The 57,023-nt window shown below is 69.1% G+C and carries 48 protein-coding genes and 1 tRNA gene; 17 read left to right on the top strand and 32 right to left on the bottom strand.

Annotated features, from left to right (window positions below):
* Positions 1-68: 68 nt before the first annotated feature.
* The 14 genes from QMK61_RS13415 to QMK61_RS13350 all read right to left on the bottom strand — a co-directional run bounded on the left by QMK61_RS13415 (position 69) and on the right by QMK61_RS13350 (position 19,601).
* Complete coding sequence (locus QMK61_RS13415; protein WP_302072727.1) at positions 69-1,613, bottom strand: CehA/McbA family metallohydrolase; 1,545 nt, start codon at positions 1,611-1,613, stop codon at positions 69-71.
* On the bottom strand, positions 1,610-2,776 hold the full coding sequence (locus QMK61_RS13410) for a phosphatidylinositol-specific phospholipase C1-like protein (RefSeq protein WP_302072726.1): 1,167 nt from the start codon (positions 2,774-2,776) through the stop codon (positions 1,610-1,612). The genes QMK61_RS13415 and QMK61_RS13410 overlap by 4 nt, the downstream gene beginning before the upstream one ends.
* Before the next feature lie 4 nt (positions 2,777-2,780).
* Positions 2,781-5,321, bottom strand: a complete 2,541-nt coding sequence (locus QMK61_RS13405) for a TonB-dependent receptor (RefSeq protein WP_302072725.1) — start codon at positions 5,319-5,321, stop codon at positions 2,781-2,783.
* Between the two features lie 124 nt (positions 5,322-5,445).
* Positions 5,446-7,872: a GH92 family glycosyl hydrolase gene (locus QMK61_RS13400; protein ID WP_302072724.1), complete on the bottom strand. Its 2,427-nt coding sequence runs from the start codon at positions 7,870-7,872 to the stop codon at positions 5,446-5,448.
* Between the two features lie 268 nt (positions 7,873-8,140).
* Positions 8,141-9,667 (bottom strand): CoA-acylating methylmalonate-semialdehyde dehydrogenase, encoded by a 1,527-nt coding sequence (locus QMK61_RS13395; protein ID WP_302072723.1) that lies wholly within the window; start codon positions 9,665-9,667, stop codon positions 8,141-8,143.
* A gap of 178 nt (positions 9,668-9,845) precedes the next feature.
* Positions 9,846-10,640, bottom strand: coding sequence for a 5-deoxy-glucuronate isomerase (gene iolB, locus QMK61_RS13390; protein ID WP_302072722.1), 795 nt, complete (start codon positions 10,638-10,640; stop codon positions 9,846-9,848).
* Positions 10,637-11,566 carry a myo-inosose-2 dehydratase gene (iolE, locus tag QMK61_RS13385; RefSeq protein ID WP_302072721.1) on the bottom strand — a complete coding sequence of 310 codons (930 nt, stop codon included), beginning with the start codon at positions 11,564-11,566 and terminating at the stop codon, positions 10,637-10,639. The genes iolB and iolE overlap by 4 nt, the downstream gene beginning before the upstream one ends.
* Positions 11,559-13,466: a 3D-(3,5/4)-trihydroxycyclohexane-1,2-dione acylhydrolase (decyclizing) gene (gene iolD / locus QMK61_RS13380; protein WP_302072720.1), complete on the bottom strand. Its 1,908-nt coding sequence runs from the start codon at positions 13,464-13,466 to the stop codon at positions 11,559-11,561. Before iolD ends, iolE begins: the two co-directional genes overlap by 8 nt.
* On the bottom strand, positions 13,463-15,406 hold the full coding sequence (gene iolC, locus QMK61_RS13375) for a 5-dehydro-2-deoxygluconokinase (RefSeq protein WP_302072719.1): 1,944 nt from the start codon (positions 15,404-15,406) through the stop codon (positions 13,463-13,465). Before iolC ends, iolD begins: the two co-directional genes overlap by 4 nt.
* A gap of 40 nt (positions 15,407-15,446) precedes the next feature.
* On the bottom strand, positions 15,447-16,250 hold the full coding sequence (locus tag QMK61_RS13370; RefSeq protein WP_302072718.1) for an ATP-binding cassette domain-containing protein: 804 nt from the start codon (positions 16,248-16,250) through the stop codon (positions 15,447-15,449).
* A 10-nt stretch (positions 16,251-16,260) separates the two neighbouring features.
* Positions 16,261-17,421 (bottom strand): ABC transporter permease, encoded by a 1,161-nt coding sequence (locus QMK61_RS13365; protein WP_302072717.1) that lies wholly within the window; start codon positions 17,419-17,421, stop codon positions 16,261-16,263.
* Positions 17,422-17,487: 66 nt separating this feature from the next.
* Complete coding sequence (locus QMK61_RS13360; protein WP_302072716.1) at positions 17,488-18,516, bottom strand: sugar ABC transporter substrate-binding protein; 1,029 nt, start codon at positions 18,514-18,516, stop codon at positions 17,488-17,490.
* A 161-nt stretch (positions 18,517-18,677) separates the two neighbouring features.
* Complete coding sequence (locus tag QMK61_RS13355; RefSeq protein WP_302072715.1) at positions 18,678-18,956, bottom strand: helix-turn-helix transcriptional regulator; 279 nt, start codon at positions 18,954-18,956, stop codon at positions 18,678-18,680.
* Between the two features lie 198 nt (positions 18,957-19,154).
* Positions 19,155-19,601 carry a helix-turn-helix transcriptional regulator gene (locus QMK61_RS13350; protein WP_302072714.1) on the bottom strand — a complete coding sequence of 149 codons (447 nt, stop codon included), beginning with the start codon at positions 19,599-19,601 and terminating at the stop codon, positions 19,155-19,157.
* A 276-nt stretch (positions 19,602-19,877) separates the two neighbouring features.
* Here QMK61_RS13350 and QMK61_RS13345 point away from each other — a divergent pair, with 276 nt between their 5' ends.
* Positions 19,878-20,444, top strand: a complete 567-nt coding sequence (locus QMK61_RS13345; RefSeq protein WP_302072713.1) for an NUDIX domain-containing protein — start codon at positions 19,878-19,880, stop codon at positions 20,442-20,444.
* Between the two features lie 24 nt (positions 20,445-20,468).
* Positions 20,469-21,299 carry a hypothetical protein gene (locus QMK61_RS13340; RefSeq protein ID WP_302072712.1) on the top strand — a complete coding sequence of 277 codons (831 nt, stop codon included), beginning with the start codon at positions 20,469-20,471 and terminating at the stop codon, positions 21,297-21,299.
* Between the two features lie 139 nt (positions 21,300-21,438).
* On the opposite strand, the gene QMK61_RS13335 is transcribed toward QMK61_RS13340, so the two are convergent.
* A tRNA-Ile gene (locus QMK61_RS13335) sits at positions 21,439-21,514 on the bottom strand.
* Between the two features lie 141 nt (positions 21,515-21,655).
* On the opposite strand from QMK61_RS13335, the gene QMK61_RS13330 reads away from it, so the two are divergent.
* Positions 21,656-22,027 (top strand): nuclear transport factor 2 family protein, encoded by a 372-nt coding sequence (locus QMK61_RS13330; RefSeq protein WP_302072711.1) that lies wholly within the window; start codon positions 21,656-21,658, stop codon positions 22,025-22,027.
* Positions 22,028-22,122: 95 nt separating this feature from the next.
* Here the strand turns inward: QMK61_RS13330 and rpoD are convergent, their stop codons facing one another.
* Positions 22,123-23,997, bottom strand: coding sequence for an RNA polymerase sigma factor RpoD (gene rpoD / locus QMK61_RS13325; protein ID WP_302072710.1), 1,875 nt, complete (start codon positions 23,995-23,997; stop codon positions 22,123-22,125).
* Positions 23,998-24,131: 134 nt separating this feature from the next.
* Positions 24,132-24,572, bottom strand: coding sequence for a D-aminoacyl-tRNA deacylase (gene dtd / locus QMK61_RS13320; RefSeq protein ID WP_302072709.1), 441 nt, complete (start codon positions 24,570-24,572; stop codon positions 24,132-24,134).
* 84 nt (positions 24,573-24,656) lie between these two features.
* Between dtd and QMK61_RS13315 the strand changes: the two genes are divergently transcribed.
* A complete protein-coding gene (locus tag QMK61_RS13315; RefSeq protein WP_302072708.1) occupies positions 24,657-25,547 on the top strand; it encodes a lipid A biosynthesis acyltransferase in 891 nt (296 codons plus the stop codon).
* A gap of 155 nt (positions 25,548-25,702) precedes the next feature.
* Here QMK61_RS13315 and QMK61_RS13310 read toward each other — a convergent pair whose 3' ends face one another.
* The 4 genes from QMK61_RS13310 to QMK61_RS13295 all read right to left on the bottom strand — a co-directional run bounded on the left by QMK61_RS13310 (position 25,703) and on the right by QMK61_RS13295 (position 29,881).
* Positions 25,703-26,014, bottom strand: coding sequence for a tetratricopeptide repeat protein (locus tag QMK61_RS13310; protein ID WP_302072707.1), 312 nt, complete (start codon positions 26,012-26,014; stop codon positions 25,703-25,705).
* Complete coding sequence (locus QMK61_RS13305; RefSeq protein WP_302072706.1) at positions 26,011-27,735, bottom strand: glycosyltransferase family 39 protein; 1,725 nt, start codon at positions 27,733-27,735, stop codon at positions 26,011-26,013. The genes QMK61_RS13310 and QMK61_RS13305 overlap by 4 nt, the downstream gene beginning before the upstream one ends.
* Before the next feature lie 66 nt (positions 27,736-27,801).
* The gene (locus QMK61_RS13300) at positions 27,802-28,839 is read right to left on the bottom strand and encodes a CDP-glycerol glycerophosphotransferase family protein (protein ID WP_302072705.1); all 1,038 of its coding nucleotides are present in this window, start codon (positions 28,837-28,839) and stop codon (positions 27,802-27,804) included.
* A gap of 226 nt (positions 28,840-29,065) precedes the next feature.
* A complete protein-coding gene (locus QMK61_RS13295) occupies positions 29,066-29,881 on the bottom strand; it encodes a glycosyltransferase family 2 protein (protein ID WP_302072704.1) in 816 nt (271 codons plus the stop codon).
* Positions 29,882-30,044: 163 nt separating this feature from the next.
* On the opposite strand from QMK61_RS13295, the gene QMK61_RS13290 reads away from it, so the two are divergent.
* The 4 genes from QMK61_RS13290 to QMK61_RS13275 all read left to right on the top strand — a co-directional run bounded on the left by QMK61_RS13290 (position 30,045) and on the right by QMK61_RS13275 (position 33,992).
* Positions 30,045-30,947 carry a hypothetical protein gene (locus QMK61_RS13290; protein WP_302072703.1) on the top strand — a complete coding sequence of 301 codons (903 nt, stop codon included), beginning with the start codon at positions 30,045-30,047 and terminating at the stop codon, positions 30,945-30,947.
* Between the two features lie 94 nt (positions 30,948-31,041).
* On the top strand, positions 31,042-31,944 hold the full coding sequence (locus QMK61_RS13285) for a glycosyltransferase family 2 protein (RefSeq protein WP_302072702.1): 903 nt from the start codon (positions 31,042-31,044) through the stop codon (positions 31,942-31,944).
* A gap of 9 nt (positions 31,945-31,953) precedes the next feature.
* Positions 31,954-33,150 carry an O-antigen ligase family protein gene (locus QMK61_RS13280; protein ID WP_302072701.1) on the top strand — a complete coding sequence of 399 codons (1,197 nt, stop codon included), beginning with the start codon at positions 31,954-31,956 and terminating at the stop codon, positions 33,148-33,150.
* A complete protein-coding gene (locus QMK61_RS13275; protein ID WP_302072700.1) occupies positions 33,147-33,992 on the top strand; it encodes a glycosyltransferase family 2 protein in 846 nt (281 codons plus the stop codon). Before QMK61_RS13280 ends, QMK61_RS13275 begins: the two co-directional genes overlap by 4 nt.
* Here QMK61_RS13275 and QMK61_RS13270 read toward each other — a convergent pair.
* From QMK61_RS13270 to def, 5 genes are all read right to left on the bottom strand, one after another.
* Positions 33,989-34,954 carry a glycosyltransferase gene (locus tag QMK61_RS13270; RefSeq protein WP_302072699.1) on the bottom strand — a complete coding sequence of 322 codons (966 nt, stop codon included), beginning with the start codon at positions 34,952-34,954 and terminating at the stop codon, positions 33,989-33,991. The two genes, QMK61_RS13275 and QMK61_RS13270, sit on opposite strands and share 4 nt — an antisense overlap.
* A complete protein-coding gene (locus QMK61_RS13265) occupies positions 34,951-36,741 on the bottom strand; it encodes a glycosyltransferase family 39 protein (protein WP_302072698.1) in 1,791 nt (596 codons plus the stop codon). The genes QMK61_RS13270 and QMK61_RS13265 overlap by 4 nt, the downstream gene beginning before the upstream one ends.
* A 10-nt stretch (positions 36,742-36,751) precedes the next feature.
* Positions 36,752-38,059 (bottom strand): 16S rRNA (cytosine(967)-C(5))-methyltransferase RsmB, encoded by a 1,308-nt coding sequence (rsmB, locus tag QMK61_RS13260; RefSeq protein WP_302072697.1) that lies wholly within the window; start codon positions 38,057-38,059, stop codon positions 36,752-36,754.
* A 184-nt stretch (positions 38,060-38,243) separates the two neighbouring features.
* On the bottom strand, positions 38,244-39,188 hold the full coding sequence (gene fmt / locus QMK61_RS13255; protein ID WP_302072696.1) for a methionyl-tRNA formyltransferase: 945 nt from the start codon (positions 39,186-39,188) through the stop codon (positions 38,244-38,246).
* Positions 39,185-39,694 carry a peptide deformylase gene (def, locus tag QMK61_RS13250; RefSeq protein ID WP_302072695.1) on the bottom strand — a complete coding sequence of 170 codons (510 nt, stop codon included), beginning with the start codon at positions 39,692-39,694 and terminating at the stop codon, positions 39,185-39,187. Before def ends, fmt begins: the two co-directional genes overlap by 4 nt.
* 220 nt (positions 39,695-39,914) lie before the next feature.
* On the opposite strand from def, the gene QMK61_RS13245 reads away from it, so the two are divergent.
* From QMK61_RS13245 to QMK61_RS13210, 8 genes are all read left to right on the top strand, one after another.
* Positions 39,915-41,036, top strand: coding sequence for a LysM domain-containing protein (locus tag QMK61_RS13245; RefSeq protein ID WP_302072694.1), 1,122 nt, complete (start codon positions 39,915-39,917; stop codon positions 41,034-41,036).
* Positions 41,037-41,246: 210 nt separating this feature from the next.
* Positions 41,247-42,308 (top strand): DNA-processing protein DprA, encoded by a 1,062-nt coding sequence (locus tag QMK61_RS13240; RefSeq protein ID WP_302072693.1) that lies wholly within the window; start codon positions 41,247-41,249, stop codon positions 42,306-42,308.
* Between the two features lie 135 nt (positions 42,309-42,443).
* The gene (locus QMK61_RS13235) at positions 42,444-44,918 is read left to right on the top strand and encodes a DNA topoisomerase I (protein WP_302072692.1); all 2,475 of its coding nucleotides are present in this window, start codon (positions 42,444-42,446) and stop codon (positions 44,916-44,918) included.
* Positions 44,918-45,490, top strand: a complete 573-nt coding sequence (locus tag QMK61_RS13230; protein WP_302072691.1) for a Sua5/YciO/YrdC/YwlC family protein — start codon at positions 44,918-44,920, stop codon at positions 45,488-45,490. The genes QMK61_RS13235 and QMK61_RS13230 overlap by 1 nt, the downstream gene beginning before the upstream one ends.
* Before the next feature lie 139 nt (positions 45,491-45,629).
* Positions 45,630-46,991, top strand: coding sequence for an AMP-binding protein (locus QMK61_RS13225; protein WP_302072690.1), 1,362 nt, complete (start codon positions 45,630-45,632; stop codon positions 46,989-46,991).
* 263 nt (positions 46,992-47,254) lie between these two features.
* The gene (gene purD, locus QMK61_RS13220) at positions 47,255-48,538 is read left to right on the top strand and encodes a phosphoribosylamine--glycine ligase (RefSeq protein ID WP_302072689.1); all 1,284 of its coding nucleotides are present in this window, start codon (positions 47,255-47,257) and stop codon (positions 48,536-48,538) included.
* Between the two features lie 75 nt (positions 48,539-48,613).
* Positions 48,614-49,744, top strand: a complete 1,131-nt coding sequence (locus tag QMK61_RS13215; RefSeq protein ID WP_302072688.1) for a TPM domain-containing protein — start codon at positions 48,614-48,616, stop codon at positions 49,742-49,744.
* Between the two features lie 165 nt (positions 49,745-49,909).
* Entirely contained in the window at positions 49,910-50,860 is a 951-nt protein-coding gene (locus QMK61_RS13210) for an SUMF1/EgtB/PvdO family nonheme iron enzyme (protein ID WP_302072687.1), read from the top strand.
* 54 nt (positions 50,861-50,914) lie between these two features.
* On the opposite strand, the gene QMK61_RS13205 is transcribed toward QMK61_RS13210, so the two are convergent.
* Entirely contained in the window at positions 50,915-51,169 is a 255-nt protein-coding gene (locus QMK61_RS13205; protein ID WP_302072686.1) for a hypothetical protein, read from the bottom strand.
* 107 nt (positions 51,170-51,276) lie between these two features.
* Here QMK61_RS13205 and QMK61_RS13200 point away from each other — a divergent pair, with 107 nt between their 5' ends.
* Positions 51,277-51,636, top strand: coding sequence for a hypothetical protein (locus tag QMK61_RS13200; protein ID WP_302072685.1), 360 nt, complete (start codon positions 51,277-51,279; stop codon positions 51,634-51,636).
* 207 nt (positions 51,637-51,843) lie between these two features.
* On the opposite strand, the gene QMK61_RS13195 is transcribed toward QMK61_RS13200, so the two are convergent.
* The 5 genes from QMK61_RS13195 to QMK61_RS13175 form a co-directional block, all read right to left on the bottom strand.
* Positions 51,844-52,596, bottom strand: a complete 753-nt coding sequence (locus tag QMK61_RS13195) for a DUF6708 domain-containing protein (RefSeq protein WP_302072684.1) — start codon at positions 52,594-52,596, stop codon at positions 51,844-51,846.
* A gap of 191 nt (positions 52,597-52,787) precedes the next feature.
* A complete protein-coding gene (locus QMK61_RS13190) occupies positions 52,788-53,183 on the bottom strand; it encodes a hypothetical protein (protein ID WP_302072683.1) in 396 nt (131 codons plus the stop codon).
* The gene (locus QMK61_RS13185; protein ID WP_302072682.1) at positions 53,167-55,446 is read right to left on the bottom strand and encodes a T6SS effector BTH_I2691 family protein; all 2,280 of its coding nucleotides are present in this window, start codon (positions 55,444-55,446) and stop codon (positions 53,167-53,169) included. Before QMK61_RS13185 ends, QMK61_RS13190 begins: the two co-directional genes overlap by 17 nt.
* On the bottom strand, positions 55,443-56,303 hold the full coding sequence (locus QMK61_RS13180) for a DUF4123 domain-containing protein (protein WP_302072681.1): 861 nt from the start codon (positions 56,301-56,303) through the stop codon (positions 55,443-55,445). Before QMK61_RS13180 ends, QMK61_RS13185 begins: the two co-directional genes overlap by 4 nt.
* A partial coding sequence (locus tag QMK61_RS13175) for a DUF2345 domain-containing protein (RefSeq protein ID WP_302072680.1) occupies positions 56,296-57,023 on the bottom strand: 728 nt, incomplete at its 5' end. The genes QMK61_RS13180 and QMK61_RS13175, both read right to left, overlap by 8 nt.

Genomic DNA, 57,023 nt, shown 5'->3' with positions numbered 1-57,023 from the left:
CTGCACCGGGATGACGGGCGTTTGGGGATGTTCGAGGTTCCCTTGTGCATGCCATGCCGGGCGTCATGTCAGTCGGCATTGACGTAGATCGGGTTGCCGATCAGCAGCGGCACGCCGGCGGCGGAGCGCACTTCCGCGCGCAGCCAGTGGCGCCTGCCGTCGCTGCGCCAGTCGAAGCCGACGTGCTGGTCGGCGCTGCCCAGGGCGGTGTCGACGGACGGCACGTAGGGCTTGCCGTCCAGGAATACCACCAGCTTCGCGCCCGCCGCGTGCGCCACGTGGATGTCGACATGCACCGAAGCGCCGGCGGCGGCATCGATGGCGTCACCCATCGCCGCGTGCCGGTCGCCGCTCTGCGCGCTCATCTCCAGCAGGCGGTCGCGGCTGCCCTCGGTATCGACGAACACGTGGCCGGCGCGCACACCGTCGAGGATCGCCCGCATCGACAGCGCCTGCGCGTGGACCACGGTGATCGGATGGCCGACCGGGTTGGAGCCGAGGCCGACCGTGTCCTGCGTGGCATTGTGGTTGTCGCTGCCGCCGATGCCGGTGATGCGGTAGCCCCTGGCCAGCTGCTGCTCCCAGAACGGTACGCCGGAGAAGGGCGTGCCGGCGTCGATGCCGTTGACGATCTCGATCGCCTGCACCCGCGCCATGTCGATCGGCGGCTGCGCGGTCCAGCCGCAGCCCATGCAGACCTCGCCGCTGGGGCGGATCGGGTGGTTGATCGAGAGCAGGCCGTGCAGCGGGGCCACCTGCTTCGCCAGCGCGGTCCAGCCCTTCACGTGTTTGCCGTCGACGCGGAAGTCCACCGGCGCGGCGGTGCCCAACAGGCCGGCGTGGCCGGTGAAGGTGGTCAGCTCGCGGCCGGGGATCAGCAGCAGGCGGTCGTAGTACGGCTGCAGCTCGCGCATCGCGTCGAGCTGCGAGGTGGTGTTGTGGTCGGTGATCGCGATGAAGTCCAGCCCGCGCTTCACCGCCGCCTGCACGGTGAGGAACAGCGGGCAGGGCACGCGCTTGCCCGACTGGCTGGGACAGCTGCCGTCGCTGTGCGCGTCGTGCATGTGCAGGTCGCCGCGGTACCAGCCGGGCTGGTCGCGCAGCGGCGGGTTCAGCACGGCCGGTTCCCAGGCGGGATCGTCCGGGCGGTTGAACCAGATCTCGGCGGTGTAGGTGGCGTGGCTGTCCTTGCGGATGTTCGGGATGCCGAGCAGCAGGCGCCAGCGGCCCGGCCGGATCGGCCCCGGCAGGAACGACGGCGTGGCGTCGCTGGTGGCCACGGTGAACAGCCGCTTCGAGCCGCCGGTCCAGCCGCGGAAGCCGTCCTGGCCGTGGAAGCCATCCGGCCCGAGCAGGCCCAGGTCGATGGTGGTGTGGTCCGTGTCGTGGCCGCTGTAGTCGAACTTCACGGTGATGCGGCCGGTGCCCGCGGGCACGCTGAACGGCAGCTCGCGGTAGCTGTGGTTGTCGCTGCCGTCGAGGCTGCCGCGCAGCACCAGGTCGGGGCGTTCGTGCACGGCCTGCGGGGCGTCGGCCATGGCGTACGGGGGCACCGCGCCGGCCAGCAGCAGGCCGGCCAGCAGCAGGCCGAAGCGTCGATGGCGCGCACTCATGGCTGTCCTCCCGCGGCGATGGCGTGGCAGCCGGGCGCGCGCAGCGGATTGCAGCGTGCGGCCCCGGCACCGGGCAACTGTACGCGGTACGGGCTGAAGCGCGGGTCGGGCCGGAGGTAGTCGGTGGAGACATACTGCGCGCCGCTGGCGAAGGCGGCATCGCGGCGGCGGGTGTCGTTGCGGCGCGCCTCGACGGTGTCCGCGTCGGCGCGGGTGCGCACCATATAGCCGGCGGCGACGTCGCGCCTGATCCTCGCCGCTTCGCCCAGCGGGTCGTTGAGAGTGAGGTAGGCCGCGGCGGGCGAGTCCTCGCCGGTGTTGATGAACATCACCCGGCCTTCCAGCGAAGGCCGCGCGCCGCGGTAGAGCGCGACCTTGCGCTCGTGCTCGTCGAGCACGAAGAACTCCTTGCCGCGCGCCTGGCCCAGGGTGGGCCAGTGGCCGGCCCGCACCGCGTCGCGCAGCGTCGGGTAGCGGCCCTGCACGTCGTCGGGCGTGACCAGGTCGGCCGGCGACAGCACCGAGCGGATCTCCGCGTCCAGCGCGTCGAATGCGGCCTCGGTGAAGCGCAGCGGGGCGACGGCGCCCGGTCCTTCGGGGTCGTCCTTGGCGTTGATCAGCAGCATGATCGGCACGTGCCGCGGATGCGCGTGCGACCAGTCGCGGATGATCGTGAGGCAGGCGACGAAGGTCTGGCAGCTGCTGCGGAAGTCGATGTCCGCCATGTGCATCACCTTGAAGCCCGGCTGCTGCATCTGCAGCGTCGCGGCGGGCGACCACGGCGAACGGGCGTAGCCCTTGCGCAGCGCGCCGGGCGGGTGCGCGTAGTAGCCGCCCTTCGGGTCGTAGTAGACGTCCAGCTCCAGCGTGCGCGCGCCGTGGTCGAGCTGCTCGCCGAGCGGGCGGTGGCCGTAGTCGATGCCGTCGGCGCGCGGGTCGCGGGCGCGGTGGGCGGCCAGTTCGGCCGGCGGCATGGCCTGCTTGTAGCTGTTGTGCGTGCCGACCGCCTGCAGGTCGTTCATGTGCAGGGTGCGGTCCAGCGCGGCCAGGTCGCAGCCGGGCGAGGCCTTTTCCAGGTCGCAGCCGGCCCATGCCGCCGTCCATGGCAGCAGTGCGAGCGCGGCGGCAAGGGCGCAGCGGCGCAGGTGGGGCAGCGTGCTCATCCCCTCAGAACCGGTACATGACGGCGGCGCGGTAGGCGCGGCCGAGGATCGGGCGCGCGATGAAGGTGTTGGCGCCCACGTCGGAACTGGCCAGCTCGCCGGCGCGCGGGTTGCCCTCGGTCAGGCCGAGCGAGTTGGTCATGTTGTCGGCGTACAGGAACAGCGAGAGGTTGGTCAGCACGTCGTAGCGGGCGCTGGCGCTCAGCACGTCGTACGCCGGCAGCTTCACCGAGTTGGCGGTGTCCACGTAGCGCTGGCCCTCGTGCTCGTAGGCCAGCTGCAGGCGCAGCCTGCCGTCGAGCAGGTTCAGGCCGGGCACGACGCGGTAGCTCATCTTCGGCACGCGGATCAGCTGGTTGCCGGTGTAGTTGCGCAGCACCGGGCCGCCGCTGGCATCCTTGTCGGTGTAGCGCAGGCCTTCGTACTTCGGGTCCTGGTAGGTGGCGGTCAGCTGCACGTCGAACCAGTCCGTCGGGAACCAGGTGGTCTCCAGCTCCAGGCCCTTGGTCTTGGTGCTGGCGTAGCCGGTCTGCGCCACCGAGGTGTTGTTGTTGGGGTCGAACACGTAGTTGCTGAAGCCGACGTCGTCGTACTTGGTGTAGAACGCGGTGGCGTACAGGTCCAGCCAGCGGTTGGAGAACTTGTAGCCGACCTCGCCCAGCTTCATGGTCTGGATCAGCGGCGTGGCGGTGGCGTTGGTGATGTAGGTGCTGAGGTTGGGCAGGCGGTAGGTGGGCGTCCAGCGCGCGAACACGCCGGTGCGGTCGGAGAACTGGTAGTTGACGCCCAGCGTCCAGCCCAGCTTGTGGAAGCCGTGGTCGTAGCTGACGGTCTGGCCGGTGCCGGTCTTCATGCTGGAGGTGGGGAAGGTGCCGAGGTTGACGTTCTGCTTCAGCTCGACCCAGCCCTTGGTGTTCACATGCTCCCAGCGCACGCCGCCGTCGATGCGCAGGGCGTCGGTGACCTGCCACTCGTCGGACAGGTACAGCGCGTTGGTGGTCGAGCTGCCGTTGGCGTTCTCCCATTCGTAGCCGTAGCTGTAGAAGCCGTTGTCGGTGAGGGTGCCCAGCGGCTGGCCGTTGGCGCCCACCGCCACCAGGTCGAGCAGGCGCGCGCGGTCGCGCGCGTCCAGCAGCACGGTGGAGGAGTAGCGGCTGAAGCCCTGGTTGAAGTGGGCGCGGTAGTAGCCGATGGTGACGTCGTGGCTCTGCCCGCCGATGTCGAACTTGCGCAGCAGCCGCAGGTCGTTGTCGAACTCCTGCAGCGGCATGGTGACGCCGCGCAGGCCGCCGATCACCACCAGGCCGTTGCCGTTCTGGCCTTTGTTGTCGAACACCTGCGCCGGGTTGTCGACGTAGCGCAGCTCCAGGCCGGTGGTGCCGGCCGGCAGGTAGGGCGCCCAGGCCTTGAGGTTCGACGCGGAAGTCAGGAATTTGTCGGCGCTCGACAGCGCGTTGGGGAACATGCCGTTGCGCTGCGTCTTGGTGTCGCTGTAGCGCATCGACTCGGCGAGCTTCCAGTCGGCGCCCAGGTCGTGGTTGAACTTCAGCGTGAGCTGGTCGCGCTTGACGTGGGTGCCCTTGCTGTTGTCGAAGTCGTACAGGCCGCCGTTGGCCTCCTTCATCATGGCGTGCTCGGTCTCCGGCCCGGCCAGCGTGCCGAAGTTGCCGTTGAAGCCGGGCACCGCGCGGATGTCGCCGTTGGCGGTGGTGCGCATGGGGATGCCCAGGTACAGGGCGACGTCGTCGTCCATGTGCTTGACGTCCGCACTGAAGCTGCCGTGTTCGAAGTCCTTGGCGATGTTCATGCGGATCTGGCCGCCCTTGTTGGCGTCGAAGCCCGGGTTGCGGATGCCGTTGTCCTTGCGGTAGAAGCCGCCCACGCCGAACTTCCAGCCGTCGCCCACCGGCGTGCCGTACCAGAAGTCGGCGCGGTTCAGGCCGTAGTTGCCGGTGGTGTACTTGAACAGGCCCTCGGGCGTGTCGCCCACGCGGCGCGGGATGAAGTTGATCGCGCCGGCCGGCGCGTTCGAATAGAACACCGACGAGGGACCGCCGCGCACCACCTCGATGCGTTCAATCGTCTCGTCCAGGCGGAAGGCCTGGTCGGCGTTGAGGTAGCCCAGCGCCGGGTCGTGCTGCACCGGCATGCCGTCCTCCAGCAGGGTGACCGAGCCGAAGCCGTCGACCGGGATGCCGCGCGCGCGGATGTTGCCGCTGGCCTCGCCGCCCGACGCCTCGACCCAGAAGCCGGGCACCGATTTCATCGCCTCGGTGACCGAGGTTGGCGCCTGCATGCGCAGGCGGTCTTCGTCGATGGTGGTGATCGAGTAGCTGGTCTCGGCCTTGGTGCGGGTCTCCACGCCGGAGCGGGCGGTGACGACGACGGTGTTGAGGTCCTTGGCCTTGGTCTGGTCGGCCTGGGTGGCGGGCGTGCCCTGGCGGGTCGTGCCGCTGTCCTGGGCGAAGGCGGGCACGGCGCCGGCGAGCAGCAGGCTGCCGAGCAGGGCCGTGCGGATCGCACTACTGACGGTGTTGGGACGCATCGCGGATCTCCGGTTGGATGGTGGTGGCGTCTGGTCGGGAAGCGACAGCGCTTCGGAGCGCTATCGTCGTTGTGGTCGATGGCCTGGGCATGACGGAAGCGGGAGCGCGCGACTGCATCGGCGGTCAGGCCGCGGCGCTGCCGAAGGAGGGCGGACGGTCGGCGGGGGCGGTGCCGAAGCGCTGGTTTGGCGTGGCGCCCATCACAAACTCCAGCGTGCCGCCCCGCGCCAGCTCGGCATGGCCGATCCAGCTTTTCGTCCATGGCCGGCCGTTCCATGCGACCGACTGGATGTACGGGCGGCCCGGTCCGTTGCCCCGGCTGCGCACCGTGAGCACCCGTCCGCGGCCGACGTCGATCTCCGCATGGGCGAGCAGCGGGCTGCCGAACACGTAGTGGGCGCTGACCGGGTCGACCGCGTACAGGCCCAGCGCGCTCATCACGTACCACGCGCTCATCTGGCCGCAGTCCTCGTTGCCGGCGATGCCGTCCGGCGCCGCCGCGTACATGCCTTCCAGCAGCATGCGCACGCGCGCCTGGGTCTTGTGGTGCGCGCCGGCGTAGGCGTAGAGGTAGGCCACGTGGTGGCTGGGCTCGTTGCCGTGCGCGTACTGGCCGACCATGCCGGCGATGTCCGCCGGCGCGTCGGCGGGCAGGGTGGGGTCCGCCTCGAACAGGCCGTCGAGCTTCGCCACGAAGGCGGCGTCGCCGCCGAACAGCCTGATGTATTCGTACAGGTCGTGCTGGTTGAGGAAGGTGGCCTGCCAGGCGTTGGACTCGGTGAAGTCGCGCCACTGCTTCGAATGGCCCATGCCGCGCGGATCGAACGGCTGCAGCCACGCGCCGTCGCTGCCGCGCGGGCGCATGAACGCGCTTTTCGCGTCGAACAGGTGGCGATAGTTGCGCGAGCGCTGGCGCAGGGTCTTCGCGTCGTCGTGCGCGCCCACCGCCTCGGCCAGATGCGCCATGGCCCAGTCGTCGTAGGCGTATTCCAGCGTCTTGCTGACTGCCTCGGCCTCCTTGTCGCTGGGGAGGTAGCCGAGCTTGCGGTAGTACGACAGGCCGCGGTAGTCGTCGTCCATCGCGCGCTTGCGGAACACCGGCCAGGCCCTGGCGTAGTCGATGCTCTTGAAGCCCTTGGCGTGCGCCTCGGCCAGCACCACCGCGGAGTGGTAGCCGATCATGCAGCCGGTCTCGATGCCTTGCAGCGGCCATACCGGCGGGCCGTCCGGACTCTCGACCGCCATGCGCACCAGGCCATCGACGAGGTCGGGCACGCGCTCGGGCTGGACCAGGGTGAGCAGCGGATGCTGCGCGCGGTAGGTGTCCCACAGCGAGTAGGTGCTGTAGTTGTGCCGGCCCTGCGGCAGTTGGTGCACGGCCTGGTCCATGCCGCGATAGCGGCCGTCGACGTCGCTGAACAGGGTGGGTGCCAGCAGGGTGTGGTACAGCGCGCTGTAGAAGGTCTTCAGCACCGGGGCGGGCGCGTCCTGCACGCGGATGCGGCCCAGCTCGCGCTCCCAGCTGGCGGTGGCGGCGTGCCGCACCTGCTCGAAATCCCAGCCGGGGATTTCCGTGTCGAGGTTGCGCAGCGCGCCGTCGGTGTCCACCGCCGAGAGGCCCACCTTCACCAGCAGTGGCGCACTGCCGGCGTCGGCGACGTGCAGCGCGGCCTTGAGGTGGGCGCCCTTCGCCTGTTTCGCGCCGTGCAGCGGCTGGTCGTCCGAGTACAGCTCGGCGCGGGTGAACGGGCGCGACAGCTTCAACGCGAAGTAGACGTGCCGGCCGTCGGCCCAGGCGTGCACGCGGCGGCCGCCGACCAGGGTGTCGTCGCCGACCACGCGCAGCTCGGCATCGGTGATCTTCGCCGGCTGCGCCGGATCGGTGTGGTAGCCGTGGGCGAGGTCGAGCAGCAGGTGCCCCGCGCCCTTGCGGGCGAAGGTGTAGCGATGCAGGCCGGCGCGCAGCGTGGCGGTCAGCTCGGCGAGGATGTCGTGGTCGCTGAGGCGCACCCGGTAGTAGCCCGGCTGCGCCTGCTCGGAGGCCTGGTCGTAGCGCGAGCGGTAGCCGCGCCCCGGTTGCGCATGGTTGTCCGGCAGAAGCGCCCTGGGATTCGGCACGCCGTCGTACTTCGAGTGGAAGTTGCCGTCCGGCAGGCCGCGGCGGCCCGGTTGCAGCAGCACCGGGCCCTGTGCGGGCATCAACAGCACGTCGAGCATGTCGCCGATGCCGGTGCCACTGAGATGGGTATGCGAGAAGCCCATGATCGAGCCGTCGCCCTGGTGGTAGCCCGAGGCGGCGTCCCAGCCGCTTTCGTGGGTGTCGGGGCTGAGCTGCACCATGCCGAACGGCAGCGAGGCGCCGGGATAGGTATGTCCGTGCCCGCCGGTGCCGGTGAACACGTCGACGTGGCGGGTCCAGCCGCCGGCCGTCGCCGCATCGGTCGCGGGCGCGGCGCGCCCGGCAGCGGCGAACGCCGACGATCGGCCCGGCCGGCTACCAAGCAGCGCCAGCGAGGCCGCGCCTTGCAGGAACTGTCTGCGGGTCACCATTCACGCTCTCCCCCTACGCAAATCGACGACAGGAAAAGGCACTGCACCCGGCGCGGTCGCAACGGCATCCGGAGACGCTGCCGCGCTGATGGAGCAAGGATGCGTGCGCTTCTACCCATTTGCAATTTGCATTGCACAAATTAGTAATCATGGAAATTAAATTCTGTTCATGACCGGAGCATGACCGCTGGCCGAGGAAACGGTTAAAGGTTTCCGTCGACCGGGTTTATCGGTCGCTGCTGTCCGGCGCGGCCCGCGCGCGGCGGGTTCAGTGCGTCGGCATGGCGAACTGCGCGCCGTGGCCCGCGGCGTCGGCCAGCCAGCGTTGCGTCACCGCCTTCTGCCGGGTGTAGAAGCGCACGCCTTCGGGGCCGTAGGCGTGGTGGTCGCCCAGCAGGCTCTTCTTCCAGCCGCCGAAGCCGTGGAACGCCATCGGCACCGGGATCGGCACGTTGACGCCGACCATGCCGGCGTCCACGTGGTGGGCGAACTCGCGCGCCGCGTGGCCGTCGCGGGTGAAGATCGCGGTGCCGTTGCCGTAGTCGCTGTCCCCGATCAGCGCGAGCGCGGCGGCGAGGTCGGCCACGCGCACCACGCACAGCACCGGCCCGAAGATCTCGTCGCGGTAGATGCGCATGTCCGGGGTGACGCGGTCGAACAGGCTGCCGCCGAGGAAGTAGCCGTGCTCGCGGCCGGCCACACGGCAGTCGCGCCCGTCCACCACCAGCTCGGCGCCCGCGGCGACGCCGTCGGCGATGTAGCCGGCGACCTTGTCGCGGTGCTGGGCGGTGATCAGCGGCCCCATCTCGGCCTGCGCGTCCATGCCGTCGCCGACGCGCAGCGCGCGTACCCTGGGCGCGAGCTTCTCGACCAGGGCGTCGGCGGTGGCGTCGCCCACCGCCACCGCGACCGAGATCGCCATGCAGCGCTCGCCCGCCGCGCCGTAGCCGGCGCCGACCAGCGCATCGGCGGCCTTGTCCAGGTCGGCGTCCGGCATCACCACCATGTGGTTCTTGGCGCCGCCGAGCGCCTGCACGCGCTTGCCGCTCGCGGCGCCGCGAGCGTAGATGGCCTCGGCCACCGGCGTGGAGCCGACGAAGCTCACCGCGCGCACCCGCGGATGGTCCAGCAGCGCGTCCACGGCGCCCTTGTCGCCCTGCAGTACGTTGAACACGCCGTCCGGCAGGCCGGCCTCGGTCAGCAGTCCGGCCAGCAGCAGGCTGGCGCCGGGATCGCGTTCGGACGGCTTCAGCACGAAGCTGTTGCCGCAGGCGAGCGCCATCGGGAACATCCACATCGGCACCATCGCCGGGAAGTTGAACGGCGTGATGCCGGCGCACACGCCCAGCGGCTGGCGCACCGTCCAGGCGTCGATGCCGTGGGCGACCTGCCCGGTGTAGTCGCCCTTCAGCAGCTCGGGAATGCCGCAGGCGTACTCGACCACCTCCAGCCCGCGCTGCAGTTCGCCGCGGGCGTCGGAAAGCAGCTTGCCGTGCTCGCGGGTGATCGTGGCGGCGAGCTGGTCCATGTCGCGTTCGAGCAGTTCCCGGAAACGGAACATCACCCGCGCCCGCTTCAGCGGCGGCGTCTGCGCCCAGGCGGGGAAGGCGGCTTCCGCGGCCTTCACGCAGGCGTCCACTTCTTCCGGAGTGGCCAGCGTGATCTCGCCGATCTGCGCGCCGCTGGCGGGATTGTGCAGGGGCATCCGGGCGCCGCGGCCGGCGTGGTGCTGGCCGCCGATGTAGTGGCCGATCGTGGTCGGCGCCGGGGTGGATGCGGAAGCTTGGGCGGACATGTCGAATACCTCTCAAAGATGCGCGGTTTGCTCCCTCTCCCCTCCGGGGAGAGGGCCGGGGTGAGGGGCGGTTCTTGCGGGAAATTTCCATCGAAGTCGTGCGTCGATCGATGCTCGTCGCGAGCACCCGCCCCTCATCCAACCCTCGGGCCACCTTCTCCCCAGAGGGGAGAAGGAGTTAAGTCATCAACCAGTCGTGCGCCGGGTCGTTCCTGAAATGCCACTCGCGCCGCGGCCCGGCCATCACGTTGAGGTAGTAGCCGCGATAGCCGTGCGGCATTACCACCGGGTGGTAGCCGCGCGGCACCATCACCACGTCGTGGTCGCCCGCCGCCATCGACTCGTCGAGGTCGCGCGCGTCGGTGTAGACGCGCTGGAAGGCGAAGCCCTGCGGCGGGTCGATGCGGTGGTAGTAGGTTTCCTCCAGCGCGCTCTCGTCGGGCAGCCGGTCGGTGTCGTGCTTGTGCGGCGGGTAGCTGGAGGAGTGCGCCGCCGGCGTGACCACCTCCACCACCAGCAGCGACTCGGCGGGCTCGGTCTCCGGCAGGATGTCGCAGATGTAGCGGGTGTTGCTGCCCTGGCCGCGCACCGAGCGCTTCATGCCGGCGGCGGGCAGCAGGCGCACCGGCAACTTTCCGCTCGCCGGCGCGGTGGCCAGCGCCAGTTCCACCGCGTCGTGCGCGGTCACCTCGAAGCGGGTGCCGGGCGGGGCGTAGACGGCGTCGGGCGCGCGTTCGTCGAACACGCTGGCGCGGCCACCCAGGTGCTCGAAGCGCTGCGCATCGGCCAGTACGTCGGCGCTGCCGGTGAGCACGACCAGGCAGCCTTCGCGGCCGTCCGGCAGCACCAGCTGCAGGCGTTCGCCCGGCGCCAGGCGCAGGGCTTCGAAGCCCACGTGCTTCCAGCCCGCCGACGCCGGGGTGACCTTGACGATCTCGCGGCCCTGCGGCCGCCCCTTCACCAGCAGGCTCATGCGACCTCCCGATACGGTGAACCGTCGACCAGCGCGCGCAGGGTGCGGTAGCCCTTGGCGGCATAGGCGTAGCTGGGCGCGACGGCGGGATCCTGTTCGGCCTCGACCACCAGCCAGCCCCGGTAGCCGTGCGCGCGCAGACGCTCGACGATCGCGGCGAAGTCGATGGCGCCGTCGCCGGGCACGGTGAACACGCCGTTCAACACCGCGTCGAGGAAGCTCCACTGGCGGTTGAACGCGTGGCGGACCATCGCCGGGCGCACGTCCTTGCAGTGCACGTGGCAGACGCGGTCGATGTGCCGGTCGAGGATGGCCAGCGGATCGCCACCGCCGAAGTACGCGTGGCCGCTGTCGAACAGCAAGCCCACCTCCTGGCCGGTGCGTGCCATCAGGCGGTCGATGTCGCCGGGCGATTCCACGTAGGCGCCCATGTGGTGGTGGTAGGCCAGCCGCACGCCGTGCCGCAGCAGGTGGCGGCCGAACGCGGTGAGCCGTTCGCCGTAGCGCTTGAAGGCGTCGTCGTCGCGGAAGCGCGGCCGCTTGTACAGCGGCACCGACGGCTCGCCCTGGATCGCATCGGCCACCTCGCCGTACACCATCACCGCGCAGCCGTTTTCGGCGAGCAGGCGCAGGTGCGGCGCCACGGCCGCGATTTCTTCCTCCACCGAACGCTGCGCGAGCCGGCCCGAGTACCAGCCGGACACCACCTCCAGCCCGTAGGCGGCCATCAGCACGCGCAGGGCCGCCGGCTCGCGCGGGAACTTGTTGCCCAGCTCGAAGCCCTGGTAGCCGATCGCGCGGCCCTCGGCCAGCGCGGTCGCCAACGGCGTCTCGCCGCCCAGCGCGGGCAGGTCGTCGTTGCTCCAGCCGATCGGGTTGATGCCGATCTTCACCTCGAAGGGGCGGGTGGCTGCCTGGTCAGTCATGGGTCTTCCCATCCTGATTCTTCCCGGGGTTGGAACCGGACCGTTTCTGCACGGCCGCCTCGTACTCGCGCCGCGCGGCACGCACGCTTTCGCGCCCGGACACCTCGGGCACGGCCACCTCCCACCAGCAGCCGCCCTCGGCGGTGGTGCGGCGGTGGTCGGTGTCGATGGCGATCAGGTAGGTGCGGGTGGCGGCGCGGGCGCGCTGTAGCGCCTGTTCGAGTCCGGCGAGGTCGCGCACGTGTTCCGCCTCGGCGCCCATCGCGCGCGCGTGCGCCGCGAAGTCGATGGCCGGTACGCCGTCCGGGCCGTGCAGGCAATCGCCCAGCATGTTGTTGAACGGCGCGCCGCCGCAGGCCTGCTGCAGCCGGTCGATGCAGCCGAAGCCGCGGTTGTCCAGCACGATCACGACCAGCTTGCGGCCGAGCATCACCGAGGTGGCGATCTCGGCGTTGAGCATCAGGTAGCTGCCGTCGCCGACCATCACGACCACCTCGCGCTCGGGCCGGGCCATCTTCACGCCCAGGCCGCCGGCGATCTCGTAGCCCATGCAGGAGTAGCCGTATTCCATGTGGTAGCCGCCGGGCGTCTCGGTGCGCCACAGCTTTTCCAGCTCGGCCGGCAGCGTGCCGGCGGCGCCGACTACGATGTCGTGGCGCGCGGAGTCGGCGCACGAACGCTGCACCGCGCCGATGACTTCGCCTTCGTAGGGCAGCGTGCCCGCCGGCAATTCGCGCCGGCCGGTGACGCGGTCCACGATGGCGCGCCAGTCCGCCGCGGCGCGTTCGGCGCGCGTGCGCCAGGCGTCGTCGGTGCGCCACGGGCCGAGCGCGGCGGACAGCGCGTCGAGCCCCAGCCGCGCATCGGCGACGACTTGCACGCCGCCGCCCTTCAGCGCATCGAAACCGTCGACGTTGAGGGTGACGATGCGCGCCGCGCGGTACAGCGCGTTGGAGCCGGTGGTGAAGTCCTGCAGGCGGGTGCCGACCGCCAGCACCAGGTCGGCCTCGGCCAGCAGCCCGTTGGCGGCGGTGCCGCCGCTGACGCCGGCCGGCCCCAGCAGCAGCGGGTGGTGCCACGCCAGCGCGCCCTTGCCGGCCTGGGTCTCGGCCACCGGCACGCCGTGCGTCTCGGCGAAGCGGCGCAACGCCTCGCCGGCGCCGGCATAGAGCGCGCCGCCGCCGGCGATCAGCACCGGCCGCTGTGCTTCGCGCAAGGCCTGCGCGGCCTCGGCGATGGCGTCGTCGGCCGGCGGCATGCAGCGGAACGCATGCACGCGCTCGGCGAAGAAGCTTTCCGGCCAGTCCCAGGCCTCGGCCTGCACGTCCTGCGGCAGCGCGAGGGTGGCCGGGCCGCACAGCGCGGGATCGGTCAGCACGTGCAGCGCGCGCGGCAGGGCGCTGAGCAGTTGCTCCGGCCGCACGATGCGGTCGAAGTAGCGCGACACCGGGCGGAAGCAGTCGTTGACGCTCACCGTGCCGTCGCCGGGCTCCTCCAGTTGCTGCAGCACCGGGTCGGGCGCGCGCGAGGCGAACACGTCGCCCGGCAGCAGCAAGACCGGCAGGCGGTTGACATGGGCCAGCGCGGCGGCGGTGAGCAGGTTGGTGGCACCGGGGCCGATCGACGTGGTCACCGCCATCATCTGTCGCCGCATCCGCGCCTTGGCGTAGGCGATCGCGGCGTGGGCCATCGCCTGCTCGTTGTGCGCGCGCCACGTCGGCAACCGTTCGCGCGCGTGGTACAGCGCCTCGCCGAGGCCGGCCACGTTGCCGTGGCCGAAGATCGCGAACACGCCCGCGAACAGCGGCAGCAGCGCACCGCTGTCCTCGTCGCGCACCCGCTGCGCGGCGAGGTAACGCACCAGCGCCTGCGCCATCGTCAATCGCACGGTGGCGCTCATGCCGCGACCCCGTCGTGCATGCGCGACCCGCGCGCCTGCCGCCACAGGTCCGCGAGTTCGGCGAACTGGCGGGCGGCGTCCGTCACCAGCGCCGCGTCGTCGATCCCGCCCTGCAGCCACGCCCGCGCCGGCCCCAGGAACAGGCTGCGGCCGACCGCGAAGCCGCGGCAGCTGGCGCTGCGCGCGGCGGCCTGGAAGCCCTCGGCCAGCTCGGCGAACGGCGCGTTGAGGCCGAGCAGCACGACGCCGCGGCAGTACGGATCGCGCGCGGCGATCAGTGCGTCGATCGCGGCCCAGTCCGGTGCCGGCAGCGGCGCCAGCTTCCACCACTCGGGGCGGAGCCCCAAGTTGTAGATGCGCTTCATCGCGCGCAGCACGCGCTCGCCGGGCGTGCCGGTGGCGTCCGGGTTCGGCGGCGGGATCACTTCCAGCAGCAGCTCATGGCCGCTGTGCAGCACGGCGTCGTACAGCGTGCACAACTGGGTTTCCTGCTCCAGCCGCGCTTCCGGCTCGCCGTCGGGATCGAACGGCACCAGGCATTTGACGACGTGTTCGGCGGGCCAGTGCTGCAGCTGGCTGCCGACCGAGCGGCCGAACTCGAACTCCAGCGGGTTGGAGCCGGGCATCTCCACCGGGCGGCCGATCCACCAGCCGCGACCGGTGGCCGCGTGCAGGGCGTCCTGGCCGTAGCGCTGGTCGATCAGCACGCCCACGCGCCCGTGCAGGCCGAGTGCCTGCTCGGTGCGGGCCACCGCCTCGACCAGCAGTTGCTTGAGCCGCGGCAGGCGCGATTCGTCCGCGCCGCACTCGCGCGCCAGCTCGTGGAACTGGCTGCGATGGTCGAAGGCGAACACGTGCAGGTCGTTCCAGGCCCGGCGCGGCACGCTGGCGCGGTGCAGGTGGGCCAGTTCGCGGTCGGCGTCGGGGCGTGGCAGGCGTTCGCCGCGGGCAAGGAAGTAGTCCAGCTCCGCGCGGCTGGGCATCGCCGGCGCGCAGCCGTGCCGCGACACCACCAGCGCGCCGCAGGCGTTGGCGTAGGCGCAACTGCGCTCGATGCCTGCCCCGCGCAGCCAGCCGTACAGGAAGCCGGACAGGAAGGCGTCGCCGGCGCCGAGCACGTTGAGCACTTCCACGCGGGTACCGGCGTAGCCCGGTGCCTGGTCGAGGTCGGCCGGGACGTCGCCCTCGAGCACGCTGCAGCCGGATGCGCCGCGCTTCACCACCAGGGTGGCCGCGGTGACCGCGCGGACCGCGCGCAGGGCGGCGACCAGGTCGGTGGCGCCGCCGGCGATCTGGAACTCCTCCTCGGTACCGACGACCAGGTCGAAGCGCGGCAGGATCGCCTGCAGGTGCGCGGTGACGCCGGCGTCGGCGATGAAGCGGGTCTGGCCGTCGGCGCGGCCGGTGAGGCCCCACAGCACCGGGCGGTAGTCGATGTCCAGCACGGTGCGCACGCCGTGGCGGCGCGCGATGTCCAGCGCCTTCACGCTGGCCGCGTGCACGCGGGGCGTGGAGAAATGGGTGCCGGTGATCGCCAGCGCGCGGGCGGAGGCGACGAAGGCCTCGTCGATATCGTCCTCGCACAGCGCCATGTCGGCGCAGTTCTCGCGGTAGAAGATCAGCGGGAAGGTGTCGCGGTCCTCGATGCCGAGCAGCACCAGCGCGGTCAGCCGTTCGCGGTCGATGCGCACCTGGCCGGTGTCGCAGCCTTCGCGCTGCAGCGTCTCGCACAGGAAGCGCCCCATGTGGTCGTCGCCGACCCGGCTCAGCATCGCCGTGCGCAGGCCGAGCCGCGCGGTGCCGAAGGCGACGTTCGCGGACGAGCCGCCCAGGTACTTGGCGAAGCTGCTGGCGTCCTCCAGCCGGGCCCCGGGCTGCTGGGCGTAGAGATCCACCGCGAGGCGGCCCAGGCAGATCAGGTCGTAGGTGCGTTCGTTCATCGCTGGCCAGTGTGGGGGAGTGGGGACGGTCGAAGGGGACTCAGGCGGTGGCGCGGCCTTCCAGTTCGTCGAGCAGGCCGCGGATCTCGGCGTTGCCGGACATCATCTCGAGCACTTCCGCCTCGCCGATGTCGCCCTTGGCGAAGCTGCCCAGCGAGCGGCCGCGGTTGAGCACGGTGAAGCTGTCGCCGACCGGGTAGGCGTGGTGCACGTTGTGGGTGATGAAGACCACCGAGATGCCGCGTTCGCGCGCCGCGTGGATCAACTTGAGCACGTTGCAGCTCTGCTTGACCCCGAGCGCCGCGGTGGGCTCGTCCAGGATCAGCACGCGGGCGCCGAAGTGGATCGCGCGCGCGATCGCCAGGCACTGCCGTTCGCCGCCGGACAGGGTGCCGACCGGCTGCTGCGGCGAGCGCACGTGGATGCCCATCTCGGCGAGCTTCGCGACCGAGACCTCGGCCGCGTGCTTCATGTCCATCACCGGGATCACGCCGAACAGCTTCCGCACCGGCTCGCGCCCGGCGAAGAAGTTGCGCGCCACGCCCATCAGCGGCACCAGCGCCAGGTCCTGGTAGACGGTGGCGATGCCGCGGTCCAGCGCCTCGCGTGGCGACTTGAAGTCCACTTCTTCGCCATCGACCAGGTAGCGGCCGCGGTCGGGGCGGTGTACGCCGGCGAGCGTCTTGATCAGGGTGGACTTGCCGGCGCCGTTGTCGCCGAGCAGGCAATGCACCTCGCCGCGGCGCAGGCGCAGGGTGACGTCCTGCAGCGAGATTACCGTGCCGAAGAACTTGCTGACGCCTTCGAGCTGGAGGATGTAGTCGTGCTGGTCGGCGGTCGTCATGGCGGCATCCTCACTGGCCCGCACCGGCGCGCGAGCGGCCGGCCTGCGAGCGTATGTAGTGGTTGAACAGCACCGCCAGCAGCAGCATCGCGCCGAGGAATACCCGGTACCAGTCCGAGTCGATGCTGGTGAAGGAGATGCCGACCTGCACCACGCCGAAGATCAGCGCGCCGAAGCAGGCACCCAGCACCGAGCCGTAGCCGCCGGTGAGCAGGGCGCCGCCGATCACCGCCGCGATGATCGCCTCGAACTCCTTCTGCAGGCCGCGGTCGGCCGCCGCGGAGCCAACGTCGGCCACCTGCAGCACGCCGAACAGGCAGGCGCAGAACGCGGTGAACACGAACAGGCTGATCTTCACCCGGTGCACCGGGATGCCCGCGTTCTTCGCCGCGCCGTTGTCGCCGCCGACGATGAACACCCAGTTGCCGAAGCGCGTGCGCGACAGCATGAAGCCCGCGCCCACCGCCACCGCCAGCCACCACAGCAGCACCTTGGGCAGGCCGTCCACCACCGGCGCGCCGTCCGGCAGCGTGTCGACCAGGCCGGCACGGGCGAGCCATGCGAACAGGGCGTGGAAGGTGGTGCCCTGGAACAGCGTGCCGACCACCGGGTCGGCGGCCAGCCGATCGCCCATGCCGCCGACGATGGTGCTGTTGGCGAAGTGCGTGGACAGCACCAGGGTGCCGCCGCGCAGGATGAACATGAAGGCCAGCGTCACGATGAAGCTGGGAAGCTTCGTGCGCACCACCAGGTAGCCGTTCAGCCATCCCAGCGCCATGCAGCCGGCGAACGCGAACAGCGCCGACGCCCACACCGGCCAGCCGAGGAAGGACGCCGGCACCGCCATCATCATGCCGGCGAAGCCGACCATCGAGCCGATCGAGAGGTCGAACTCGCCGGCGATCATCAGCACGCACGCGCCCACGGCGAGGATGCCGAGGTAGGCGGCGACCTGGGTCCAGCTCATCACCCCGTCGAGGTTGAACATGCCCGAGTCGCCGGCGAACACGCCGAACAGCACGAACACCAGCACGGTGCCGGCGATGGCGCCGAACTCGGGGCGGTTGAACAGTCCGCGCCAGCGCGGGATGCGGCGGACGCGTTCGTCCACTGCGGCGCCGTGCGCGTCCGGCTTGCTCGAAAGGGCGGCTTGCGAAGTCGTCACGTTCATCGAGTCTCCGGGGTCATCGTGCCGGGGCGGTTTTCGGGGCATGGGCGGTGGGCGACATGGGATGCCTCAACGGAATTGCCCGGCGTAGCGGGCGACCACGTCCACGTTGTCCCGGGTGACGAAGGACGGGCCGGTGCTGACGCCGTGGCTGTCGTAGATGGGGTTCAATCCATAGGCCTTCAGGCGCGCCTGGAATTTCGGGTTGGCCTTCAGCGCGGCCACGATCGCGGCCGGGTCGTGCGTGTGCCGCTCGTGTGCGATGGCCAGCGCGGCGATCGCCATGTAGCCCTGCAGGTAGGGCTGCTGGTCGATCGCGAAGGCGACCTCGCCGCTCCTGATGCCGGCGATGATCGCGGGCGACAGGTCGAAGGTGCAGAAGTAGACCTTGCCCGCCAGGTTCATCCGCCGCAGCGCCTGCAGCGCGGGCTCGGCCGAGGTCGGGCCGAGCGCCAGCACGGCCTGGGTGCCGGGGTGCTTGCGCAGGTAGGCGCTGGTCTTGCTGCGCACCACCACCGGGTCCACGCCGGAATCGATCATCGAACTGCGCGCGTCCACCCCGAGCGCATCGGCGAAGCCCCGGCAGCGCTGGAACGAGGCGGCGTTGGTGGCGTAGTGGTTGACGCAGACGAACGACCGGACACCGGCGGCCCTGGCGCGCTCGCCGGCGGCCTTGCCCGCCGCGTACTCCGGCTGGCCGATGTGCATGATCGCGCCCAGCCTGGCGCTCTCCTGCGGCGTGCCGGAGTTGATCGTGACGATGGGGATGCCCTTGGCGGCGATCCGCGCGGCCGGTCTGGACAGCACGTCGACGTCGGCGATGTCGAAGGCCACGCCGTCGTAGTTGCGCGCGGCCGCCACCTCGAGCAGCCGCGCCATGTCGGCCAGGTCGCCGTCGGGCGGGTTGCGGTAGTCCACCTGCACGCCGTAGTCCTCGCCGGCCTGCTGGATCGCGTTCCTGACGGTGTTCCACCACACGTCCGAGTCGGCGGCGTGGCTGACCAGCACGTAATGACCGCCGGCGGGCGGACCGTCGGCCGCCACCGCCGCCGTGGCGGCAAGCGCCAGGACCAGCGCCGGTAACCATCGAGTCCGCATGCCACCTCCAGAGCGTCGACGCCGGCGGGCCGGCAGTTCAGGAACGAAAGCGTGCCGCCGGAACGTTACGCGGACTGGACGAGGATAGGAACGTTCGTGCAAATTGCAATTTGCATTGCACAAATTCAATTTTTAGAAACAAACTTCCATCGCTGGCGCGGTCAGGGGTCCACGAGTGCGGCCAGGAAGTGGTGGAGCTGCCGCCGCGCGTGCGGCGACAGCTTGGCGACGCTGCGGGCGATGTGGGGGAACCCGCGCGCCGCGCCGGCCAGGTGCATGTCCATGTGGCCGCGGCCGAGAACGAGCCAGTCCGCGGAAATGTCCAGCGCCAGGCAGACGTTGGCGACGTTGCCGAGCGTCATGGCGCCGCCGCTGCGCCACCGCGACACCGCGCTTTCGGTGACGCCGACCGAACACGCGACCACGCTGAGCTTGCGCATCCCGCGTTGCTGTATCGCAATGCGCAGGCGCTCGCCGTGCGCGCCGTTGCCGTATGAATCAGGGACCGCCGGCCTCTCGCCGGTCGCCGCACGTCGGACCATCGCCTTCCCCCTTGGGGCCACGACACTCCATCGTGGCCGTATGCCGGCAACCGTGGGCCGGATCCGGCGGTCAAGCCTAGCCGCCGGCTCCCGCCGTCACCATTGGTCCGAAACGCTAGGCCACCGGCGGGCGATGGCCAGCAGTTCGGCCATCTTGTGGGCTCCGCAGCGGCGCATGGCGTTGTTCCGGTGCGTGCCGACCGTGTGCGGGCTGATGCCGAGTTCCACGGCGATCTGCTTGGTGGTCAGCCCCAGCGCGACACGCCCGACGACCTGCCGTTCGCAGGCCGTTAGCGGGCGTTCCGGATCCACCGCGAAGGTCGGCGGAAACGCGGACAGGGCCAGCGCGACGAGGCCCGCGTACGAGTGCAGCCCGAACTTCCGCAGGATGCTCGACCGGTGCTTCTTGACGGTCCCGACCGACAGGCCGAACGACCGGGCGATCGCCCGGCAGCCGTGCCCGGCCGCGACCAGCGCGAGCACCTCGCGCTCCCGCGCCGTCAGGCGGAGCCGCGATCGTCCCGCGGGGTCGTCCCTGTCCATTTGCCGCTCCCATCCCGGCGCGATACGGCCACTGCCGCAATTGTCCGATGTCCCCGCGTCGCGGAGACCGGCCGCGCCCGCTTCCGCGCCGCGCTCAAGTCCCGCGCAACGGCCCTTGCGCGCGGCTTGACCGGATTGCCTTGAGCGGCAGGGGCGGCGGGCGCAGCCTCGTGGAGCACTCCCGGGCCGGCCCGTGCCACCACGACGGGGCCGGGCCGGCCGGCGAGGGGATTCCAGCGGACCGTCGATCCTCAACACACGAAGGAGGCCAGGGACATGCAGGTGTACGCGTGCGTATATACCGCCAACGGCGACTTCCTCTTGGGCACCAAGCCGGCGCTGGGGTACTACTTCAGCAGCGGGGGCGGCAGCCTCCATCCGAACGGGCAACCGCTCAATGGCGGTGGCCGCTATGCGCTGCCGGGCGGCCGCCGGGAGCGCGGCGAATCGACCCGCGACGGCGCGGCCAGGGAGTGGCAGGAGGAGACCGCCTGCCCGATGTCCATCAACCAGGCGTCTTCCCACGAGTGGGGCACCGCCTATGGCGCCGGCTACTTCCGGCAGCCCGACGGCGACCTGCAGGGAATGCTGGACCTGATCACGAACGACGTGCTGCCGGCGGCGGCCCTTGCCGTGCGGGACATCACCAACGGGACCATCACCGCCTATCCCCAGATCTTCGCCCTTTTCCCCGACGCCCCGGCCGACAACGAACTTGCGGCCATGACCCTCTGGAACGTCGTCACCGACTGGGCGCGCATCCAGCAATGGGACGGCGATCCCACGATCGGCTGGTACTACAACATCCTGAAATATCTCAGGGAAGACATCCTGGGAATCTGACATACCGCCAAGGAGAACCGAACAATGACCACTGTCGACCAGAAGCAGCTCGCCGCGATCGCCAAGGCCAAAAGCTATTTCCAGGGCATCCGCCCCGCGGCGGCGACGGACGAGGAATACAACCCCAACATCGAGGACAGCGACGGCTTCGTGTCCTACATCCTGCCGATCGCGAACCAGGCGCCGCCCGACCTCATGAACGACATCCTGGTGCTGGGCGGCAAGCTCCAGTCACTCATCGGCATCGTGACGGCCGCGGTTCTGGCCACGAGCGGCGAAGACACCGCCAAGCTGCACGAGTTCGACACCTGGTTCGAGCCCTTCTCCTACATCGGCGAGGCGTGGTTCGCGCAGTTCAAGAGCGTCGACCGGACGGAAGACCGGACGATCGAGGGCGTGGAAGTGTCGACCGCCTTCCTCGAGATCCTTCTCGACGCGGCGGTGAACGAGGGAGCGGCCATGGCCGACTTCCAGAAGTTCCTGCGCAGCCAGGGCGAGGCGATGCGGCTGGAAGTGGAGGACGACGGCCAGGGCTACAAGTACGCCTCGCTCGGCATCGCCCACGAGGTGTTCCAGCTCCCGGACGGCGCCTGGATATACGTTCCCAAGCTCCGCTGCTTCTGGACGGAGTTCACCAAGGAGACGTTCGAGATCACCGCCGGCTGCGTTTCGGTGGACCGCTACCGCTTCAACTTCGCCGCGAAATCGCTGGTCGGCGTGTTCAACTACCAGCAGTGGAAGGACTCGAAGGACTACCGCGACGAGCTCGACAAGTTCATCGACGACCTTCAGCGGGCCAAGATCGAGAAATCCAAGAACTACTTCGAAGGGGTGTTCGCCTCGCGCCGGGCGTAGCGCACGCACGCACGGGGTCCCCGGTCCAGCGGACCCGCGCCGGGCAACGGCGCGGGTCCGGCCGCCGGCCGGCGTGGAAAGGCGGGGCTTCGCGCCAGTTGGGCTTGTCGTTTCGCAGGAGCCGCGCTGGTGCGGCATGTGGTGGGCCCACCAGGACTCGAACCTGGAACCAAGGGATTATGAGTCCCCTGCTCTAACCGTTGAGCTATAGGCCCGTGATGGCGCGCGCGGCGGAGGCGCGGCAGGCGGCATGGTAGCGGCGGGGGGCGCGGGCGTCGAGCGCCGCAGGAGCTGCTGACAGCACGCTGGCAACAGCCGGGCGTAGCATGGCCGCTCCATCAACGCGGAGACTGTCCATGAATACCGAGGCCGTGGCGAAGCGACTGGTCGAGCTGTGCCGCAAGGGCGAATACGAGCAGGCGCAGCGGGAGCTGTTCGCGCCCGATGCGGTGAGCATCGAGATGCCGGGCGCGCCGGCGGGTGCGCTGGGTGATGCGAAGGGGCTGGAGGCGATCTACGAGAAGGGCCGCCAGTTCGCCGCGATGGTCGAGGCGGTGCACGCCAGCGAGGTGAGCGATCCGCTGGTGGCCGGTTCGTGGTTCGGCGTCACGATGACGATGGATGTGACGTTCAAGGGTCGCGGCCGGGTGCAGATGTCGGAGCTGTGCGTGTACCACGTGCGCGACGGCAAGGTGGCGAGCGAGCAGTTCTTCTACGACATGGGTTGAGTTGAGCGGGGGCCGGAAACGATGACGGCCGCTTGCGCGGCCGTCGCCCTCTCCCCGGCCCTCTCCCGCAAGCGGGAGAGGGGGAATGTCGATCGTCAATCCACGTCGAGGAACGAGCGCAGCTGTTCCGAACGGCTGGGGTGGCGCAGCTTGCGCAGCGCCTTGGCCTCGATCTGGCGGATGCGCTCGCGGGTGACGTCGAACTGCTTGCCGACCTCTTCCAGGGTGTGGTCGGTGTTCATGTCGATGCCGAAGCGCATGCGCAGCACCTTCGCTTCCCGCGGGGTGAGGCCGGCCAGCACGTCGCGCACGGTCTCCATCAGGCCGGTCTCGGTGGCCGACTCGATCGGCGAGGACGCGTTGCTGTCCTCGATGAAGTCGCCCAGGTGGGAATCCTCGTCGTCGCCGATCGGGGTTTCCATCGAGATCGGTTCCTTGGCGATCTTCAGCACCTTGCGGATCTTGTCCTCGGGCATGTCCATCTCCTTGGCCAGCTCCTCCGGCGTCGGCTCGCGGCCGAACTGCTGGAGCATCTGGCGGGAGATGCGGTTGAGCTTGTTGATCGTCTCGATCATGTGCACCGGGATGCGGATGGTGCGCGCCTGGTCGGCGATCGAGCGGGTGATCGCCTGGCGGATCCACCAGGTGGCGTAGGTCGAGAACTTGTAGCCGCGGCGGTATTCGAACTTGTCCACCGCCTTCATCAGGCCGATGTTGCCTTCCTGGATCAGGTCGAGGAACTGCAGGCCGCGGTTGGTGTACTTCTTGGCGATCGAGATCACCAGGCGCAGGTTGGCCTCGACCATCTCCTTCTTGGCACGGCGGGCCTTGGCCTCGCCCACGCTCATGGAGCGGTTGATGTCCTTGATGTCGGTCAGCGGCAGGAACAGCTTCTGCTCGATCGCGGCCAGCTTCTCCTGCTCGGCGTCGATCGCCTCGCGGTGGGCCTTGATGTTCGGCGTCCACTTCTGGCGCTTGCGGCTCAGCTCAGCCGCCCACTCGGGGTTGCCTTCGTTGCTGGGGAAGGTCTTCAGGAACTCGGCCTTGGGCATCTTCACCTGCTTGACGAAGATGTCCATCAGCACGCGCTCGTGGTGGCGGATGTCGCCCACCACCTCGCGCAGCTTGCGCACGAAGCTGTCGATCAGCGCGCTGGGCAGCTTGAGCTTGAGGAATTCCTCGGCCATCTGCTCGCGCAGCTTGACGATCTTTTTGTCGGTGATGCCGGCGGCCTTCACCGCGGCCTTCTGGAACTTGCCGTGGTAGTCGCGCAGCAGCTCCATGCGGCGCTTGACCTCTTCCGGGTCGGGGCCGCTGGAGCCGGCTTCCTCGTCGTCCGAGCTGTCGTCGGCGTCGTCGTCCTCGTCGGCGTCGCTGTCGCTGTCGTCGGAGGTGGCGTTGGCGGCGGCTTCCTCGGCTTCCAGGCGGGCGGCGTCGGCGGCGGCCTCCAGGTCGAGGAAGCCGGCGAGGATCTCGCTGAGGCGGCGCTTGCCGTCCAGGTGCTGGTCGTATTCCTCCAGCAGCAGTTCGATGGTCAGCGGGAAGCTGGCCAGCGCGGTCTGCACCTGGGCCAGGCCTTCCTCGATGCGCTTGGCGATGGCGATCTCGCCCTCGCGGGTGAGCAGCTCGACCGTGCCCATCTCGCGCATGTACATGCGCACCGGGTCGGTGGTGCGGCCCACCTCGGCGTCCACGGCGGAGAGCAGGGCCACCGCTTCCTCGGCGGCCTCGTCGTCGCCGCCGCCGCCGGGCGCGGCGCCGTCGGCGATGGTGTCGTTGTCGGGCGCGGCGTCATGGACCTCGATGCCGACGCCCTTCAGCACCGCCATGATGTCTTCGATCTGCTCCGGGTCGACGATGTCGTCGGGCAGGTGGTCGTTGATCTCGGCGTAGGTCAGGTAGCCCTGTTCCAGGCCCTTGGAAATGAGCGCCTTGATTTCGGACTGTTGTTCGGGAGCTTTGCTGTTCATACCTACCGCCGCGGATGCAGGAACCGATCAGTATAGCGATGTGATGCTTTTTTGACCAGTTTTCAAGGTGGGAAACGACGCGGCCGGACACGCAAGAATCGCGCCAGACCGGGGTCTGCGGGCGAATGAGGCGTTCAGGGGGCCTCCAGCCAGAAGGTGACCGGGCCGTCGTTGACCAGGTGCACCTGCATATGGGCGCCGAAGCGGCCGGTTTCCACCCCGGGGTGCGCGGCGCGGGCCAGCGCCACCAGCCGGTCGAACCAGCGCCGGCCCTGTTCCGGCGGCGCGGCGGTGGTGAAGCTGGGACGGCGGCCGGAACGGGTGTCGGCCGCCAGGGTGAACTGGCTCACCAGCAGCAGGCCGCCGCCGGTGTCGGCCAGCGAGCGGTTCATCTTGCCGGCCCCGTCGGCGAACACGCGATAGCCCAGCACGCGTTCCAGCAGGCGTTGCGCCTGCGCCTCGCCGTCGCCGGGCTGCACGCCCACCAGGGCCAGCAGGCCGGGGCCGATCGCGCCGACGGTCTCGCCGTCGACGTCGACATGGGCGGTGCTGACGCGCTGGATCAGGGCGATCATGGAGGGCCGCGGGCAGGGACGGCCCAGCATAGCGACTGGTGCCGTCGAGGCAAGCCTGCCGCGAGTCGCTACACTGCGCGGCGCATGCGCTTCGACATCTACCTGCTGTACCTGCTGCTGCGCCTCGCCGGGCGGCTGCCCCTGCGCGCGCTGCACGGCCTGGGCGCGCTGTCCGGCCGGCTGGCCGCGTGGCGGCGCGGCCGCATGGCGCACACCGTGGCGGTGAACCTGGCGATCGCGCGGCCCGGCCTGGACGAGGCCGCGCGTGTCGGGCTGCGCCAGGCGGCGCTGGCGGAAGCGGGCAAGTCCGGCGCCGAGATCGTGAAGATCTGGGGCAGCGGCGCCGAACAGGCGCTGGCCCTGGTGCGCGAGGTGCGCGGGGGCGAGCTGTTCGACGCCGCGCTGGCCGCCGGCAAGGGCGTGATCGTGGCCGCGCCGCACCTGGGCTGCTGGGAGCTGCTGAACTACTGGCTGTGCAGCCGCACGCCGATGGCGATCCTCTATCGCCCGCCCCACGTCGCCGCGCTGGAGCCGCTGCTGCGCAAGGTGCGCGGCGCGCTGGCGCCGGAGCAGGTGCGCGCCGAGGGCGCCGGGGTGCGCACGCTGTACAAGCGCCTCGCCGCCGGCGGCACGGTGGGCATCCTGCCGGACCAGAAGCCGCGCGAAGGCGAGGGCCAGCTGGCGCCGTTCTTCGGCCGCGATGCGCTGACCATGGTGCTGCTGCCGCGGCTGGCGGCGCGCACCGGCGCCACCGTGCTGTTCGCCTTCGCCGAGCGGTTGCCGAAGGGCGCGGGCTACCGCATCCACTTCCTGCCCGCGCCGGACGGGCTGGACGACCCGGACCTGGCGGTGGCCTGCGCCGCGCTCAACCGCGGCGTGGAGGCCTGCATCGGGCGCGCCTTCGCGCAGTACCAGTGGCAGTACCGGCGCTGGTCGGCGCACAACCTGCCCAATCCCTACGCCAAATCCGGCTGAGTCGCGTGAATGCCCTCGAGGTCGGGGGCGGAATCCCTCGCCCTGTCAGGGAGAGGGTTCGGCAGCCGGGAGCGGGCCGCCCGGAGCGCAGTGTTGCAGCGTGCGCAAGGCAGACAGATCACAAGGGGCGATGCATCGCGCCGCGACAGCCGGCTTCAACCCGTCGTGACCCGCCGCAGGAAGACCGTCATCTCCTTCTCCGCCTGCTTGTCGCCGCGCTGCCGCGCCGCCTCGATGCCGCGGCGCCAGGCGTCGGCGGCGCCGGCCGTGTCGCCGGCCGCGAGGCAGGCCTTGCCCAGCAGCTTCCAGGCGGCGGAGTAGGCCGGGTCGAAGGCCAGCGCCTGGCGCAGTTCGGCCACCGCCGCCGCGGCGTCGCCCGCGTCCAGCAGCGCGCCGCCCAGCGCGAAGCGCAGCAGCGCGCCGTCGCGCGGGCCGCCGCATTGCGCGCGCAGGCCGTCGATGTTCATGGCAGGGTGCGGTAGCGCCAGTCGTCGGCGGAATAGATGCGCGGCGGCTGTCGCGGCTCCGGCGGGGCGATGCCGCTGCGCAGGTCGGCCAGGGTGGGCGCCGGCCACACCACCAGCCACGACGAGCGGAACGGCTGCGCCAGCAGGGCGTAGCGCAGGGCGGCGGCATCGAGCCGCTCCGGATGGGTCACGACGAGGCCGTCCGGGTGCGCCTGCGCGAAAGCCCTCACCGCGTCGTCGCCGTGCAGCTCGGTCACCGGGTCCAGCAACCGGCCGGCGAAGTCGAACTCGCCGTCGTAGCCGCCCACCATGCCCAGCGCGCGGTGTTCCGCGGCGGCGGCGCCGAGCAGTTGCGCGGTGGGGCGCAGGTCGTAGCGGTGCCACAGGGTCAGCGTGAACAGCGTGTTCAGCGCCAGCGTGCCGATCAGCCCGGCGAACGCCAGCCGGCGCATCTCGCCGCGCCCGCGCAGCAGCAGCAGCAGGCCCAGCAGCACGAACAGCGCGCCGAAGAAGCGGCTGTACGGCGCCGCGCCCACCAGCCACTGGCCGTGCACGTGGTGGCCGGCGGCCAGCGCCGGCAACGCGAACAGGAACAGCCCGAGCGCGATGCCGCCGGCGCCCAGCGGCCAGGTGCCCAGCCAGGCGTTGTTGGCCAGCGCCGCATGGCGCTCGCGCAGCAGCGCCACCGCGCCGGCCAGCAGCAGCATGGCGCCGGCCAGTTCCGGCAGCAGGTAGTAGAGCTGCTTGCCGCGCACCAGCGAGAAGGCCACGAAGGTCGGCAGCACCCAGCACAGCGCGAAGCGCAGGCCCGGCGCCAGCGGCCGGCGCAGCATGCCCAGCGCCACCCAGGCGCGCGGCCAGCCGATGAACGGGAACAGCAGCACCGGCAGCATCAGCAGGTACCAGGGCACCGGGTGCGCGTGGCTCTGCAGCGGCTCCGCCGTCTGCACGCCGTGGATCACCCGCGCCGCGGTCTGCGCGAAGAACAGCCGGTGCCGGTACGCCTCGCCGCCGGCGAAGCCGGCCGGCAGCGCCCAGGCCAGCAGCAGCGCCAGGCCGAGCAGCAACGCCAGCACGCCGCGGCCGTACCAGCGCGCGCGATGGTGGCGCGCCCAGTCGCTCCACAGCGGTCCCAGCAGCCAGGGGAACGCCACGTGCAGCAGCATCACCGGTCCCTTGGTCAGCAGGCCCAGGCCGACGCACGCGCCGAACAGCAGCCAGCGCGGCTCCTCGCGCCGCGCCTTCGGCGCCAGGCACAGCAGCGCCGCCAGCACCCACATCGCCAGCAGCGCGTCGTACATGATCTGCAGGCCGAACAGGAAGGCGTAGGACAGCGCCAGCAGCATCCACGGCGCCGCCTTCGCCACCCAGGCCTGCTGCGGGAACATCCGCCGCGCCAGCGCCGACAGCAGCACCAGCTCGATGCCGCCGAAGGCCACCTCCAGCACGCGCGGCCACACGTCGCTGACGCCGAACGCGAACCAGCCGGCGTGGATCAGCCAGAACAGCAGCGGCGCCTTCTCGCTGTACGGCTGGCCGTTGAGGTGCGGCACCAGCCAGTGGTGCTCGCTCCACATTTCCCACGCCACTGCCAGCGTGCGCGTGGAGTACAGCGGCATCGGCCCGTGCGAGAAGATCGCCAGCAGCGCCACCAGCAGCCACAACGGCAGCCAGGGCCACAGGGCGCGCAGGTGTTCGGAGCGGCGGTAGGCGTTCGACACGGGGCAACCTCGGCGGAGTCGGTCCGGATTCTAGCGGGACACCCTGAACAGCGTGAGCCCGCGCGCTCAGCGCGGCAGGCGCGCCGGGCCCCAGTAGCCGATGCGGCGGCGGATCTTCAGCTTGCGCCACAGGTTCCACGGCTTGGCGCGGCGGTTGCGGCCGCCCCCGGCGACGAAGGCGTCGATGGCGTCCAGCACGCGTTCGCTGGAGCGGCCGTCGCGGTAGGGGTGGATCGCGTCGGCGTACTCGCGGATCGCCTGCATCAGCTCGGGCGGGCGGCTCAGCGCGCGCTCGATCGCCGGCTCGAAGTCCTTCGCGTCGTGGATGTCGATCAGCTGCGGGCCGGGGCGGCGGTTGTCGAAGGTCACCACCGGCTTGCCGGTGAGCAGGAACTCGTTGAGCGCGGAGCTGGTGTCCGAGCACATCATGTCCACCTGGCTGAACAGCCCCAGGATGTTGTCGTTCTCCGCGAACACGAGGTGGTCGTTCTGCAGCGCCTTGTACTTCGTCACCGTCTCCGGGTTCATCTTCGGGTGGAAGGTGACGATCCAGCGCCAGCGGCCGTCGCGCGAGAGGCGCTTCACCTCCTCGTACAGCGTCTCGGCCGCGCTCCACGAGGGCGAGAAGGTGGAGTGGTAGAGGATCACCGGCGGGGTGCGCACGGGCGGAACCGCGCCGCCCAGCTCGCGCATGAACGGGTCGATCTTCGGAAAGCCGGTCTCGACCACGCTGAAGTGGCCGAGCTGGTCGGCCAGCGCCTGGAACTGCGCGGTGTCGCGCGGGCCGGTGGTGCAGTACAGGTCGAAGAAGCCGCGGATGTAGATGTGCCGCGGCTTGCCGGCGTCGAAGCCGTGGAAGGTCTCCACCTTCACGCCGGGGAAGAAGTGCGGCACCGCGTTGGACGAGGTGATCACCGCCAGCGGCTTCCACGCGCGCACCTCCTCGACCGTCAGCAGGCGCTCGTCGGCGTGCAGGTCCTCGGCGCCGGGGCCGTCGAAGAACCACGCCGCCTCGTCGCCGCGCGCGCGGATCGCCGCCTGGATCGGCCGCAGGATGGCCAGCGCATAGCGTTCGGAGCCGTACAGGAGGTAGTGCTTGGGCATGGCGGTCGGTTGTTGGAGGGAGGGACTAGCTTACTTTTCTCCCTCTCCCCCTTGGGGAGAGGGTTGGGGTGAGGGGGCTCTCGCCGAGACGCTGGATCAGGGCAGGGCGTGCTTCGATGGATGTCGCGGCAAGCCCGGCCCCTCACCTCAATCCTCTCCCCGAGAGGGGAGAGGAGGCAAACGTGCCGAGCGGGTTCGCCATCCGGGCACTGGGGTTGCGGGAGACTCAACGTTCGATGTGATGCTTGCTCAAGACGCGGGCCGCTTCCGCGACCGACGCGGGGTTGTGGACCATCTCGTAGTGGCGCATGCGCTTGTACGCCGCGTAGGCGGCGGCGGTATGCGCCACCATGAAGCCGCGCCAGCCGTCCAGGAAGGCCAGCCGGAACAGGTAGTCCTTGAGGAAGGCCAGCGCGAACACGAACGGGGTCTGCCACATGCGCACGGGCTTGCCCTTGTCCAGCCAGTCGCGGCACTTCAGTTCGGCGTAGCGCAGCACCTTGAGCTGCTTGTGCGGCAGGGTGGGGTTGTTGGCGTGGTCGAACGGCGCGTCGAGGGTGGGCGCGGCGCCCTCGAAGCGCAGCGACTCGTGCACGCGCGCATCGGTCCAGCGGGCGCGGCCGCGGTGGTACAGGCGCGCCAGCTTCTCGCCCACGGCGGGGCGGTACCAGCGCATCGGCCGGCCCATGTAGATGGTGCGCCGGCGCAGGTACGCCGCCGGCGCCGGGCCGGCCATCAGCGCGGGCAGCCGGCGTTCCAGCTCGGCGGCCAGCTCCGGCGACAGCCATTCGTCAGCGTCCAGCACCAGAATCCAGTTGTGGGCGCATTGCTCGCTGGCGAAATTGCGCTGGGGGCCGAAGCCCAGCCAGTCCTGGTGCACCACGCGCGCGCCATGCGCCCGCGCGATCGCCACGGTGCCGTCGTCGCTGCCCGAATCGACCACCAGCTTCTCGGCCGCGAACGGCACGCTGTCCAGGCAGCGCGCGATGCAGTCGGCTTCGTTGTACGCGATGACGGCGAGGGTGAGGGGCAGGGTCGGCATGGCGGCATTCTAGCGGGCGAAGCGCTCATACGCGCCGCGCGTGACGGGTCACCCGTCATCACTCAATGCGCATCCGTTAAGATGTCCAAGGTTCGAGGGAGATCTTGAGAGACGAACGGGTTGTCCGCTCGCCATGCGAACCGCGCCAGTACAGAGGGATCCATTGGACAACCGGAACGATCTCATCCTGGGCGCCGCCGCAGGTTACTGCGCCGGCCAGGTTAGGCTATTCGCGCAGAGCCTTGCCCAAACCGGGTTCAATGGTCGATTGGTACTCTTTGTCCATGGAAGCCAGCTTGGTTCGATGAAGGACATGTTGCGCACGTATGCGCCCTCACTCGAGGTCGATCTGGTACGCATTCGTAGCATTCATGAGCATCCCAAGTTGGTGCGCTCCTGCTTAAAACGGTTGGCTGCGGCAATGCCTGCGGAACGTATCAGTGTGCTGAAACGGGCGCTGCTCCGCTTCCATGGCAAGCCGCACGTGACTCGATATTTTTACTATGCAGATTATTTGGCGGCGCATGCCGGCTTTGTGCGCGTTCTGCTAAGCGACGTCCGCGATGTGGTTTTTCAGAGCAATCCTTTCCGTGACCTGGAGCCGGGCCTGCATGTGGGCATGGAGAGCGAAGATCTTACGATTGCCACGGAACCTTTCGACCGCGATTGGATGCTCGACGCCTATGGAGAGTCGATGTTGAGAGAACTCGGCCACAAGCAGGTGTCCTGCTCCGGGGTGACATTAGGGGATTTCGAGGCGGTGCGACGGTACGTCGACCTGATCCTGCGGGAAGCTCTCAGGTTGCCCTTCCGGCACATGAAGACGCGCATTTACGATCAGGCTTTTCACAACAAGCTCTTTTATTGTGGCGAACTTGGCGATGCGCATCCTTGTCAGCCGCTAAAATCAAGAATAGCGACGCTTGGCTGTCTTGATCCGGCAATATTCGTATTGTCGGAGACGGGGTATTTACTCAACACCGATGGAAGGGTGGCGCCGATCGTTCACCAATATGACCGGCACCGCGTCCTGGTGGATTTGTTCGAGGCATCCATGCCGGCCTGAGATAAGCGTGTGTGAATCATTCCTGACGGAGCGATGGCGCAAAACCCCCCGGTCCACGTCTCCGTCAGACACACGAATGCAGAATCGGCGTTGCATGCACAAGTCATCCTCAACCACGGTTTCCATGCTGATCTCCACCTACAACTGGAGAGAAGCGCTGGCGCTCGCTTTGCGGAGCGTGGCTTGGCAAAGCCGGTTGCCAGACGAGGTCATTGTCGCGGACGACGGCTCCCGCGAGGACACGGCCAGCCTCCTGCGCACGATCGCCAAGGGTTTTCCCGTTCCGCTACGACATGTCTGGCAACCGGATGAAGGCTTTCGCAAGGCGCGTATCTTGAATCGCGGCATTGCAGCCATGCGCTCGGACTATGTCATCCAGACAGACGGCGACATGCTGTTGCATCGCCATTTTGTGGCCGACCACCTGCGTCTGGCCCGGCCAGGAAGGTTCCTGCAAGGTACCCGCATACGCACTACCGAGGCGGAAACGGCCAGATTGCTGGCGGGGGGCAAGCCCTGCTTCGGGTGGTTCGTCGATGCCTATTTCCGGGACAACGCGGATCGCAGCACGTACCACTACGGCAGGCGGCACCATACCTTGCGGCTGCCGTGGCTGGCGCGCCTCAAGTCGCGCTCCAGCGGGCATCCCATGGGCTGCAATGTCAGCTTCTGGCGCGAGGACCTGTTACGGGTCAACGGTTACGACGAACGCATGCACGGCTATGGCAGCGAAGACCTGGAGCTGGATGTCCGGCTACAGAACGCGGGCTTGCGGCGCTGCCAGATCAAGTTCGCGGGGCTTGCGCTGCACCTGGAACACCGCTGCGTATCGACGATGGATCCAAGCGATCCGGAGCTTTCGAATAACAAGCTTCTCTATGCCAGCCGCGATACATGCAGCGTCCGCTCTCCGCAGGGGGTGGATGCGCACTTGGGCGATTTTGCCGGAGGCCTCGTGGATTTGCGTGAAACAAGCTCGACCAACGTGGCGGAGTAACCAGCGGCAATGCAGGTTGGACATGACAAGCAGATACGCGCCGACCTTGGGCTCTGGCTGCGCCGGTTGTTGCGGTTTGGTCTTATGTGGCTATTTGCCGGCATGGCCGTACTGCCGGCGGGGGTTTCCTACAACCCAGGGCACTTCTACCAGTACGTGCTCGGCTTGACGTTGTATCTGCCGGCATTGCTGCTGCTCGTACTGCAACCGGGCAGTTTCGCCCTGTTGTGGCGCCAGCCATCGATGAAGTGGGTGCTGGCGCTATTGTCGTGGGGCGTGGTGTCCCTGGCCTGGAGCACGACTGCCCACCCCTCCAGTGAACTGGGGCGCAGCGTGAGCATTGTGCTGTTCCTGTATGGATGGACGCAGGCCATCGAGGGAAAGGAGGATTACATCCGCAGGCTGCTTACTTGTGCCGGTGTCGTCATGACGCTGGCGGCGCTTGCCGCGATGCTGGTTTTCCAGGTGGATGATCATGGCGACGGGCGGCTATCCGCGTTCGGGGTCATGAACAACGCTAACCTGGCGGCCGCGGCGATGGCGGCGGCCGTATTGTGGCTGTCTGCATGGACCGTCGAAGCAGTCCGTTACCGCATCGCACAGGCGGTGGCGGTGGCCGTGTTGGTGCTGTTCGTCTTCCTGACCTTCACGCGCAGCGCATGGGGCGGCCTGTTCGCGGCACTGTTGGTGTTCTGCTTGTGCCAGCATGGCGCGCGCGCGCGCTGGCAGGTGATTGCGCTGCTCGTGCTGGGTTGTGCGGGCGCGGCCTTCACCTTGCCGGACTTGACGAATCGGGGCTGGTCACTCCGTCCGGAGATCCTGAGAAATTCGTGGCAACTGTTCCAGCAGCATCCTTGGCTTGGCATGGGGCAGGGAGCCGTGTTCAACATTGATGTAGGCGGCCTGGTACTTACCCACGCGCATAACCTGTTCAGCCAGTTGGCCATTGAACTGGGCGTGCCGGGCCTGCTCATGGGGCTTGTCGTCTGGGGCATGCTGGGCTGGCGGGGCTGGCAGCATCGCTATGAAGTCTTGGGCCGGCTTGTCCTGTCCACGTGGGTGCTTGCCACGATCATAGTGCAGTTCGACCTGCCGCATTTGATCGACAGCCCGAGGCCGACATGGCTGCTCACCTGGCTGCCGCTGGCGATGAGCTTTTCGCTGGGCGGAAGAGAATCGCAAGCTCCGGGCACGGATTCGACATGAAAACCAGCACCATCGTGCTCACCTACAACTGGCCCGAGGCGCTGGAGCGCCTGCTGGCCAGTCTGGCCGCGCAGACGCGCCTGCCAGACGAAGTGATCGTGGCCGACGACGGTTCCGGCGAGGAAACCCGCGCATTGGTCGAACGCATGGCGCGCGGCTTCCCGGTGCCGCTGCGCCACGTGTGGCAGGAGGACCTCGGCTTCCGCGCCGCGCGCGCGCGCAACCGCGGCATCGCCGCCAGCCGCGGCGACTACGTGATCCTGCTCGACGGCGATATGCTGCTGCATCCACGCTTCGTGGCCGATCACCTGATGCTCGCCGAGCGCGGCTTCTTCCTGCAGGGCGGGCGCATCAAGGCCACGCGCGAAGAGAGCGCGCGGCTGCTGGCGAGTGCACGGCCGGTCTTCGCGCCGTGGTCGCGGGCGGACTTCCACGAGTTCGACGGCACCAGGCGCTTGTACGCCTTCCGCCAGCCGCAGCTGGCGCGCTGGAAGGCGCGTTCGCGCAGCGGCGGCCGGGTGATGAGCTGCAACATGAGCTTCTGGCGCGACGACCTGCTGCGCGTCAACGGTTTCGACGAACGCATGGAGGGCTACGGCGCCGAGGACCGCGAACTGGTGGCGCGGCTGGAGAATGCCGGCCTGCGCCGCCGTGCCCTGAAATGGGCTGCGCTGGCCGTGCACCTGTGGCACAGCTCGCGCGCCCAGCCCGACGTGGACGATCTCAGCTTGCCGAACAACCAGCTGTTCCACGCCACCCGCACCGAAGGCATCGTGCGCTGCGAGCGCGGCATCGACGGCCATCTCGCGGAATTCGTGACGCCGGAACGTCTGGACGGCTAAATCGTGCCGAGCGCGGCTCGCAGCCGACCGGGAAACGCGGCGCGCTCGGCCTCGTACCAGGCGCGGGCGGCCGCACCCAGCATGCCGGCTTCGTCTTCGGGCATCGCCACGCAGCGCTCGATCACGCGCGCCATGTCCGCGTCTCGGAAGCCGTACAGCGTGGCCAGGTCCTGCGTGCCGGTGGCCGTCGCCGGCACCAGCACGCCGCGTTCGGCGGTCACCAGTTCGTTCATCGGCTCGGCGTCCAGCGTGACCACCACCGCGCCGCAGCTCATCGCCTCGACCAGGTAGTGGCCGTAGCCTTCCGTCTGCGAGGGGCACAGGTGGAAGCGGTGCTCGTTCTGCAGGCGGCGGTAGGCGTCGTCGTCGAGGTGCTCGCGGATCAGCCGCACGTTGGCCGGCGGCACATCGAGTTCCACCCGCTTGCGCCGCCAGGCCACGGTCAGCGTGGGCCATCCCGGGTGCGAGGCCCACAGCCTCAGCAGCGCCGCGGTGCCCTTGTTGTTGCTGCGGCCGGGACCGTGGAAGAAGGCGTGGCGGTGTGGCACCGCGGGGTCCCGCCGGTCGGGGCTGGCGAAGCCGATGTAGCGCACGGGCATGCCCAGCGCCGCGAACAGGCGTCCGGCGTGGCGGGTCTTGGCCCACACCTCGTCGATGCAGGCCAGCGCGGCACGGTCCCGCGCCCGGAAGTATTCGGGGTTGGGCACCAGCACGTTGCGCCGTGCCGCGCGCGCGAATTCCGGGCGCACGCGCTCCAGCATCAGGTTGAGATCGAACGCCGGCGCGCGGCCGGCCAGGCGCGCGCGGGTCAGCCACTCGGCGAGACGGCCGCGGTGCGGCAGCGCGGTCGTGCGCACCGTGGCGCCCGCCTCGCCCAGCGCAGCGGCGAGCAGGGCCATGTCGCGGCTGAGGCCGGCGCCGTTGTCGCGCGCCAGCAGCTGGATGCGCGACGTCGCCGTCACGGACCGGCCGTCGCGTCGGTTCCCGGCACGGCAGCGGCACCGGCGTCGGGATCGCCATCCGGCGATTCGTCCACCGCGGCGCTGGGCACGCAGCCGGGCACCACCGCGTCGGCCTTGAACATCCACCAGTCGCGCTGGTTGGCGTGGCCGAGGTAGATCGCCCTGGCGCGGTCCACGCAGTCGCCCATCGCCGGCTGCTGCACGAACAGCCAGCGCGTGGCCGGCGCCTGCGCCTGCCATTGCGTGGCGCGGGCGAACTGGAGGTGCCAGGGCACCTTGAAGCCGAAGTCGACGGCGGGGCGCTCCAGCATCAGCAGGTTCTGCTCCTTCCAGGCCACCAGGCCGAGCTGGTCGCCGGGCGCGAGGTGGCTGCGCACCTCGCGCATCAGCCCGGCCGCGGAACTGGAATCGTTGAGCAGCGGCACTGCCCGGAAGCCCCAGGCCAGCCACAGCGCGGCCATGCCGCCGCACACGGCCCACAGCGCGCGGCGCAGGCGCAGCGCGGCGACCAGCGCCAGTTGTACCGCGCCCAGCACGACGCACATCCACCACAGCGCAGCGCCATCGCCGGCCAGGTCGCGGCGGGCGGCGAACTGCACCACCTTCGGCGAGTGCGAGTGCAGCGCCCACGCGCCCAGTCCGAGCATCGCCACGCCCAGCAGGGCGATGAACAGCAGGCCCGACGCACGCAGCCAGCGCTTCGGCAGCAATTCGTCGAGGAACGGCGCGGTGACCAGCGCCAGCATCGGCAGCGCGGGCAGGATGTACACGTCGCGCTTGCCCGGCGAGGCGCTGAAGAACAGCAGCACCAGCACCACCCAGCCCAGCGGCAGCAGCACGCGGGCGTCGCGTGCGTGCAGCCGCTGCCACCAGCGCGGCGCGCTGCCGGCGTAGGTCAGCGACAACGGCAGCCAGCTGAACAGCACGATCGGTACGTAGTACCACCACGCGTGGATGTGGTGCCACGCGTTGGCGTAGCGCTGCGCGGTCTGGTGGAACAGGATGTCATGCACGTAGGCGGGGTAGGCCGGGATGCCGGCGCGCGCGCGTGCGACGAGCAGCATCGGCACCAGCCACAGCGCGATCGCCGCCAGCGCCGCCGCCAGTCCCAGCAGCCAGCGCCATGTGGCGCCACGGCCGGGCCGCGCCACGCCGTCCCAGCCGCGCCAGGCCGCCCAGGCGTAGGGCAGCAGCATGAACAGCGCGACGAAGCCCACACCCTTGGTGATCACGCCCAGCCCGGCGCAGAAGCAGCCCAGCCAGTACATCGGCCAGTTCGCTGGCGCGCCGGTGTCGGGCGGAGCCAGCAGGTGCCGCAGCAGGCCCCAGTTCGCCGCGGTGATGAAGAACACCACCAGCGGATCGATCTGCGCGCGCTGGCTCTGGTAGACGAACTGGAACGCCAGCAGCAGGCCGCCCGCCGCGTACAGGCCGGTGCGGCGGTTCCACAGCCGCCGCCCGAGGTCGTAGACCAGCAGCAGCGTGCCCAGCGCGGCCAGCAGCGAGGGCAGCATGAAGGCGATGCGCCAGCTGCGCACCAGCTCGAAGCTGGCCGCCTCCAGCCACATCAGCATCGGCGGCTTGTCGGCGTAGAGTTCGACGCCGCGGTGCGGGAACAGCCAGTCGCCGCTTTCCACCATCTGCTTCGCGGCCAGGGTGAAGCGCGGCTCGTCCGAGGGCCAGGGGTCGCGCAGGCCGATGCCGGCGCCGAGGATCACCAGCGCGATCAGCAGCAGCAGCCAGAAGCGGCGGCGTTCCTGCGGCGTGGCCTGGGGAAAAGCGGGCATAAACGGGTTCTCAGGGCGAAGCGGATTTCTCGATGGCCGCATAGTACATACCGTCCAGATCGCCGTCGCCGGGCAGGATCTGCCAGCCCGCGGCCGCGGCCTGGCCCACCGGCAAGCCGAACGGCACCACGTGCGCGTCGGCGTGCGCGGCGAGGAAGGGTTCCACCACGCCTTCGTTTTCCGCGCGCAGCAGCGAGCAGGTGATGTAGAGCAGCCGCCCGCCCGGCGCCAGCAGCGGCCACAGCGCGTCCAGGATGCGCCGCTGCTGTGCGGCCAGCGCCGCGATGTCGTCCAGGCGCCGGTGCAGGCGCACGTCCGGGCGGCGACGCAGCACGCCGGTGGCCGAGCAGGGTGCGTCGACGAGGATGCGGTCGAACGGCTGGCCGTCCCACCACGCGGCGGGGTCGCCGGCGTCGCCCACGCGCACGTCCGCCCGCAGGTGCAGGCGGGCGAGGTTCTCGCGGATCCGCCCGGCGCGTTTCGGTTCGAACTCCAGCGCAGTCAGCGCGACGTCGGCGCGTTCCAGCAGGTGGCAGGCCTTGCCGCCGGGCGCGGCACAGGCGTCCAGCACGCGCTGGCCGTCGCGCACGCCGGCGAGGTCGGCGGCGATCTGCGCCGCGCCGTCCTGCACCGCGAACAGGCCGTCGGCGAAGCCGGGCAGGCGGGTCACGTCGGTGCTGTGCGGCAGCACGATGGCATCGGCCAGCCAGGCGTGCGGCTCGGCCGCCTGGCCGTCCAGGCGCAGGCGCCCGGCCAGCGCGTCGCGGTCGGTGCGGCGGCGGTTGGCGCGCAGCATCAGCGGCGGCTCGCGGTTGTCCGCCGTCATCACCGCCTCGGCCTGCGCGGGCCAGTCGTGGGCGATGGCCTGCGCCAGCCAGCGCGGGTGGGCGTGGCGGGTTTCCGGTTGCGCGTCGAGCGCGGCCAGGTGCGTGGCGCGTTCGCGCTGCCAGCGGCGCAGCACCGCGTTGACCAGGCCGGCGAGCGGCGGCCGCTTCAGCGCGCGCACGGCCTCCACCGTGGCGGCGACCGCGGCGTAGTCGGCCAGTTCCAGCACCTCCAGCTGCACCAGGCCCAGCACCAGCAGCGCGTGCACCGCCGGCTCCTTCCGGCGCAGCGGGCGGTCGAGCAGGCGGTCCAGCGCGGCGTCGAAGCGCGGCCACCAGCGCGCGCCGTCGCTGACCAAGGCCATCAGCAGGGCGCGGTCACGGGCGTCCGGGAGTTTCGGCGCGTGGTGCTCCATCGCCTCGCGCAGCGAGGCGCCGTGCAGCGCGACCTGCGCCAGCGCCTGCGCGGCCAGCGCGCGCACGTCGGCGCTCATCGCGCTTTACTCCCTTTCCCCATCGGGGAGAGGGTTGGGGTGAGGGGATGGGGCTTGCCGTGGCGCCCGGGCTGGCGTGCACCGTGCTGTCCGGGTTTTCGACCGGTAAGCCGGTGACGTTGCCGCGAGCACCCGCCCCTCGCCCCAGCCTTCTCCCCCAAGGGGAGAGGGAGCAGGTGACGGCTCACTGGCCGGCCTCGCGCAGCTCGGGGCGTGCATTGAGGTAGTCGGCGGCGGTAATGCGCTTGCCGCCGGCACGCTGCACGGCGGTGATGCGCAGCGCGCCGTCGGCGCAGGCGACGTCGATGCCGTCGCGGCGGGCGGCGAGCAGGGTGCCGGGCGCCGCGGCATGGCTGTGCCCGAGGGCCGTGGCGGCCCAGATGCGCAGGCGTTCGCCGGCGATCTCGGCGTCGCTGCCCGGCCACGGGTCGAAGGCGCGCACCTGGCGTTCCAGCTCGATCGCGGCCCGGGCGAAGTCGAGCCGGGCCTCGGCCTTGTCCAGCTTGTGCGCGTAGGTGACGCCTTCGGCCGGCTGCGGCGTGGCGGCCAGCGCCTCGCCGGCGAGGGTGCGGGCCAGGCCTTCGGCCAGCGCTTCGGCGCCCAGCGCGGCGAGGCGGTCGTGCAGCGAGCCGCCGGTGTCCTCGCGGGTGATCGGGGTGCGCTTTTCCAGCAGCACCGGGCCGGTGTCGAGGCCGGCTTCCATCCGCATCAGGTCGACGCCGGTCTCGGCGTCGCCGGCAAGGAGGGCGCGCTGGATCGGCGCCGCGCCGCGCCAGCGCGGCAGCAGGCTGGCATGCACGTTCCAGCAGCCGAGGGTCGGGATGGCCAGCACCTTGCGCGGCAGGATCAGGCCGTAGGCGACCACCACCATCAGGTCGGGGCGGTAGGCGGCGAGCGTGGCCTGCGCCTCGGCGTCTTTCAGCGATCCGGGCTGCTCCACCGCGATGCCGGCGGCCAGCGCTGCCTGCTTCACCGGACTGGGCGCGAGCCTGCGGCCGCGGCCGGCGGGGCGGTCGGGCTGGGTGTAGACGGCGACCACCTCGGCGCCGCTGGCGCGGCAGGCCTCGAGGCAGGGGACGGCGAAGTCCGGGGTGCCGGCGAAGACGACCCGCAACGACCGTGCGCTCAAGCGCTGGCCGCCTGCTTGCGGTGCTTCTCCAGGCGCTTGAGCAGCAGCGAGCGCTTCAGCGGCGACAGGTAGTCCACGAACACCTTGCCGGCGAGGTGGTCCATCTCGTGCTGCACGGCCACCGCCAGCGGGCCCTCGGCCTCGTAGACGAATGCGTTGCCATCCACGTCCCGTGCCTTCACCTTCACCTTCAGCGCGCGGGTAACGTCGGCGTAGATGCCGGGGAAGGACAGGCAGCCTTCCTGGTACACCTGCGCGCCGTCCTTCTCCACGATCTCGGCGTTGATCAGCACCAGCGGCTGGTTGCGCTCCTCGCTCATGTCGATCACCAGCACCTGCTGGTGCACGTTGACCTGGGTCGCGGCCAGGCCGACGCCGTTGGCGGCGTACATGGTCTCGAACATGTCGGCGACGAACTGGCGCAGCGCGTCGTCGAACACGGTGACCGGCGCGGCCCGGGTACGCAGGCGGGGATCGGGGAATTCGAGGATGTTGAGTACGGACATGGGGGTCACCTTGGCTGGGGCGGCGCGTGAAAAGCGCTGCGGCCCTTGGCGTCGAAATGCGGGCGAATCGCTGAAACCGAAGCCCGGACGCCATCTAGAATGCGCATCATTGTACGTCGCCAAGCTCGCGTCCGGCAGGCAGTTTTGCCAACTGCTCCCGGTTGCGGGCCGGTTGGGTTGGGCTACACTCGCCCGAGCTTGGGAAGGGGGATCCCCGCTTATGATACGAAAGTCCATCGGGCTGCTGGCCGGCATGCTGGTCACCGTGGCCGTCTACGCCGCCGGCGTGCAGTTGCGCACGGACCACCCGGACACCTACACGGTGCGTCGCGGCGACACGCTGTGGGACATCTCCGCCAAGTTCCTGTCCAAGCCGTGGCTGTGGCCGGAGATCTGGCAGGCCAACCCGCAGGTGCGCAACCCGCACCTGATCTACCCCGGCGACGTGCTCAACCTGTCCTTCATCGGTGGCCCGCACCTGAAGCTGGAGCCGGGCGTGCATCGCGAGGACAATGCGGTGCCGGCGATCCCGCTGGCCGACCTCAAGATGTTCCTCAAGGACATGCGGGTGCTGGACTCCAACGCGGTGAGTTCCGCGCCCTACGTGGTCGGCTTCGAGGAAAACCAGCTGCGCGGCACCGTGGGCCAGAACGTCTACGTGCGCGGGCTCGACGCGCAGCCCGGCCAGCGCTGGGCGATCGTGCGGCCCACCCACGTGTTCCGCGGCTTCGACGGCAAGAAGTCGGACGACAGCGAGGTGGTCGGCCACCTGCTGGACAGCAACGTGGCGCTGGTGCGCAGCCCCTGGTCGGAGGATTTCCGCAACGACGGCCACTACGGCCGCGGCGACGACCTGGGCGTGGAAGTCACCGTGATCGGCACCGCCGAGACGCTGCGTGGCGGCGATCCGTCCACCCTGCTGCTGCTCGACGCGAAGCAGGAGATCCGCGCGGGCGACCGCGTGCTGCCGCTGGACGGCCCGAAGTACGATCCCTACTACGCCCCGCACCCGCCGAAGTCGCTGCCCGCGAACGGCCGCGTGATCGCCTTCGCCGACGCGCTGGACGCGGTCGGTCCGCGCCAGGTGGTGGCGCTGTCGGTGGGCAGCAAGGACGGCGTGGACAACGGCACCACCTTCGCCGTCTGGCAGCCGGGCGAGCGCACCTTCGACGACGTGGCCCACGACAGCTGGGACCGCGGCACCGGCAGGAAGGTGCAGCTGCCCGACGAGTACATCGGCCACGTGATGGTGTTCCGCACCTTCGACCGCGTCAGCTACGGCCTGGTGATGGACGGCCTGCGCCCGGTCAAGATCGGCGACAAGCTGCGCCAGCCCGAGTAAGGCGCGCTTCTCCCCTCTCCCCGCCGGGGAGAGCGCCGCCCCGAGCATGTCGAAGGGGGCGGGGTGAGGGGCCAACCCCGCGGCCGCATGACCGCTCCCGACCCTCCCCTGCAAGCAGGGGAGGGCGAGATGCCGGATCAGCCTCCACCCACACCACGGCGCGGCCAACCCGCGCCGTTTCCGTGTCCGCCCTCGCGTAGACTGCGCGCCATGAACGCATCTGACGACCTGCGCGCCTGGCTGATCGCGCTGCGCACGCCCGGGCTGGGTCCGGGCGGCCTGCGCGAGGCGCTGGCCGCGGCGGACGGCCGCATCGAGGGTGCGCTGGCCCGCCTGCGCCGTCTCGCCGGTGGCCTCGACGAACGCGCCACCGCCTGGCTGGACCGGCCCGACGAGGCGCAACTCGCATCCGACCTGGCCTGGCTGGCCGAACCGGGCCATCGCCTGCTGTGCTGCACCGAGGCGGATTTCCCGCCGCTGCTGGAAAGCATCCCGCAGCCGCCTGCGGCGCTGTTCGTGGCGGGCGACGCCGGCCTGCTGCTGCATCCCCAGGTGGCCGTCGTGGGCGCGCGCCGCGCCACCGCCGCCGGCCGGGCGACCGCACGCGATTTCGCCGCGGCGCTGGACGCCGGCGCGCCCACCGTCGCGGTGGTCGGCACCGGGCCGGACCGGGTCTACCCGCGCAAGCACCTCGACCTGGCGCGGGACATCGTGGCGCGCGGCGCGCTGGTCAGCGAATTCCCACCCGGCACGCCGCCGCGGCCGGACCACTTCCCGCGCCGCAACCGCCTCATCGCCGGACTGGCGTTGGGTACCCTGGTGGTGGAGGCGGGGCTGCAGTCCGGCTCGCTGATCACCGCGCGGCTGGCCGGCGAGCAGGGGCGCGAGGTCTTCGCCGTGCCCGGCTCCATCCACAACCCGCTGGCGCAAGGCTGCCACAGGCTGATCCGCGAGGGCGCCCGGCTGGTGGAGGCCCCGGCCGAGGTGGCCGAGGCGCTGGCGCCGGCCGCACGCGAGCTGGGCCGCGAACTGGCCGCGCGGCTGGACGGCCCGGTGGCCGGGGCGACGGCCGCCGCCGCGGCCGGCTGGCGCGACGACCCGGACTACCGGAGCCTGCTCGACGCCCTCGGCCACGACCCGGCGCCGCTGGACGCGCTGTGCGAACGCACCGGCCAGGGCGCGGCGGCGTTGTCCTCCATGCTGCTGATGCTGGAGCTGGAGGGCGTCGTCGAGGGCCTGCCCGGCAACCGCTACCAGCGCCTGCCGGGTTGACGGCAGGCCGGCCGGAACCCCCATGGCAGCGCATTTTCACGCCGCCCGGCTTGACAGTCGGCGCGGCGGCGTGGTCTCACTAGATATATATGCCTGTCGCCCGGCGACGGCGCCCACCTCCGGATAACACGCTGCATGGCCAAGAACCTGCTCATCGTCGAATCGCCCGCCAAGGCCAAGACGATCAACAAATACCTCGGCAAGGACTTCCAGGTCCTCGCCTCCTACGGCCATGTGCGCGACCTCAAGCCGAAGGAGGGGGCGGTCGACCCCGACCACGGCTTCGCGATGAAGTACGAGGTGATCGAGCGCAACGAGAAGCACGTCGACGCGATCGCCAAGGCCGCCAAGCTCGCCGACGACATCTACCTCGCCACCGACTTGGACCGCGAAGGCGAGGCGATCAGCTGGCACATCAGCGAGATCCTCAAGGAGCGCGGCCTGGCCAACGGCAAGAGCATGCACCGCGTGGTGTTCTCCGAGATCACGCCAAAGGCGATCAAGGCCGCGGTGGCCGCGCCGCGCCAGCTCTCGCACGACCTGGTGGACGCCCAGCAGGCGCGCCGCGCGCTGGACTACCTGGTGGGCTTCAACCTGTCGCCCGTGCTGTGGCGCAAGGTGCAGCGCGGGCTGTCCGCCGGCCGCGTGCAGTCGCCCGCGCTGCGCATGATCGTGGAGCGCGAGGAGGAGATCGAGGCGTTCAAGGCGCGCGAGTACTGGACGGTGGAGGCGCAGCTGCGCCACGCCGACGGCGAGTTCGGCGCCAAGCTCACCAAGTTGCACGGCAAGAAGTTCGAGCAGTTCGACCTCACCAACGAGGCCGACGCGATGGCCGCGCGCGCCGCGCTGAAGGAGGCCGCGCACGGCCGCCTCACCGTGAGCGAGGTGGGCAGCAAGGAGCGCAAGCGCCGTCCGGCGCCGCCGTTCACCACCTCCACCCTGCAGCAGGAGGCCGCGCGCAAGCTCGGCTTCACCACCAGCCGCACGATGAAGGTGGCGCAGGGCCTGTACGAGGGCGTGAGCCTCGGCAGCGAAGGCAACGTTGGCCTGATCAGCTACATGCGTACCGACTCGGTGGCGCTGGCCGACGACGCGCTGGCCGAGCTGCGCGCGCTGATCGCGCGCGACTACGGCCACAAGGCGCTGCCCGACGGGCCGCAGTTCTACAAGGCCAAGAGCAAGAACGCGCAGGAGGCGCACGAGGCGATCCGTCCCACCTCGGCCATGCGCACGCCGCGCGAGGTGGCCGCCTTCCTCAACGACGAGCAGCGCAAGCTGTACGAGCTGATCTGGAAGCGCACCGTGGCCTGCCAGATGATCCACGCCACGCTGAACACCGTGTCGGTGGACTTCGAGCTGCCGCACGCCGCCGGCGGCCCCGCCGCGTTCCGCGCCACCGGCACCACCGTGGTCGACCCCGGCTTCCTCGCCGTGTACGAGGAAGGCCGCGACCAGAAGAGCGCGGAGGACGACGACGAAGGCCGCCGCCTGCCGAAGCTGGAAAAGGGCGAGGACGTGCCGCTGAAGGACATCCAGGCCGACCAGCACTTCACCGAGCCGCCGCCGCGCTATTCCGAAGCCTCGCTGGTGAAGGCGCTGGAGGAATACGGCATCGGCCGTCCCTCCACCTACGCCAGCATCATCCAGGTGCTGCTGAACCGCGAGTACGTGCTGCTCGACAGCCGCCGCTTCAAGCCCACCGACATCGGCCGCGCGGTGGGCAAGTTCCTCACCCAGCACTTCAGCCGCTACGTGGACTACGACTTCACCGCCAAGTTGGAGGACGAACTCGACGCCGTGAGTCGCGGCGAGGAAGCCTGGGTGCCGCTGATGCAGCGCTTCTGGCAGCCGTTCAAGCAGCAGGTGGAAGAGAAGACCGAATCGGTGGACCGCAGCGAGGCCACCGGCGCGCGCGAGCTGGGCAGCGACCCCAAGAGCGGCAAGCCGGTGTTCGTGCGGCTGGGCCGCTTCGGGCCGTATGCCGCGATCGGCGACAAGGACAGCGACGAGAAGCTGCAGTTCGCCAGCCTGCGCCCCGGCCAGAGCATGCACACCATCACGCTGGACGAGGCGCTGGAGCTGTTCAAGCTGCCGCGCAAGCTGGGCCAGGCGCCGAACGGCGACGAGGTCAGCGTGGGCATCGGCCGCTTCGGCCCGTTTGTGAAGCAGGGCAGCACCTACGCCTCGCTCAAGCCCGAGGACGACCCCTACACCATCGAGCTGCCGCGCGCGCTGCAGCTGGTGGAAGACAAGCTCACCCTGCTCGCCAATCGCGTGATCCAGGATTTCGGCAACGGCGTGCAGGTGCTCAACGGCCGCTACGGCCCCTACATCACCGACGGCGAGAAGAACGCGCGCATCCCGAAGGACACCGAGCCGAAGGAACTCACCGAGGCGCAGTGCCTGGAGCTGCTCGCCGCCGCGCCAGTGAAGAAGGGCGGGCGCTTCGGCCGCAAGACCGCCGCCGCGAAGAAGGTCGCGGAGAAGAAGGTGGCGCCGGCGAAGAAAACCGCCGCGAAGAAGGCGGCGGGCAAGAAGACGGCCGCCAGCAAGACCGCGGCGAAAAAGACTGCGACGAAGAAGGTCGCCACGAAGAAGACGCCCGTCTGATGCCGCAGACCTTCACCCTCGACGGGCTGGACGCCGCCGCCGCGCTGCTGCGCGCGGGCGGCGTGCTGGCCTATCCCACCGAGGCGGTCTACGGCCTCGGCTGCGACCCGCACGACCGCGCGGCCTTCGACAGGATCTTCGCGCTGAAGCAGCGCCCGCCCACCCAGGGCGTGCTGCTGATCGCCGCCGACTTCGCCCAGGTCGAGCGCTACATCGACCTGGCAAGCGTGCCGGGCGAGGTACTCGCACAGGCGCGCGCCAGCTGGCCCGGCCCGAACACCTGGATCTTCCCGCGCAGCTCCGCGGTGCCCGAGTGGGTGGCTGGCGCGCATGCCGGCATCGCGTTGCGGGTTACCGCGCACGCGCCATCCATCGCGTTGTGCCGGGCCTTCGGTGGCGCACTGGTCTCGACCAGCGCGAACCCGCATGGCCAACCTTCCGCCCGCTCCGTGCAGGCCGTGCGCGACTATTTCGGCGACGCGCTGGACGGGGTGCTCGATGCCCCACTGGGAGGCCAGGAGCGCCCGTCCACCATCCGCGACGCGCTCACCGGCGCTATCATCCGCGCCTGAACGCCGCCTGCGGTGGGTCGGCTGCGATTCAGCGGCCGCGGCGAGGATGGGGCCTCGCGGTTCGGTTTTCCTTCGGTACTGTCCGCCGCCGCGAACCGGCATGCGGCGGCCGTTTCATGGGTCACACGGGAATCAGGGCTTGGCGATCGTCTACGACACCTACCGGCACGACGAGGCGGCGCGCGCGTTGCCGCTGCTGGCTGCGCCCGTGGGGCGGACGCTGGCCTGGCGCGACGGCGTGCCCATCGACGCAGCGCGTTTCCTGGCGCACGTGGACCAGGTGGCCGCCTTGCTGCCCGATGCGCCGGCCGCGGTGAACCTGTGCGAGGACCGCTACGCCTTCCTGGTCGCGTTCTGCGCCATCGTCCTGCGCGGCCAGGCCAACCTGCTGCCGCCCTCGCGCGCACCGCTGGCGGTGGAGGACGTGATGGCCGCACACCCCGGCGCCTATGCGCTGGGCGAACTGGCATTGCAGCCCGCGCCCCCCGGCTATCGCCGCCTGCCGCCGCTGGCGGCGGACATCGCGCCCGTCGTCGGCGCGGTGCCGGCGATACCCGCGGCGCAGGTGGCGGCGATCGGCTATACCTCCGGCTCCACCGGCATGCCGCGCGCCCACGCCAAGACGTGGCGCAGCCTGCATGCCGGCACCGCCGGCAACCTGGCGATGCTGCGCCGCGTGGCCGGCGAGCGCTTCCACGTGGTCGCCACCGTGCCGCCGCAGCACATCTACGGCATCGAGATGAGCGTGCTGCTGCCGCTGCTGGGCGCGGTGGGCGTGCATGCGGGGCGGCCGTTCTTCCCCGCCGACGTGGCCGCCGCGCTGGCCGAGGTGCCCGCGCCGCGCGTGCTGGTCACCACGCCGGTGCACCTGCGCGCGCTGGTCGAATCCGGCGTCGCGCTGCCGCCGCTGGCCGCGCTGCTGTCGGCCACCGCGGTGATGCCGACGGAGCTGGCGCACGCGGCGGAGCGACGCTTCGGCGCGCCCTTGCTGGAGGTGTTCGGCTCCACCGAGACCTGCGCCTTCGCCGGCCGCCGGCTGGCCAGGGACGAGCTGTGGACGCTCTACCCCGGCGTGCGCCTGCACCCGCAGCCGGACGGCACCGGCATCGAGGCGCCGCAACTCGACGAGCCCGCCACGCTGGCCGACCTCGTCACCCTGCACGACGAGGGCCGCCGCTTCCGCCTGTGCGGCCGGCACGCCGACCTGCTGGAAATCGCCGGCAAGCGCGCCTCGCTGGGCGACCTCACCCGGCGCCTGCTGGCGATCCCGGGCGTGGAGGACGGCGTGGTGCTCCAGCTCGACGAGGCGGACGCCATCGGCGTGCGCCGCATCGCCGCGCTGGCGGTGGCGCCCAGCCTGGACGAACACGCCATCCTCGACGCCCTGCGCTGTGCCGTCGACCCGGTCTTCCTGCCGCGCCGCCTGCGCCTGGTCGACGCGCTGCCGCGCAACGAGACCGGCAAGCTGCCGCGCGCGGACCTGCTGGAGCTGCTGGGCTGATCGCTTTTCCTTCCCGCTCCGGTGGGGAGGGAGGCCAGATCAGGTAGCGTCGAACACCGTTCGCCCTGAGCGTAGGCCCGCCAGGGCCGGAGTCGAAGGGTACATGGCGTTTCGACTTCGCTCGCTGACGCGAGCTACGCTCAACGCGAACGGTATACAGGGGCACTGCTCCGTATCGATTCGCGCTGCGCAGGCGTGATCCAAGCCTCTACAATGACGGGCCACGCCACTCCTGGCACCATCCCTCGTCCGCTGGAGCAAGCATGAAAGTCCTCGTCATCGGCAACGGCGGTCGCGAACACGCGCTGGCGTGGAAGCTCAAGCAGTCGCCGCGCGTGGACGAGGTGATCGTGGCGCCCGGCAACGCCGGCACCGCGCGCGAGCGTGGCGTGCGCAACGCCGACGTCGCCGTGACCGACCTCGACGGCCTGCTGAAGCTGGCGAAGGACGAGAAGATCGGCCTCACCGTGGTCGGCCCCGAGGTGCCTCTGGTGGCCGGCGTGGTGGACCGGTTCCGCGCCGCCGGCCTGCGCATCTTCGGCCCGCGCGCCGTCGCCGCGCAGCTGGAAGGTTCCAAGGCCTTCGCCAAGGACTTCCTGCTCCGCCACAACATCCCCACCGCGCGCTACGCGGTGTTCACCGAGATCAACCCCGCGCTGGCCTACGTGCGCCGGCATGGTGCGCCCATCGTCATCAAGGCCGACGGCCTGGCCGCCGGCAAGGGCGTGGTGGTGGCGCTGACCCTGGCCGACGCGGAACTGGCATTGCACGACATGCTCGGCGCGCACGCCTTCGGCGACGCTTCCGCGCGCGTGGTGATCGAGGAATTCCTCGACGGCGAGGAGGCCAGCTACATCGTGATGAGCGACGGCAGCCACGCCCTGCCGATGGCCAGCAGCCAGGACCACAAGCGCCGCGACGAAGGCGACCTCGGTCCCAACACCGGCGGCATGGGCGCATACTCGCCCGCGCCGGTGGTCACGCCCGAGGTGGAGCGGCGCATCCTCAAGGAGGTGATCGAGCCCACCCTGCACGGCATGGCGGCCGAGGGTGCGCCGTTCATCGGCTTCCTCTACGCCGGCCTGATGATCGACCAGGGCGGCAACCCCAAGGTGATCGAGTTCAACGTGCGCTTCGGCGATCCGGAGACGCAGCCGATCATGCTGCGCCTGAAGTCCGACCTGGTCGACCTGATCGAGGCCGCGCTCGACGGCGAGCTGCACCACACCCGCGCGCAATGGGATCCGCGCCCCTCGCTCGGCGTGGTCATGGCCGCCGCCGGCTACCCCGGCAAGGTGAAAAGCGGCGACGTGATCGCCGGCCTCGAAAGCGACCTCGGCCATGACGCCAAGATCTTCCATGCGGGCACCAGGCTCGACGCCGAAGGCCGCGTCGTCACCACCGGCGGCCGCGTCCTCACCGTCTGTGCCCTCGGCGCCGACATCGCCGCCGCCCGCGAACGCGCCTACGCCGCGGTGGAAAAGGTCCGCTTCGACGGCGCGTTCTGCCGGCGCGACATCGCGCACAGGGCGTTGCGGCGGCCGTAGGCGCAATGCCAGCCGCAGAGCGGCAAGGTGTCCGCATGGCGGGTCATGCGGTCCGTCGATCAGGGAGGAACGGGTGTGGCAAAGAAGCCGTCTCGCCGGCGCCGGACGTCGGTAAGCGAGTTGCTCGGCCACGCGGCGACGCCCTGGCAATCGGTGCGCAAGGCCATGGCTGCGGTGGTGGTCCTGGTCTGGTCCCTGGCCGCATGGCAGTTGCATGTCCATGCGCCGTCCGCCGCGGACAATGCCTACGTCGTCGATGATGCGGGCGTCGTCTCGCCGGCCGCCGGCGCGAAGCTGGCGGCCGCGCTGGATCACCTGAAACGGCAGACCGGGGTGCAAGTGCTGGTGGAGACCGTGCCCGATCTCCACGGCCAGAGCATCGAAGCCTATGCCGTGGATGAATTCCAGCGACGGCGGCTTGGGCGAAAAGGCGTCGACGACGGCGTGCTGTTCGTATTGGCCCCCAACCGGCACCGGGCGCGGATCGAGGTGGGTTACGGACTTGAGGGCGTGCTGACCGACGTGACCGCCTCGCTGATCCTGCGGCACCGCGTAGTGCCGGCCATGCGGAACGGCGATGCCAACCGTGCCCTGCTGCAGGGAGCCGAAGGCATCGTGGTGGCCCTGCATGGCACCTGGGACACCTCCGGGTCGGCGCAATGGATGCAGCAGCCCTCTTCGTCGCATGGTTTCTGGAAGTGGGTCGGCGCCGTTCCGGCGCTGCTCCTGCTGGTCGTCTTCGAAGTGCTTGCACTGAACCTGTGGAGCCCGTGGCCGGACCGCGCTGAAACCGATGGTGTCGGTTTCGTTCTTCGCCTGCTGGGCTGGGGCTTCATGATGTTCTGGAGCTGGGGCCTGGGCTTCGTCCTGTTGTTCTTCTGGACCATCCCCGGCAGCATGATGGCCGGTCAGGCCGGCGCCACCGCGCTGGCATGGCTGCATGCCGTCGCCTTTCCGGTCCTCCGGTACCTGGGCACCAACCATCGATACCGCTACATGGCCCTTTCCGCACGCACGCGCCGGAGCCTGCGGCCGAGGAACCTCGTGGAACGCATCGCCAACGTCGCCTTGGGTACGGCCGGCGGCTGGAAGCTGGGCAGCGGAAATTCGTCCGGCGCGTCCTTCAGCGGAAGCTCGGGCAGCAGTTCCAGCGGCAGCGATGGCGGTGGAAGCTCAGGCGGAGGCGGCGCATCCGCGGGGTGGTAGAAAGCCGATCCTGCCGAGACGGTGCGTGCCACGGCCTGAAGCGTCACGAGGAAAAACTGACTCGAAGCGTACTTGTCGTGATGGCGGGCCGACACGGGGCACCTGCCCGCCTTCTACAATGCGCCATCATCGGCCATGACGGCCTCGTTCTGCTTGGAGCACGACATGACACCGCGGAATCTCGCACTGGGCTTCGTCCTCACGCTGGTTGCAGTTGCCGCCGCCGCCAAAAACGCTTCGCCCCAGGACGGCATTTATCCGGATGTGACCCAGCATCCGCTGCCGGCCGATCTATCGGCCTTCAAGCAGCCCGCATCGCTGGTGGCGGACATGAAAGCGATCCAGACCGGTACGTTGCAGCAACGGCTGGAGGCGCTGAAGACCAAGGCGCTGCGCGACCAGGTGTTCGTCAAGGGCGGCACATTCCAGATGGGCGACTTTGGGCGATTGCAGAGCAGGGAGCACCTGCCATGGGACAACAATTCCAACAGCAGTCCGCTGCACGAGGTGACATTGACGAGTTATTCGATCGGCAAGTACCTGGTGACCAAGGCGGAGTCGGACCTGTATTCGGAGGCTACCGGTCAACCTGTCATGGGTGCCGAAGAATTGCGCGACATCCTGAAGGCCGACAGCGCGCTTGGCGGGAACTGGTATCAGGCCAAGGCCTATTGCCAATGGCTCGGCAAGCTGACAGGCAAACCTTTCGATCTTCCCACCGAGGCGCAGTGGGAATATGCGGCGAGGAATAGAGGGCGCTTCATCGTCTATCCCACGAGTGACGGCAAGATCGATTACAACAAGAACGTAGGCACTTCGGAGCTATTGGAAAAACTGTCCCTCAAGTACGGAGCAGCCATTGCGCTGTTTCCGCCTTCGCCGCTTGGCTTGTACGACATGGTCGGGAACCCGCAGTGGGTCAATGACTGGTACGCGGCGAATTATTATGCCCATTCGGGCGAAAACGACCCGGCCGGTCCGTCTGCCGGCGGCGACAAGGTGCTTCGCAGTTCCGACAATGCGAGATACAGCATGACGATGCACCGCTGGAAGGACAAGCCAAGCGGTGGAGCCCAGTTTCGCTGCGCGGTCAACAGCGCCTCTCCCTTGAATTAACCTCTTCGCATAAATCGGGTGCCGCGCGTGCTGCTTCAAATGGCGCAGCCGTCGTTATGTGTAGCGCGTGGGGCTGTTGCCATCATCGAGGAAATCCGGCCACTCCGGCCCCGGGTTGTAGCCGCCGGCCACGGCGTAGCCGGCATGGTCGCCCATGTCCGCGCGCGCCATGTAGACCGGCTCCGTATTGTCCACGAAGGCATAGCCCAGCACCGGTGCGCCGTACAAACCCTCGTAAAGCATTTGCAAGCCTGCGCCGGAATCCAGCATCGCCAAGCCGCCCACGTAGTCGTCTACCTGCTTGTCCAAGTCCTGGCTGTCCGCTCCCATGTCAAGGAACGCCTTGACGTGCGAGAAGTTGGCTTGCCAGCCCCTGGCGTCGGTGGCGCGTTCCCCGTCATGTGCTGCATCACATTGTGGAACTCGGCCTTGCTGCGGATCTTCTTGCACACGATGACGACGGCGCGCTTGCGCCGCCCGACGAACTCGGCCTGCCAGGGCAGGTAGTCGCCTGCATCGGTATTGGCCGGGATCGAGGCGGCTCCCGCCACGCTGTGGAAATCGGCCTCGGCATGGTGCTCGCGGCCGGCGCTCTCCTGCTTGACGGCGCCATTGCCCACGGCAGCCTTGATCGACTCGATGGTCGTGGCGGTCTGGAGTTTCCACTTTCGCTCGGGGGCTCTTCCGTCCACTCCGCAGCGCGATGCTGGGCCAGCTGGTTCAGTTCCATGGCGATGCCGGTGGCATCGTCCAAGCTCGACAGTGCCGACCTGTGAATGGCGCAGGCCTTGGCCGCCTCGGCCAGGAATTCTTCCGCCTGTGCACTGGCATCGACGAACCTGTGCGGCGAAAAGCCGAAGGCGGGAACCTCGAACAGCGCTCGCTGTGTATCGCATCGTGTTGTCGTACATCTTGTCGAGCACGCCAATGCACGCGCCACCTGCTTGCCGCGCAAGCCCACCAGTACCTTGGCGATTCGATAGTCAGGCCGCCGTCTTGTGCGAGGTTTTGGCCATTTCCCGCTCGACGGCGAACTGGCCGATGTACTCTGGTTCGGGCAAGTGGTGGGGATCGTTGGGCTCGATGCGACAGGCGGCCTCGATTTCTGCCGGCCACACCGGCACCTTGCAGGTTCGCAACACCAGCCAGCGTGTCAAGATGACCGGAGCTGCCAGCGGCCACAGGATGGCCCCGAGTCCAGACAGGCCGCCGAACGTGATGCCGACCATGATGCGGCAGTTCTTTAACGTTGGCGCTGGCGAGGTCCAGATCTCCACTTTGCCGAGACTGTCGATGTCCTCGTCCATGTAGCGGCGCACGAATTCCCACAGTTGTTGCACCTGCTCCTTTTGCAGGTAGTACATGCCGGTGACGAAGGTATCCTTGACCGTTTCGCCATCCAGCACATGGCAGCGGAGATCGAGCAGCCGCTTGTCGCGCAATCCTTGGCCGATGTGAAAGAAGCCCTCGTCCCACGGCATCGTCAATATGCCGCCATCGCGCTTGTCGCGGAACACGTAGACCTGTCGGGTCTTGCGATTGAAGCGGATGGGGTAATAGGTGCAAGTAAAGAAATCTCTATTTGGGAGTGCCCACCAAACGAGCCATGCCATGGGTATGCAAAAGGCAAATAATATTGCCTCACCAAGAATATATTCTTGCGTATCAGGCACTGGCCAAAACCATACGGATACGCCAAGTATGGCTATAGCCAGCGCCATGAGCGCACCAATCATCGTAAAGAGCCATCCTCTCAATCTGAATCTTCGATCCACGATTTCAACAAAGGTTGAATTGAATCGGAGCGAGACACCCCTGTCATCTGGCTCAATATTACGAGCCCTATTACGAGGAAGCTCGTCATCTTTCTCTTGTTGCGTTAGCAATCGATTCAACCGCCACTTGACTGTCCATCCACTCATCATGACTAAGCCCCATTTACCATGACAGTGTAGGCCGCATTTTGATCACCAAGGCTACTGAATCCCTCTTCATTTAGATCGTGTTTACCAAAGTAACAGCTATCCAGCCAATGTTGTAGTTTGTCGTGTTTTAGTAAGGAAACAAGGTAACCAATAACAACCAATATTAATATGATAATTAATCCAATGCCGGCAGTGATGGCGGCTGCGAACACCAAATAAGCAACGACACCCGTTGCGACACCCAACATAGCCGTACCGATTCCGAATGCTACATCGCCCTCCATAAAAGCCTTGCCACCTTCATAAATTTGCACTAAACCCGCTACCACACCGCCGATGACCCCAAGCAACTTTCCTGTCCCTTCGGCCAACTCAGCCCAACTACCAAACCTGCCCATTGACACCCTTTCCGCCACCCCAGAAGCCGCTGCCCCCCCATGCGGTCTTGCTCAGCATTTTTCCACCGATCTGCCCCATCTCACCCACCGCAGCGGTGGCGCCCGAGCCGAAGTTGAAGGCCTTGATCGTGTGCTCCGTACCCTCGGCCTTCATCAGTTCACCGTAGGAATTGGTCAACACGAAACCGGTAAGGATCAGGCCCAGACCGCTGGCTGTAACCTCACGCCCGATCACGTAACGCGCGTTGCCGCGCAACAGCGTCTCGAACTCGGTTTCGTCGGTAGCGGACAGGACGCCTGCCGCGCGCTTGACCCCCTTCATGCCGTTCAACCGCGCCAACTGTTTCTTGTCCACCACGAACAAGCCTTGGTACGGGTAGCCTTGTGTTCTGCCAGCTGCCGCTTCATCAAGCGCCGCACGTGCACCACTGCGCCATCGCTGCTCGTTCTCTCCGGTCAACTCTGCCAGGAAACCGGCCAATGCACGCGCCGCCTGCTTGCGCGTCTGCAGGCCGCGCAAGTCCACCAGCACCTTGTCCGGGTGCTCGGCGCTTACGATGGATTGCATGAGGCCAAGCAGGCGTTGCTCGGGTAAGGCCGCCTGTGCCAGCGCAGCCGTGCCATTGGCGGCCGCCGCGTTCAGGCGCTCCATGATCGGCGCACTCATCTCATAGATGTATTTGGACAATCCGGCCAAGGCACCCTGGAGTTCACTGGCGTGCTCCTTGCCCAAGATATCCTTGAAACCGCCGTAGATTTTCTCTCCCATATCCAGCCATGGCGTTTCCCGTTCCGTGCCTTTTTCCGCCGCCGCTTCGTTCCACTTGCGCGCAAGCTGGTCCTGGTTGAACACCAGCGCACGCAGCACGACTTCGCCCGGCTGGGTCGGGTCGTTGCCCAGGCATGCCTTGAAGTAGTCGGACGGCCCCTTGCGGCCGCTGGCGTCCTTGATGCACGCGTATATGACTGCTTGATGGGCCATGCCGCTTTCGACATTGGCTGGGTCGAAGTTGTGCGTGAAGTGGGCCTTGAACGGCTCACTCTTGAGCCACGCCAGATACGCCGTGTCCAGCGGCTTGATCGTCTGCTTTTCGAGGGTGTTGAATCCGCTGGCGTACTGCTTGAGGAATGCTTCCCTCGTCGGCTCGTTGAACATCTTCTCGTACTTGGACCACGCGTCCTTGCCGGTGCGTTCGGCTTCTTCCGGGCTGATCTTGCCGCTGTCGGTGATCGACTTTTCAAGCATGTCGCGATCGGACTTGGACAGGAAGGGATTGGTCAACGGCCCGTGATCGCTCGTGAGGTTGATCCGCGCTTGCGTCATGCGCGCCTGACTTTCCGATTGCACCGCGCCATGCATGACCGCTTCACGGATGCCGCTGATGGTCGTGGCGGTGGAAAACGCCCATTGCCGATCCGGGTTTTCCGTCCACTCCAGGGCGCGCTGGATGGCCAAGTGGTTCAGCTCCATCGCGATGCCCGCCGCATCGGGAATCGCCACCATGGCGGGCTTGAATGGCTTCGCCGCCTCGATGGCCCATTCGGCCATGCCGGCGGCCTGGGGTTTGATCCCTGTAAAGCCTTGTGGCGAGTAGTTCCAGGGCGACAGCTTCTGCATGGCCGATTGAGCCGCGTCGCGCACCCTGGACGAAAACTTTGCCGCCATGCGGCTGACTGCGTTGACGACGAACACCGGGTCGGTGGCGAACTCGGCGACCAGCGCCGACACCTTGTCCGCGGTGTCGGCATGCGGTTGCGCACCGCCGCCGCGCCATGCCGCGACGTCGAAGGCGCGCATGTGCGCCTCGCGCCATGCCTGTTTGGCGTGCTTTTCCAATACGGCCGGTGTCCATGTTGTATCGGAGAAGCCGAGCCACACCTTGGTGGCGTGCCTGGCATCTTTGACGGTCACGCAGCGGGCCACGTGGGCATCGCCGGCTCGCGTGCAAGCGAAGTGGGTGTCATGGACGGCAGGTGCCGTCGAAGCATGCGGGTCGAACTCGAACAGGTAGCCCTCGTTCGTCACGACGTAGGCTGTCCATTCCCCACGTCGCTCGTCGAACATGTACAGGTAGCCGCTGCGCAAAAAGCGCAACGTGTAGTGGGCTTCCTTTTCGGGCAGGGCGATGTCCTGCACGCCTTGGCCGAAGGGTGCTTGCAGCTTTGGTGCGTGCGGTATGTCGGCACGTGCCACGGCATAGCGCAACGGCAGGATGGGCAGGCCCTTCTTGTCGCAGAACGGGCAGGTGGTCGGGGTGATCATGCGTGGTCCTTGCATGGGCTGCTCAGTTCGCGGGCGTAGCGAGTCAGCGTGTCGGCATCGAGATCGGAGCAGGCGCCGACGTAACTGTCGTCGGTACTTGCGGCCTGCAACCGGCGCACGAGGTCGGGATGGCTGTGGATACGGGGATGAAAGCGGACGGCCTGTACCACATACAGGTGGAGGTCGGCCTCGTCTATCAGGCCATGTGCCAGCGCGACGTCCAGCAGCGCATTAACATGGCGCGGCTGAACATCTCCAGCGTCGTCCGTGTAATCCGGCACGGTGTTACGCAGGACTTTCAGGCATCGTTCCAGCAAGCCAATGCGTGCCAGGTCCAACCCCGTTGGGTGGAATGACAATGCCGGCTCGATCCCTTGGGGTGGAAGGCTGCGGTGCCAATGTCCCTGGTGGTCACACCACGTCCAAGCCGATACGGGGCCAAACAAAGCCGCCAATTGGGCGGGTGCCGCCATCCATAGCAGGTGACGAAATACGCGGGGATCGTAGTAACGGAACAGGTGCTTGCCCTGGAGCGGAATCGACACCACCAGGCGCGCACTCAGATGCTTCGCAAGCCGATCGATGCCACCATCCGAAACCATGAGGGCCGCGACGGGCCTCGGCGTTTCCACCGGAGCCGAAAGTAGGTCGTCGAGTGCTTGCACGCGCTGCGCCTGATCGAGTTGATCGACGGCCACCAATCGAGGCAAGGCCGCAGCTTCCTTTTCCAGCACCGTCGGCGCTATCGAAATGCCTGGCATCCCGCGCCAGAAACTGCTTCGGGCATGCGCCTGATCGAGCAACAGAAAAGTGTGCTCGTCCAGCAGGCGATGCTCGATGACTTGCATTTCAGGCATGGAGCGGCACCGTGGCGTTGCCATTGGCTGCTGCGCCCTGCAACGCGAAGTTGCATGGATCGGCTTTCGCTTTCGCCAACGTCACCTGCGAGGCTCCCCCCGATTGTGGCCCGGCCATCTCCCTCTGCGCCCCCTTGAACTCCGCCTTCCCCGGCGCGCCGATCTCGATGTCGCCGCCCTGGATCTTGAGATAGGCGCCGGCGGCGGTGAGCAGTACGTGCTGGCTGGCGCTGGCGCGTATGCTTCCGTGGCTGCTGGAGACGGTGACGGCTTTCTGCGCGGCGAAGTCGGCCTTGTCCTGCTGGGCCTGCGCGCTGAGCTGGCCGCTGGCGGCGTGGATCCGGATGCCGGTTTGCTTGACGGGACGGCTGGCGTCGCTGCCCTGCGCGTAGAGGGCGATGCCCCGGGCGGCGACGGCGCTCCACTGGCCCTGGGCGATCCAGCCGAGATCCTGGCCGGCGGTGAGCAGGGTGTCGGTGCCGCCGATCCATGCGGCGTGCTTCGGGGTGACGGCGACAAGGCCGTCCTGGCCGTGGGCGACGAGGTGGGGCTTGCTCCAGCCGGTGGCGCTGCCTTCGCCGCCGCCGATGCCCTGGCCGGCGGCGGTGCCTTCGCGGGTCACGGCCAGTTCCTGCGCGAGCGCGGTCTGCGCGGCGAGGGCGTTCAGCGTGTCGGGGGCGGGTTCGCCGTCGAGGCCGGCCTGCTGTTTCTGCGCCACCT

This window comes from Fulvimonas sp. R45 (genome assembly GCF_030504985.1).
In the GTDB taxonomy this organism is placed as follows: domain Bacteria; phylum Pseudomonadota; class Gammaproteobacteria; order Xanthomonadales; family Rhodanobacteraceae; genus Rhodanobacter_A.
This window is presented reverse-complemented; position numbering and strand designations above follow the sequence as displayed.

Bases quoted from the DNA above. Each gene is read 5' to 3' on its own strand.
- QMK61_RS13415 (WP_302072727.1), bottom strand. From the start codon at position 1,613: ATGAGTGCGCGCCATCGACGCTTCGGCCTGCTGCTGGCCGGCCTGCTG.
- QMK61_RS13410 (WP_302072726.1), bottom strand. From the start codon at position 2,776: ATGAGCACGCTGCCCCACCTGCGCCGCTGCGCCCTTGCCGCCGCGCTC.
- QMK61_RS13405 (WP_302072725.1), bottom strand. From the start codon at position 5,321: ATGCGTCCCAACACCGTCAGTAGTGCGATCCGCACGGCCCTGCTCGGC.
- QMK61_RS13400 (WP_302072724.1), bottom strand. From the start codon at position 7,872: ATGGTGACCCGCAGACAGTTCCTGCAAGGCGCGGCCTCGCTGGCGCTG.
- QMK61_RS13395 (WP_302072723.1), bottom strand. From the start codon at position 9,667: ATGTCCGCCCAAGCTTCCGCATCCACCCCGGCGCCGACCACGATCGGC.
- iolB (WP_302072722.1), bottom strand. From the start codon at position 10,640: ATGAGCCTGCTGGTGAAGGGGCGGCCGCAGGGCCGCGAGATCGTCAAG.
- iolE (WP_302072721.1), bottom strand. From the start codon at position 11,566: ATGACTGACCAGGCAGCCACCCGCCCCTTCGAGGTGAAGATCGGCATC.
- iolD (WP_302072720.1), bottom strand. From the start codon at position 13,466: ATGAGCGCCACCGTGCGATTGACGATGGCGCAGGCGCTGGTGCGTTAC.
- iolC (WP_302072719.1), bottom strand. From the start codon at position 15,406: ATGAACGAACGCACCTACGACCTGATCTGCCTGGGCCGCCTCGCGGTG.
- QMK61_RS13370 (WP_302072718.1), bottom strand. From the start codon at position 16,250: ATGACGACCGCCGACCAGCACGACTACATCCTCCAGCTCGAAGGCGTC.
- QMK61_RS13365 (WP_302072717.1), bottom strand. From the start codon at position 17,421: ATGAACGTGACGACTTCGCAAGCCGCCCTTTCGAGCAAGCCGGACGCG.
- QMK61_RS13360 (WP_302072716.1), bottom strand. From the start codon at position 18,516: ATGCGGACTCGATGGTTACCGGCGCTGGTCCTGGCGCTTGCCGCCACG.
- QMK61_RS13355 (WP_302072715.1), bottom strand. From the start codon at position 18,956: ATGCGCAAGCTCAGCGTGGTCGCGTGTTCGGTCGGCGTCACCGAAAGC.
- QMK61_RS13350 (WP_302072714.1), bottom strand. From the start codon at position 19,601: ATGGACAGGGACGACCCCGCGGGACGATCGCGGCTCCGCCTGACGGCG.
- QMK61_RS13345 (WP_302072713.1), top strand. From the start codon at position 19,878: ATGCAGGTGTACGCGTGCGTATATACCGCCAACGGCGACTTCCTCTTG.
- QMK61_RS13340 (WP_302072712.1), top strand. From the start codon at position 20,469: ATGACCACTGTCGACCAGAAGCAGCTCGCCGCGATCGCCAAGGCCAAA.
- QMK61_RS13330 (WP_302072711.1), top strand. From the start codon at position 21,656: ATGAATACCGAGGCCGTGGCGAAGCGACTGGTCGAGCTGTGCCGCAAG.
- rpoD (WP_302072710.1), bottom strand. From the start codon at position 23,997: ATGAACAGCAAAGCTCCCGAACAACAGTCCGAAATCAAGGCGCTCATT.
- dtd (WP_302072709.1), bottom strand. From the start codon at position 24,572: ATGATCGCCCTGATCCAGCGCGTCAGCACCGCCCATGTCGACGTCGAC.
- QMK61_RS13315 (WP_302072708.1), top strand. From the start codon at position 24,657: ATGCGCTTCGACATCTACCTGCTGTACCTGCTGCTGCGCCTCGCCGGG.
- QMK61_RS13310 (WP_302072707.1), bottom strand. From the start codon at position 26,014: ATGAACATCGACGGCCTGCGCGCGCAATGCGGCGGCCCGCGCGACGGC.
- QMK61_RS13300 (WP_302072705.1), bottom strand. From the start codon at position 28,839: ATGCCCAAGCACTACCTCCTGTACGGCTCCGAACGCTATGCGCTGGCC.
- QMK61_RS13295 (WP_302072704.1), bottom strand. From the start codon at position 29,881: ATGCCGACCCTGCCCCTCACCCTCGCCGTCATCGCGTACAACGAAGCC.
- QMK61_RS13285 (WP_302072702.1), top strand. From the start codon at position 31,042: ATGCACAAGTCATCCTCAACCACGGTTTCCATGCTGATCTCCACCTAC.
- QMK61_RS13280 (WP_302072701.1), top strand. From the start codon at position 31,954: ATGCAGGTTGGACATGACAAGCAGATACGCGCCGACCTTGGGCTCTGG.
- QMK61_RS13275 (WP_302072700.1), top strand. From the start codon at position 33,147: ATGAAAACCAGCACCATCGTGCTCACCTACAACTGGCCCGAGGCGCTG.
- QMK61_RS13265 (WP_302072698.1), bottom strand. From the start codon at position 36,741: ATGCCCGCTTTTCCCCAGGCCACGCCGCAGGAACGCCGCCGCTTCTGG.
- rsmB (WP_302072697.1), bottom strand. From the start codon at position 38,059: ATGAGCGCCGACGTGCGCGCGCTGGCCGCGCAGGCGCTGGCGCAGGTC.
- def (WP_302072695.1), bottom strand. From the start codon at position 39,694: ATGTCCGTACTCAACATCCTCGAATTCCCCGATCCCCGCCTGCGTACC.
- QMK61_RS13245 (WP_302072694.1), top strand. From the start codon at position 39,915: ATGATACGAAAGTCCATCGGGCTGCTGGCCGGCATGCTGGTCACCGTG.
- QMK61_RS13240 (WP_302072693.1), top strand. From the start codon at position 41,247: ATGAACGCATCTGACGACCTGCGCGCCTGGCTGATCGCGCTGCGCACG.
- QMK61_RS13235 (WP_302072692.1), top strand. From the start codon at position 42,444: ATGGCCAAGAACCTGCTCATCGTCGAATCGCCCGCCAAGGCCAAGACG.
- QMK61_RS13230 (WP_302072691.1), top strand. From the start codon at position 44,918: ATGCCGCAGACCTTCACCCTCGACGGGCTGGACGCCGCCGCCGCGCTG.
- purD (WP_302072689.1), top strand. From the start codon at position 47,255: ATGAAAGTCCTCGTCATCGGCAACGGCGGTCGCGAACACGCGCTGGCG.
- QMK61_RS13210 (WP_302072687.1), top strand. From the start codon at position 49,910: ATGACACCGCGGAATCTCGCACTGGGCTTCGTCCTCACGCTGGTTGCA.
- QMK61_RS13195 (WP_302072684.1), bottom strand. From the start codon at position 52,596: ATGATTGGTGCGCTCATGGCGCTGGCTATAGCCATACTTGGCGTATCC.
- QMK61_RS13190 (WP_302072683.1), bottom strand. From the start codon at position 53,183: ATGGGCAGGTTTGGTAGTTGGGCTGAGTTGGCCGAAGGGACAGGAAAG.
- QMK61_RS13185 (WP_302072682.1), bottom strand. From the start codon at position 55,446: ATGATCACCCCGACCACCTGCCCGTTCTGCGACAAGAAGGGCCTGCCC.
- QMK61_RS13180 (WP_302072681.1), bottom strand. From the start codon at position 56,303: ATGCCTGAAATGCAAGTCATCGAGCATCGCCTGCTGGACGAGCACACT.